Origin of the sequence: Sphingopyxis sp. MG (assembly GCF_002953155.1) — a bacterium.
Taxonomy (GTDB): Bacteria; Pseudomonadota; Alphaproteobacteria; order Sphingomonadales; family Sphingomonadaceae; genus Sphingopyxis; species Sphingopyxis granuli.
Genome location: NZ_CP026381.1, coordinates 3,957,884 through 4,013,619, shown reverse-complemented (window position 1 = coordinate 4,013,619; position 55,736 = coordinate 3,957,884). Strand labels below are relative to the sequence as shown.

At 69.1% G+C, this 55,736-nt stretch carries 52 protein-coding genes (2 of these 52 running past the window's edge); 34 read left to right on the top strand and 18 right to left on the bottom strand.

All coding sequences use genetic code 11. From position 1 onward, the window contains the following. The 6 genes from C3E99_RS18520 to C3E99_RS18495 all read left to right on the top strand — a co-directional run. Positions 1–98: the end of a nitroreductase gene (locus tag C3E99_RS18520; RefSeq protein ID WP_076073454.1), read on the top strand. Its footprint begins 604 nt before the window's first position; the window shows 98 of its 702 coding nt (coding positions 605–702); its start codon lies beyond the left edge, outside the window; it ends in the stop codon at positions 96–98. Continuing rightward, on the top strand, positions 95–601 hold the full coding sequence (locus C3E99_RS18515) for a hypothetical protein (protein ID WP_104960222.1): 507 nt from the start codon (positions 95–97) through the stop codon (positions 599–601). The genes C3E99_RS18520 and C3E99_RS18515 overlap by 4 nt, the downstream gene beginning before the upstream one ends. 210 nt (positions 602–811) lie before the next feature. After that, positions 812–1,156 (top strand): IS66-like element accessory protein TnpA, encoded by a 345-nt coding sequence (gene tnpA / locus C3E99_RS18510; protein ID WP_104960184.1) that lies wholly within the window; start codon positions 812–814, stop codon positions 1,154–1,156. Further along, a complete protein-coding gene (tnpB, locus tag C3E99_RS18505) occupies positions 1,153–1,494 on the top strand; it encodes an IS66 family insertion sequence element accessory protein TnpB (RefSeq protein WP_104959400.1) in 342 nt (113 codons plus the stop codon). The genes tnpA and tnpB overlap by 4 nt, the downstream gene beginning before the upstream one ends. 60 nt (positions 1,495–1,554) lie before the next feature. Continuing rightward, positions 1,555–3,198, top strand: a complete 1,644-nt coding sequence (gene tnpC / locus C3E99_RS18500) for an IS66 family transposase (protein WP_104960421.1) — start codon at positions 1,555–1,557, stop codon at positions 3,196–3,198. Beyond that, the gene (locus C3E99_RS18495) at positions 3,198–3,410 is read left to right on the top strand and encodes a hypothetical protein (RefSeq protein WP_104960183.1); all 213 of its coding nucleotides are present in this window, start codon (positions 3,198–3,200) and stop codon (positions 3,408–3,410) included. The genes tnpC and C3E99_RS18495 overlap by 1 nt, the downstream gene beginning before the upstream one ends. 235 nt (positions 3,411–3,645) lie before the next feature. Here the strand turns inward: C3E99_RS18495 and C3E99_RS18490 are convergent, their stop codons facing one another. Beyond that, positions 3,646–4,095 carry a hypothetical protein gene (locus C3E99_RS18490; protein WP_158682363.1) on the bottom strand — a complete coding sequence of 150 codons (450 nt, stop codon included), beginning with the start codon at positions 4,093–4,095 and terminating at the stop codon, positions 3,646–3,648. Between the two features lie 106 nt (positions 4,096–4,201). Between C3E99_RS18490 and gyrB the strand changes: the two genes are divergently transcribed. From gyrB to C3E99_RS18435, 11 genes are all read left to right on the top strand, one after another. Next, positions 4,202–6,745: a DNA topoisomerase (ATP-hydrolyzing) subunit B gene (gene gyrB, locus C3E99_RS18485; RefSeq protein ID WP_076077427.1), complete on the top strand. Its 2,544-nt coding sequence runs from the start codon at positions 4,202–4,204 to the stop codon at positions 6,743–6,745. Between the two features lie 117 nt (positions 6,746–6,862). Continuing rightward, on the top strand, positions 6,863–7,261 hold the full coding sequence (locus tag C3E99_RS18480) for a septal ring lytic transglycosylase RlpA family protein (protein ID WP_324787691.1): 399 nt from the start codon (positions 6,863–6,865) through the stop codon (positions 7,259–7,261). Positions 7,262–7,439: 178 nt separating this feature from the next. Further along, positions 7,440–7,913, top strand: a complete 474-nt coding sequence (locus tag C3E99_RS18475; RefSeq protein WP_067111019.1) for a VOC family protein — start codon at positions 7,440–7,442, stop codon at positions 7,911–7,913. Then, positions 7,910–8,239, top strand: coding sequence for an ArsR/SmtB family transcription factor (locus tag C3E99_RS18470; protein ID WP_076073451.1), 330 nt, complete (start codon positions 7,910–7,912; stop codon positions 8,237–8,239). Before C3E99_RS18475 ends, C3E99_RS18470 begins: the two co-directional genes overlap by 4 nt. Further along, positions 8,236–8,706, top strand: coding sequence for an SRPBCC domain-containing protein (locus C3E99_RS18465; RefSeq protein WP_234002539.1), 471 nt, complete (start codon positions 8,236–8,238; stop codon positions 8,704–8,706). Before C3E99_RS18470 ends, C3E99_RS18465 begins: the two co-directional genes overlap by 4 nt. Before the next feature lie 171 nt (positions 8,707–8,877). Further along, positions 8,878–11,283, top strand: a complete 2,406-nt coding sequence (locus tag C3E99_RS18460; protein ID WP_067111014.1) for a ligase-associated DNA damage response DEXH box helicase — start codon at positions 8,878–8,880, stop codon at positions 11,281–11,283. An 82-nt stretch (positions 11,284–11,365) separates the two neighbouring features. After that, positions 11,366–12,412, top strand: a complete 1,047-nt coding sequence (locus C3E99_RS18455; RefSeq protein WP_076073450.1) for a retroviral-like aspartic protease family protein — start codon at positions 11,366–11,368, stop codon at positions 12,410–12,412. A 59-nt stretch (positions 12,413–12,471) separates the two neighbouring features. Next, the gene (gene pdeM, locus C3E99_RS18450; RefSeq protein ID WP_104960221.1) at positions 12,472–13,206 is read left to right on the top strand and encodes a ligase-associated DNA damage response endonuclease PdeM; all 735 of its coding nucleotides are present in this window, start codon (positions 12,472–12,474) and stop codon (positions 13,204–13,206) included. 168 nt (positions 13,207–13,374) lie between these two features. Next, positions 13,375–16,197 (top strand): TonB-dependent receptor, encoded by a 2,823-nt coding sequence (locus tag C3E99_RS18445; RefSeq protein ID WP_104960220.1) that lies wholly within the window; start codon positions 13,375–13,377, stop codon positions 16,195–16,197. Positions 16,198–16,424: 227 nt separating this feature from the next. Further along, positions 16,425–19,157, top strand: a complete 2,733-nt coding sequence (locus tag C3E99_RS18440) for a TonB-dependent receptor (protein ID WP_104960219.1) — start codon at positions 16,425–16,427, stop codon at positions 19,155–19,157. Between the two features lie 92 nt (positions 19,158–19,249). Next, a complete protein-coding gene (locus tag C3E99_RS18435; protein ID WP_199775033.1) occupies positions 19,250–21,067 on the top strand; it encodes a cation:proton antiporter in 1,818 nt (605 codons plus the stop codon). 13 nt (positions 21,068–21,080) lie between these two features. On the opposite strand, the gene holA is transcribed toward C3E99_RS18435, so the two are convergent. From holA to C3E99_RS18415, 4 genes are all read right to left on the bottom strand, one after another. Further along, entirely contained in the window at positions 21,081–22,112 is a 1,032-nt protein-coding gene (holA, locus tag C3E99_RS18430) for a DNA polymerase III subunit delta (protein WP_067111000.1), read from the bottom strand. Positions 22,113–22,118: 6 nt separating this feature from the next. Further along, a complete protein-coding gene (lptE, locus tag C3E99_RS18425) occupies positions 22,119–22,664 on the bottom strand; it encodes an LPS assembly lipoprotein LptE (RefSeq protein WP_067110997.1) in 546 nt (181 codons plus the stop codon). A 196-nt stretch (positions 22,665–22,860) separates the two neighbouring features. Next, positions 22,861–25,425 carry a leucine--tRNA ligase gene (gene leuS / locus C3E99_RS18420; protein ID WP_076073447.1) on the bottom strand — a complete coding sequence of 855 codons (2,565 nt, stop codon included), beginning with the start codon at positions 25,423–25,425 and terminating at the stop codon, positions 22,861–22,863. 50 nt (positions 25,426–25,475) lie between these two features. Then, complete coding sequence (locus C3E99_RS18415) at positions 25,476–25,940, bottom strand: DUF3576 domain-containing protein (RefSeq protein ID WP_067186816.1); 465 nt, start codon at positions 25,938–25,940, stop codon at positions 25,476–25,478. A gap of 252 nt (positions 25,941–26,192) precedes the next feature. Here C3E99_RS18415 and C3E99_RS18410 point away from each other — a divergent pair, with 252 nt between their 5' ends. Next, on the top strand, positions 26,193–26,909 hold the full coding sequence (locus C3E99_RS18410; RefSeq protein ID WP_067110992.1) for a hypothetical protein: 717 nt from the start codon (positions 26,193–26,195) through the stop codon (positions 26,907–26,909). On the opposite strand, the gene C3E99_RS18405 is transcribed toward C3E99_RS18410, so the two are convergent. Continuing rightward, positions 26,882–27,538 (bottom strand): thiamine phosphate synthase, encoded by a 657-nt coding sequence (locus tag C3E99_RS18405; RefSeq protein WP_104960218.1) that lies wholly within the window; start codon positions 27,536–27,538, stop codon positions 26,882–26,884. The genes C3E99_RS18410 and C3E99_RS18405 overlap by 28 nt on opposite strands. A gap of 62 nt (positions 27,539–27,600) precedes the next feature. Between C3E99_RS18405 and C3E99_RS18400 the strand changes: the two genes are divergently transcribed. Then, complete coding sequence (locus C3E99_RS18400; RefSeq protein WP_076073445.1) at positions 27,601–28,263, top strand: YggS family pyridoxal phosphate-dependent enzyme; 663 nt, start codon at positions 27,601–27,603, stop codon at positions 28,261–28,263. Between the two features lie 31 nt (positions 28,264–28,294). Beyond that, positions 28,295–29,638 carry an MFS transporter gene (locus C3E99_RS18395; RefSeq protein WP_076073444.1) on the top strand — a complete coding sequence of 448 codons (1,344 nt, stop codon included), beginning with the start codon at positions 28,295–28,297 and terminating at the stop codon, positions 29,636–29,638. Positions 29,639–29,660: 22 nt separating this feature from the next. Here the strand turns inward: C3E99_RS18395 and C3E99_RS18390 are convergent, their stop codons facing one another. Continuing rightward, positions 29,661–31,379 (bottom strand): NADPH-dependent assimilatory sulfite reductase hemoprotein subunit, encoded by a 1,719-nt coding sequence (locus tag C3E99_RS18390; protein ID WP_076073443.1) that lies wholly within the window; start codon positions 31,377–31,379, stop codon positions 29,661–29,663. Between the two features lie 11 nt (positions 31,380–31,390). Next, complete coding sequence (locus C3E99_RS18385) at positions 31,391–33,220, bottom strand: assimilatory sulfite reductase (NADPH) flavoprotein subunit (RefSeq protein ID WP_234002538.1); 1,830 nt, start codon at positions 33,218–33,220, stop codon at positions 31,391–31,393. Between the two features lie 353 nt (positions 33,221–33,573). Here C3E99_RS18385 and C3E99_RS18380 point away from each other — a divergent pair, with 353 nt between their 5' ends. Continuing rightward, on the top strand, positions 33,574–34,212 hold the full coding sequence (locus C3E99_RS18380; protein ID WP_067111702.1) for a peroxiredoxin: 639 nt from the start codon (positions 33,574–33,576) through the stop codon (positions 34,210–34,212). A gap of 209 nt (positions 34,213–34,421) precedes the next feature. On the opposite strand, the gene C3E99_RS18375 is transcribed toward C3E99_RS18380, so the two are convergent. Continuing rightward, a complete protein-coding gene (locus C3E99_RS18375) occupies positions 34,422–34,940 on the bottom strand; it encodes a DUF4402 domain-containing protein (RefSeq protein WP_076073442.1) in 519 nt (172 codons plus the stop codon). A gap of 163 nt (positions 34,941–35,103) precedes the next feature. Here C3E99_RS18375 and msrB point away from each other — a divergent pair, with 163 nt between their 5' ends. Together msrB and C3E99_RS18365 are read left to right on the top strand one after the other, a co-directional pair. Then, complete coding sequence (gene msrB / locus C3E99_RS18370; protein WP_076073441.1) at positions 35,104–35,505, top strand: peptide-methionine (R)-S-oxide reductase MsrB; 402 nt, start codon at positions 35,104–35,106, stop codon at positions 35,503–35,505. Positions 35,506–35,582: 77 nt separating this feature from the next. After that, positions 35,583–37,796, top strand: a complete 2,214-nt coding sequence (locus tag C3E99_RS18365; RefSeq protein WP_104960217.1) for a transglycosylase domain-containing protein — start codon at positions 35,583–35,585, stop codon at positions 37,794–37,796. Between the two features lie 182 nt (positions 37,797–37,978). Here C3E99_RS18365 and C3E99_RS18360 read toward each other — a convergent pair whose 3' ends face one another. From C3E99_RS18360 to C3E99_RS18350, 3 genes are read right to left on the bottom strand one after another with little or no spacing between them, the layout of a single operon-like run. Continuing rightward, entirely contained in the window at positions 37,979–38,707 is a 729-nt protein-coding gene (locus C3E99_RS18360; protein WP_234002537.1) for a M48 family metallopeptidase, read from the bottom strand. Next, positions 38,688–39,134 (bottom strand): YcgN family cysteine cluster protein, encoded by a 447-nt coding sequence (locus C3E99_RS18355; RefSeq protein WP_076073439.1) that lies wholly within the window; start codon positions 39,132–39,134, stop codon positions 38,688–38,690. The genes C3E99_RS18360 and C3E99_RS18355 overlap by 20 nt, the downstream gene beginning before the upstream one ends. Next, complete coding sequence (locus tag C3E99_RS18350) at positions 39,122–39,766, bottom strand: SCO family protein (protein ID WP_199775032.1); 645 nt, start codon at positions 39,764–39,766, stop codon at positions 39,122–39,124. Before C3E99_RS18350 ends, C3E99_RS18355 begins: the two co-directional genes overlap by 13 nt. An 86-nt stretch (positions 39,767–39,852) precedes the next feature. On the opposite strand from C3E99_RS18350, the gene C3E99_RS18345 reads away from it, so the two are divergent. The 4 genes from C3E99_RS18345 (at position 39,853) to C3E99_RS18330 (ending at position 43,024) form a co-directional block, all read left to right on the top strand. Next, the gene (locus C3E99_RS18345) at positions 39,853–40,473 is read left to right on the top strand and encodes an ankyrin repeat domain-containing protein (protein ID WP_076073438.1); all 621 of its coding nucleotides are present in this window, start codon (positions 39,853–39,855) and stop codon (positions 40,471–40,473) included. Between the two features lie 256 nt (positions 40,474–40,729). Next, complete coding sequence (gene ribB, locus C3E99_RS18340; RefSeq protein ID WP_076073437.1) at positions 40,730–42,007, top strand: 3,4-dihydroxy-2-butanone-4-phosphate synthase; 1,278 nt, start codon at positions 40,730–40,732, stop codon at positions 42,005–42,007. Next, positions 42,007–42,432 carry a 6,7-dimethyl-8-ribityllumazine synthase gene (ribH, locus tag C3E99_RS18335; RefSeq protein ID WP_076073436.1) on the top strand — a complete coding sequence of 142 codons (426 nt, stop codon included), beginning with the start codon at positions 42,007–42,009 and terminating at the stop codon, positions 42,430–42,432. The genes ribB and ribH overlap by 1 nt, the downstream gene beginning before the upstream one ends. Further along, a complete protein-coding gene (locus C3E99_RS18330) occupies positions 42,425–43,024 on the top strand; it encodes a hypothetical protein (protein ID WP_104960215.1) in 600 nt (199 codons plus the stop codon). The genes ribH and C3E99_RS18330 overlap by 8 nt, the downstream gene beginning before the upstream one ends. Positions 43,025–43,070: 46 nt before the next feature. On the opposite strand, the gene C3E99_RS18325 is transcribed toward C3E99_RS18330, so the two are convergent. Next, complete coding sequence (locus C3E99_RS18325; protein ID WP_076073434.1) at positions 43,071–44,156, bottom strand: alkene reductase; 1,086 nt, start codon at positions 44,154–44,156, stop codon at positions 43,071–43,073. A gap of 113 nt (positions 44,157–44,269) precedes the next feature. On the opposite strand from C3E99_RS18325, the gene C3E99_RS18320 reads away from it, so the two are divergent. The 6 genes from C3E99_RS18320 to C3E99_RS18295 are packed head-to-tail and all read left to right on the top strand — an operon-like array spanning position 44,270 to position 49,135. Next, entirely contained in the window at positions 44,270–45,184 is a 915-nt protein-coding gene (locus C3E99_RS18320) for a DMT family transporter (RefSeq protein ID WP_083674930.1), read from the top strand. After that, a complete protein-coding gene (locus C3E99_RS18315) occupies positions 45,184–45,867 on the top strand; it encodes a COQ9 family protein (protein ID WP_076073432.1) in 684 nt (227 codons plus the stop codon). Before C3E99_RS18320 ends, C3E99_RS18315 begins: the two co-directional genes overlap by 1 nt. Before the next feature lie 53 nt (positions 45,868–45,920). Beyond that, on the top strand, positions 45,921–46,172 hold the full coding sequence (locus C3E99_RS18310) for a FeoA family protein (RefSeq protein WP_067111673.1): 252 nt from the start codon (positions 45,921–45,923) through the stop codon (positions 46,170–46,172). Beyond that, the gene (gene feoB, locus C3E99_RS18305) at positions 46,169–48,043 is read left to right on the top strand and encodes a ferrous iron transporter B (protein WP_076073431.1); all 1,875 of its coding nucleotides are present in this window, start codon (positions 46,169–46,171) and stop codon (positions 48,041–48,043) included. Before C3E99_RS18310 ends, feoB begins: the two co-directional genes overlap by 4 nt. A 32-nt stretch (positions 48,044–48,075) precedes the next feature. Beyond that, positions 48,076–48,624 (top strand): single-stranded DNA-binding protein, encoded by a 549-nt coding sequence (gene ssb, locus C3E99_RS18300; RefSeq protein ID WP_104960214.1) that lies wholly within the window; start codon positions 48,076–48,078, stop codon positions 48,622–48,624. A 28-nt stretch (positions 48,625–48,652) separates the two neighbouring features. Next, positions 48,653–49,135, top strand: a complete 483-nt coding sequence (locus C3E99_RS18295; protein ID WP_076073429.1) for an MmcB family DNA repair protein — start codon at positions 48,653–48,655, stop codon at positions 49,133–49,135. Between the two features lie 288 nt (positions 49,136–49,423). Here C3E99_RS18295 and C3E99_RS18290 read toward each other — a convergent pair whose 3' ends face one another. The 5 genes from C3E99_RS18290 to C3E99_RS18270 all read right to left on the bottom strand — a co-directional run bounded on the left by C3E99_RS18290 (position 49,424) and on the right by C3E99_RS18270 (position 54,126). Continuing rightward, a complete protein-coding gene (locus tag C3E99_RS18290) occupies positions 49,424–50,050 on the bottom strand; it encodes a riboflavin synthase (protein WP_076073428.1) in 627 nt (208 codons plus the stop codon). A 7-nt stretch (positions 50,051–50,057) separates the two neighbouring features. Further along, the gene (gene ribD, locus C3E99_RS18285; protein WP_104960427.1) at positions 50,058–51,002 is read right to left on the bottom strand and encodes a bifunctional diaminohydroxyphosphoribosylaminopyrimidine deaminase/5-amino-6-(5-phosphoribosylamino)uracil reductase RibD; all 945 of its coding nucleotides are present in this window, start codon (positions 51,000–51,002) and stop codon (positions 50,058–50,060) included. Positions 51,003–51,039: 37 nt separating this feature from the next. After that, entirely contained in the window at positions 51,040–51,498 is a 459-nt protein-coding gene (locus C3E99_RS18280; protein WP_104960213.1) for a hypothetical protein, read from the bottom strand. Between the two features lie 332 nt (positions 51,499–51,830). Beyond that, positions 51,831–52,292 (bottom strand): acyl-CoA thioesterase, encoded by a 462-nt coding sequence (locus C3E99_RS18275; protein WP_067112894.1) that lies wholly within the window; start codon positions 52,290–52,292, stop codon positions 51,831–51,833. A 7-nt stretch (positions 52,293–52,299) separates the two neighbouring features. Further along, positions 52,300–54,126, bottom strand: a complete 1,827-nt coding sequence (locus tag C3E99_RS18270) for an aminopeptidase P family protein (RefSeq protein WP_076073425.1) — start codon at positions 54,124–54,126, stop codon at positions 52,300–52,302. Positions 54,127–54,281: 155 nt separating this feature from the next. On the opposite strand from C3E99_RS18270, the gene C3E99_RS18265 reads away from it, so the two are divergent. After that, positions 54,282–55,736 carry the 5' portion of a S9 family peptidase gene (locus C3E99_RS18265; RefSeq protein WP_076077418.1) on the top strand. Its footprint extends 624 nt past the window's final position, so 1,455 of the gene's 2,079 nt are visible here — the first part of the coding sequence; the start codon lies at positions 54,282–54,284; its stop codon lies beyond the right edge, outside the window.

Sequence of the window (55,736 nt, the reverse complement as noted above, 5' to 3'; positions counted from 1 at the left end):
CGATCGGCCACGCCGACGAGGAGGCGCCGGTGAACCGCTGGCCGGTGCCGCGCGTTGGGCTGGACGAAGTCATCGACTGGCAGGGATTCGACGCATGAACCGCCCATCCATCCGCTTTCGTTCCGCCGCCGCCGCGGCGCTGCTGCTCGCGGCCGCCGGCTGCACCGCGATCCCGGCGCCAGAGGCGCCGCCGCCCGCGCCACCGCCGCCGCCCGCCGCGGTGCCGCCGTCCCCCGCGCCGCCGCCGCCCGCCGCGGCGTGGGACGCACGCGCGCTCGACAGCGGCGCGTGGCGCTACGACGCCGGCAGCCGCACCGCCCGCTTCGTGCCCACGGGCGGCGCCAGCCCGCTGCTGACAATGGCGTGCAGCGGCGGCGCCATCCGCCTCACCGCCGGGCTCGACGGCCCGGTCGCGCTGCGCACCAGCGCGGGCACCGACCAGATCCGCTTCGATGGCGGCAGCGCGACGGTGCCGAACCGCGACATCCGCCTCGACCGCATCGCCTTCAGCCGCGGCCGCTTCGCGCTCGAAGGCGCCGGTCGCGCGCTGACCCTGCCGGTGCAGTCCGAGATCGGCCGCGTGATCGAGGATTGCCGATGAAGCGCGCTCGGAAATGATGCGCCATCCCCGCTTCCGTTCGTGCTGAAACGGTGCAGATTAACGGCTCACCGCTTTAGTATGGTGGAATCGAAGTTCTTGTCATCATCGTCACCCTGAACTTGTTTCGTATCCGCCCGGTGAGAGCCGCCTTGTTCGTCGCGGTTTCGCGCGCTCATAAGCGTGCTCGTGTGAGCGAGCTTAAGGACGGATATGAGCCAGGTAACGCTGTTTAGCGGCCCCGAGCGTCGTCGGCGGTGGAGTGAGGATGAGCGGCTTCAGATCCTGAACGAGGCGTTTGCGCCGGGTTCCTGCGTTGCCGAGGTTAGCCGCCGGTATGACGTTTCGACCAGCCTGATCTATATATGGCGGCGCAAGTTTCGCGCAGCCTTGCCGGGCCCCGTTTTCGCCGAGGCGATGGTGGCCGACGATCTGCAGCCGCCTTCGTCCGCGCCGGGCGTCGCGATCCTGATCGAGCTGCCCGGCGGCGGCCGGGTCAGTATTGCGGCATCGGCATCGCCGGTGCTGACCGCCGCGGCCTTGAAGGCGCTGCGATGATCCCGCCCGGCGCGCGGGTATGGATAGCGATGGGGCATACGGATATGCGCAAGGGCATGCAGGGGCTTGCGCTGCTCGTTCAGCAGAGCCTGGGGCGTGATCCTTTCGGCGGCGATCTGTTCGTCTTTCGGGGGCGTGCCGGATCGCTGACCAAGATCATCTGGCACGATGGTATCGGCATGTCGCTTTACGCCAAGCGCCTCGAGAAGGGACGCTTTATCTGGCCGTCGGCGAAGGACGGGATCGTGTCGCTGACCAGTGCGCAGCTGGCCTGTCTGCTTGACGGGATCGACTGGCGTAACCCGCAGTATAGCTGGCGGCCGCAGAGCGCGGGATAACGCCCGGCATGATGCATTTTTGGCTTGATAGGCGGCGCCGATGGTGATTCATTCATGGGCATGGAAGCCGCCGTTTCGCCCACTCTGGACGACGTCGCAGCGCTCAAGGCGCTGCTGAACGCGGCGACCCGCAGAGCCGACGAGGCCGAAGCGCGGCTCGCCAACGCAAAGGCCCGCGAGAGCGCCACCGAGGCGATGATCGCCCATCTCAAGCTGCAGATCGCCAAGCTGAAGCGCGAGGCCTACGGCGCCAGCGCAGAACGCAGCAAGCGTCTCCTCGCGCAGATGGAGCTACAGCTCGAAGATCTCGAGGCCGATGCCAGCGAGGATGAGCTCGTCACCGAGGCCGCCGCCGCAAAGGCCCTGTCCGTCACCGCGTTCGAGCGCAAGCGCCCGAGCCGCAAGCCGTTCCCCGATCACCTGCCGCGCGAGCGCATCGTCGTGCCCGCCCCCTGTTCCTGCCCGGCATGCGGCAGCAGCCGCCTTGCCAAGCTCGGCGAAGACATCACCGAGACGCTCGAGGTGATCCCGCGTTCGTGGAAGGTCACCCAGACGGTGCGCGAGAAGTTTTCTTGCCGCGATTGCGAGAAGATCACCCAGCCACCGGCGCCCTTTCATGTGCTCCCTCGCGGCTGGGCCGGGCCGAGCTTCCTCGCGATGCTGCTGTTCGAGAAGTACGGGCAACACCAACCGCTCAACCGCCAGGCCGAGCGGTTCGCCCGTGAGGGTGTGCCGCTCAGCACATCGACGCTCGGCGATCAGGTCGGCGGCGGTGCCCATGCGCTGCTACCGATCTATCGCCTGATCGAGGCCCATGTCCTCGCCGCCGAGCGATTGCACGGCGACGATACAACCGTGCCGGTCCTCGCGAAGGGCAAGACCGATACCGCGAGGCTGTGGGTCTATGTGCGCGACGACAAGCCGTTCGCAGGTGCCGATCCGCCTGCGGCGCTGTTCCACTACTCGCGCGACCGGCGCGGCGAACATCCGCAAGCCCATCTCGCATCCTGGTCGGGGATATTGCAGGCCGACGCCTATGGTGGCTACGGCGAGCTCTACCGTGAAGGGCGTATGCCCGGACCCATCTTCGAGGCGGGCTGTTTCGCTCACGCACGGCGCAAGTTCTTCGAGCTCGCCGACGTCGAGGGCGCGGCACGCAAGAAGAGCCGCGGCGAGCGCTCGGGTGTCATCTATCCGATCGCACTCGAGGCCGTGCAGCGGATCGATGCCTTGTTCGATATCGAGCGCGCCGTGAACGGCAGCAGCGCCGCCGAGCGCCTCGCCCTCCGTCAGGAGCAGAGCGCGTCGTTGCTAGCCGAGCTCCACGCCTGGCTCACCGAACAGCTCGGGAAGCTGTCGCGCAACCACGACCTTGCCAAGGCGATCAACTACATGCTCCGGCGCTGGGCCGCGTTCAGCCGCTTCCTCGATGACGGGCGCGTCTGCCTGACCAACAACGCGGCAGAACGGGCGCTGCGCTGCGTGCCGCTCGGTCGCAAGGCCTGGCTGTTCTGCGGATCCGATCGCGGCGGTCAGCGCGCCGCCATCCTCTACACGCTGATCCAGACCGCGCGGCTGAACGATATCGATTCGCAGGCCTGGCTCGCCGATGTGCTCGACCGCATTGCCAGCCATCCCGTCAGCCGGCTCGATGAGCTCCTCCCCTGGAACTGGCAAAGCAAGCACGCCGCGATCGCCGCCTGATGGACGTGAACAAAGTCGATAGCGTCAAAACCCTGGCGCTCGTCGCGCGGGAGCTCGGCAGAGACGAAGAGTGGCTCTTCGACATCGCCGCGGAAATGGAACCCGAAGACGGGCTGATCTGGGTGTTCGGGCCCGATGATGACGGCGGCGCCATGGCCTTCACGCCTGACGGCATCGAATGCCTCATCAACCTCATTGCCGAACAATCATAGCTGATCCGCGGCCTTCACCGGATGGGTACCTTGTTTCAGGGTCCATGATCTGACCTCGACGGAAAGGCAGCGCAAAAGGGAAGGTTCGGCCATGGATGCTGAAACAAGTTCAGCATGACGAAGAATGTGGGAACTCGCCAAAACTCGAATCCCCGCAGGCCGTCGAGCAGCGCACCGTCTCCCTAAAGCCACAAAGGATAAAAATCGGACCCCCCGATACGAGTCCTTTGTCGCTTTAAGCCCCCAGCCGCATCGTGCCGCCGCGAATCCAGCCCCAACGGCACGGGCCCTGATATTCGCGCGCCGCGGGCACCGGCTTGCCGACGCCGCACATGTCCTTGTCGGTGCCCGGCGCGATGAAGACGACGCCGAACCAGGCGTCGTCGTCGGTCGCCTCGCACAGCGACACCGGCGCGCCGCCCGCCAGCTTCGCCTTGACCGCGCGCGTCTCACCCGGCGCCCAATAGACGTCGGTGCCGCCGTCCTTGACGCGGCTGACGCTCGAACAGGCGGGCAGGCTCGGCCCTTCGGTGCCGACCATCACCGGCCGGCTGGCGATCGGGTCGCCGGCCACCGCCGGGGCATTGTCGGCGGGCGGCGGCGCCGGCTTGGAACAGCCGGCGAGCGGCAACGCGATCAGCGCCAGCGCGTACAGCATCGAACGGGGAGCATATGTCTGTCTCATGCCGCGAAATTAGCCGTCCTGCGGCGTCGGCGCAACGCCCCCCGGCGCCGCGGCAAGAGGCGCATTTTCGCTTGGGTTTTGCCCCCCCGGACCCTATATGATCGACATGACGGACACTGCAGAGACGAACGCGCCGGACCACGGCGGCAAGCATCCCAACACCAATGCCTATGGCGCCGATTCGATCAAGGTCCTCAAGGGCCTCGACGCGGTGCGCAAGCGGCCGGGCATGTATATCGGCGACACCGACGACGGGTCGGGCCTGCACCACATGGTGTTCGAGGTCAGCGACAATGCGATCGACGAGGCGCTCGCCGGGCATTGCGACCTCGTTCTCATCACGCTCAACAGCGACGGGTCGGTCAGCGTCGAGGACAATGGCCGCGGCATCCCGACCGGCATCCATCCGGAAGAAGGCGTGTCGGCGGCCGAAGTCATCATGACCCAGCTCCACGCCGGCGGGAAGTTCGAGAATACCAGCGATGACAACGCCTACAAGGTGTCGGGCGGCCTGCACGGCGTCGGCGTCAGCGTCGTCAACGCGCTGTCCGAATGGCTCGAACTCACCATCTGGCGGGGCGGCGAGGAGCATTGGATGCGCTTCGAGCATGGCGACGCGGTCGCGCCGCTGGTCGTCCGCGGCCCCGCGCCGGCGGGCAAGAAGGGAACGCGCGTCACCTTCCAGGCCTCGACCGAGACGTTCAAGAACGTCACCGAGTTCGATTTCGAGAAGCTCGAACATCGCTACCGCGAGCTCGCTTTCCTCAACTCGGGGGTCCGCATCAAGCTGGTCGATGCGCGCAGCACCGAGCATGTCGTCCACGACCTCTTCTACGAAGGCGGCATCGCGGCGTTCGTCAAATGGCTCGACCGCAACAAGACCGCGCTGCTTCCCGATCCGATCGCGATCACCTCCGAACGCGACGGCATCGGCATCGAGGTCGCGCTCGAATGGAACGACAGCTATTATGAAAATGTCCTCTGCTTCACCAACAACATCCCGCAGCGCGACGGCGGCACCCATCTCGCCGCCTTCCGCGCCGCGCTGACGCGCACGCTCAACAATTATGGCGAGAAGTCGGGACTGCTCAAGAAGGAGAAGGTCAGCCTGACCGGCGACGACATGCGCGAGGGACTGACCGCGATCGTCTCGGTCAAGCTGCCCGACCCCAAATTCTCGTCGCAGACCAAGGACAAGCTGGTCAGCAGCGAGGTGCGCCAGCCGCTCGAAAGCCTGATGGCCGACCGCATGACCGAATGGCTCGAGGAAAATCCGGGCCATGCCAAGGCGGTGATCCAGAAGGTCGTCGACGCCGCCGCCGCGCGCGAAGCGGCAAAGAAGGCGCGCGAGTTGACGCGGCGCAAGGGCGCGATGGACATCGCCAGCCTGCCCGGCAAGCTCGCCGACTGCCAGGAGCGCGATCCGGCGAAATGCGAGCTGTTCCTTGTCGAGGGCGACTCGGCGGGCGGGTCGGCCAAGCAGGGCCGCGACCGCCACGTCCAGGCGATCCTGCCGCTGAAGGGCAAGATTCTGAACGTCGAGCGCGCGCGCTTCGACCGCATCATCTCGTCGAAGGAGGTCGGGACGCTGATCCAGGCGCTCGGCACCGGCATCCGCGACGAATTCAACGTCGAGAAGCTGCGCTATCACAAGATCGTGATCATGACCGACGCCGACGTCGATGGCGCGCATATCCGCACGCTGCTGCTCACCTTCTTCTATCGCCAGATGCCGGAGATCATCGAGAACGGCCATCTCTACATCGCCCAGCCGCCGCTCTACAAGGTAGCGAAGGGGCGCAGCGAGGTCTATCTGAAGGACGACACCGCGCTCGAAAATTATCTGATCGACGCCGGCATCGACGCGCTGCTGCTCGAAACCGCGGGCGGCGCGCGCTCGGGCAAAGACCTGCGCGAGCTGATCGAGCACGGGCGGCGACTGCGCGCGCTGATGCGCTACGTGCCGCGCACCCTCGACGCCGGGCTGATCGAGGCGCTCGCCTTCGCGGGCGCGCTCGATCCAGAGCTCGACGCCGCGGGCCGCCACAGCGCCGCCGAAACCGCCAGCCGCTGGCTGAACGCCGCCGAGCGCGCGCTGACCGGCGGCAACGAAGCGGTGTGGACGATCGCCGCGGTCGAGGGTGGCGGCTATACGCTCGAACGCCGCTGGCGCGGAGTCAGCGATCATCATGCGATCGACCCCGCCTTCCTCGCGAGCCAGGAGGCGCGCCGCCTTCATAAGCTCGCCGCCGAGCAGGTCGAAACCTATGCGCGCCCCGCCCGGCTGGTGAAGGCGGGCAGCGCCGCGGCCGAGGTCGAGGCGGGTCCCGACGACGAGGAGGCGGAGGCCGCCCGGACGCCCGCCGCGCGCGCGACGCCGGTCACGCGCCCGTCCGAACTGCTCGACGCGATCTTCGCGCACAGCCGCCGCGGGCTGGCGATCAGCCGCTACAAGGGGCTGGGCGAGATGAATGCCGAGCAATTGTGGGAAACCACGCTCGATCCCGCCAACCGCTCGCTGCTGCGCGTCGAGGCCGAACAGGCCGACATCGCGCACGACATCTTCGAGCGGCTGATGGGAGACGAGGTCGAACCGCGGCGCGATTTCATCCAGACCAACGCGCTGTCGGTCGCCAATCTCGACGTCTGACCGGTCCACCGCTGGCCGCGAATTCGAACCGATACGACGCCGGCCGCTTGCACCCCGCGGACGCCGCTGCTTGATGCCGCCCACGTCAAAGGGGAAGGTCTGCATATGCGGCGTTCGATGGGATTGGCCCTGGCCCTGCTGTTGGCCCCGTCCTTGTGGTCGGCCGCGCCGGCGATCGCGCAGGATCAGGGTCCGGGCGAAGCCGACGCCGGCGACGGCACCGAGATGGGCAGCGGCGTCGCCAGCTATTACAGCGACGAACTCGCCGGAAACCGCACCGCGAGCGGCGAGCCCTTCGATCCCGACGAACTGACCGCCGCGCACCGCACCCTGCCCTTCGGCAGCAAGGTGCGCGTGACCAACATCGCCAACGGCCAGAGCGTCGTCGTCCGCATCAATGATCGCGGTCCCTTCGGCCGCGGCCGCGTGATCGACGTCAGCCACGCCGCTGCTAAGGAGATCGGCATGCACCGCTCCGGCACCGCACGCGTCAACATGACCTTGCTCGACGACTGAGCGGTCGACCGGTCAGACCGAAAGGCCGATAATCTCCTCTTCTTACAGAGAGGGGTCGGTTTCAAAAAAGACAGGTGCCGCCGACAGGGCTCGAACATCGCTTTTCATCTATATATTTTCAATTTCCTGCAAATATTGTAGATATGGAAAATCATATGATTCGCAGGAGAGACGGAAAATGACCGAACAGCACCGTCCCAAGGGACTTTCGAGCGCGGTCAGCTATCGGGACAGCAAGGCCGCCTTCCGCTGGCTCGAGGCGGCGTTCGGTTTCGAGCCGCTGTTCGTGCTGCTCGACGCCGACGGCAATCTCGCGCACAGCGAGATGGGCTATGGCGATTCGGTGGTGATGGTCGGCAGCGAATGGTCGGACCATCACCGCAGTCCGAAATCGATCGGCGGCAAGAATACGCAGTCGGTGCATGTCCAGCTCGGCGCCGGCGAGGACATCGACGCGCATTGCGGCCGCGCGCGCGCCGCGGGCGCCGACATCATCGCCGCGCCCGAGACGCAATTCTACGGCGACCGTACCTATCGCGCCAAAGACCCGGAGGGGCATATCTGGACCTTCGGCGTCACTGTCGAAGCCAAAACCGCGGCGGAATGGGACGCCGAGGGCGGTTTCACCACCAAGACGCGGCTCGACGATTGAGCGCCGCGCTCGACCGCACCCTCGCCGCGCTCGCCGATCCGCAGCGCCGCCGCGCGGTCGAGCTGCTGCGCGAGCGACCGCGCAGCGCCGGCGATCTCGCTGGCGCGCTCGGCCTCGCCCCGCCCGCGATGAGCCGCCATCTGCGCGCGCTCAAGGCCGGCGGGCTGGTCGAGGATGCGCATCCCGATTTCGACGCGCGCGTGCGCATCTATCGCCTGAAGGATGGCGCGACCGACGAACTCAAGGCCTGGCTCGCCGAGACCGAGGCGCGCTGGGCGCACCAGCTCGCGGCGTTCAAGACGCATGTCGAAGGGCGGGGCACGTGAGCGGTGCGGCGGTGATCGTCGCGCTGCGCGTCGCCACGTCGCCGATGGCGGCCTTCACCGCCTTCACCCGCGACATCGGCCGCTGGTGGACGAGCCACCCGCTCTTCCCGCTGACACCGGAAGGCGACGGCGAACTGCGCTTCGATCCTCCCGGCCCCGGCGGCCGCCTCGTCACTCGCTTCGCCGACGGCACCGAGTGGGAGATCGGGGCGGTACGGCACTGGTCGCCCGGCGAACGCCTCGCCTTCGGCTGGCGGCTGCCCAGCTTCGCGCCCGACCAGACCACCGAGGTCGAGGTGCGCTTCGAGGCGGTCGGCGCCGACACGCGGGTAACGGTCGAGCATCGCGGATGGGACGGCATTCCGCAGCATCACGCCGCGCGGCACGGGTTCGAGCTGATGCTGTTCCAGCACCGGCTGGGCGAACATTGGCGAAGATTGCTCAAGGGGTTGAGCGAACTTCTCTGAACCGGTGTCGGCTTTGGGGTGGGAAGCGGTCGTTTGAGACATGCCCTGGTTTCCCCTCCCGCAGGCGGGAGGGGAGAAGAAACGTCCGCTTCCAGTCGAAAGCGAACATCCGTAGCGCTGCCGTCGGTCCGGGGGCTTGCCCCCCGCCGTCCGCGGCGCCACATCCGCTGCATGGCCCTGCCACCCCTCTTCGCCGACTGGTTTGCCGCGCGCGGATGGCGGCTGCGCGGACATCAGGCCGCCATGCTCGCGGCGGCGGAGCGCGGCGAGCATGCGCTGCTCGTCGCGGCGACCGGCGCGGGCAAAACGCTCGCGGGCTTCCTGCCCAGCCTGACCGACCTTGCGGGTCGTCCCAGCGACCGGCTGCACACGCTGTACGTCTCGCCGCTCAAGGCGCTCGCCGCCGATGTCGAGCGCAACCTGCTCGGCCCGATCGCCGCCATGGGCCTCGACATCAGCGTCGAGAGCCGCAGCGGCGACACCAGTTCGGACAGGAAGGCGCGGCAGCGCGCAAAGCCGCCGAACATATTGCTGACGACGCCCGAATCGCTGTCGCTATTGCTCTCCTGGCCCGACAGCTTCGCGATGTTCGCCGATCTGAAGACGGTGGTGATCGACGAGATACATGCCTTTGCGCCCGGCAAGCGCGGCGACCTCCTGTCGCTCGCGATGGCGCGGCTTCAGCGGATCGCGCCCGGTCTGCGCCGCGTCGGCCTGTCGGCCACCATCGCCGACCCCGACGCCTATCGCGCCTGGCTGGCGCCCGACGCCGATGCCGGGGGGGTAACGCTGGTCGAGGGCGAGCCCGGGGCCGATCCCGACATCCGCATCCTGCTGCCCGAAGGCGCGGTGCCGTGGGCCGGCCATTCGGGGCGCTATGCGGTGCATCAGGTGATGGCGGAGATCGCGAAGAACCGCACGACGATCATCTTCTGCAACACGCGCGGGCTCGCCGAGCTGATCTTTCAGGAGCTGTGGAAGGTCAACGACCTGTCGCTGCCGATCGCGATCCACCACGGCAGCCTCGACCGCGAGGCGCGGCAGCGCGCCGAGACGGCGATGGCCGAGGGGCGGCTGCGCGCGCTCGTCGCGACCGCCAGCCTCGACCTCGGGCTCGACTGGGGCGACGTCGACTGCGTGATCCAGATGGGCGCGCCCAAGGGCTCGTCGCGGCTGCTCCAGCGCATCGGCCGCGCCAACCACCGGCTGGATGAGCCGAGCCGCGCGCTGATCGTGCCCGGCAACCGCTTCGAATATCTGGAGGCACGCGCCGCGCTCGATGCGGTCGCGGCGGGCGAGCGCGATGCCGACCGCTTCCGTCCCGGCGCGCTTGACGTGCTCGCGCAGCATGTGATGGCGCTCGCCTGCGCGGCGCCGTTCGACGAGGCCGAACTGCTTGCCGAGATTCGCACCGCGACGCCCTATCGCTGGGTCGATGCCGGGCTTTTCGCGCGCCTGCTCGGCTTCGTGCGCGACGGCGGCTATGCGCTCAAGAGCTATGACCGGTTCCGCCGCCTCGCACCCGACGGACCGGGGCGCTGGCGGGTCGCGCACCCCCGGCTCGCGGCGCAGCATCGGCTCAACGCCGGGATCATCGTCGAGGCGCCGATGGCGGCGGTGCGGTTCCGGAACGGGCGGCGGCTGGGGCAGGTCGAGGAATATTTCGCCAGCACGCTGACACCGGGCGACACCTTCGCCTTCGCCGGGCTCAGCCTCGAGGTCGAGGCGATCCGCGACACCGACCTGATCGTCCGCGCGACGACGCGTCCCGCGCGCATCCCCAGCTATATGGGCGCGCGGCTCGCCATCTCGACCCGCCTCGCCGACCGGGTGCGGGCTTTCCTCGCCGATCCGGCAAGCTGGCGACGCTTTCCCGAGGATGTCCGCTTCTGGTTGGAGATGCAGGCGCTGCGGTCGGTGCTGCCGCGTCCCGGCGAACTGCTCGTCGAGAGTTTTCCGCACGAAGGCGCGCATTATCTCGTCTGCTATCCGTTCGAGGGGTGGAACGCGCACCAGTCGCTGGGGATGCTGCTGTCGAAGCGGATGGAGCGCGCGGGGCTGCAGCCGCTCGGCTTCGTCGCCTCCGACTATGCGATCGCGCTCTGGTCGCTACGGCCGGTCACCGATCCCGAGGCATTGTTCGACGCGACGATCCTCGAAGGCGAATTCGTCGAGTGGGTCGAGACATCGCACCTGCTGAAACGCGCCTTCCGCGAGGTCGCGGTGATCGGCGGCCTCATCGAGCGCCAGCATCCGGGCAAGCGCAAGACGGGCAAGCAGGTGACCTTTTCGACCGACCTGATCTTCGACGTGCTCCGCAAGTACGAGCCCGACCATCTGCTGCTCGAGGCCGCCTGGGCCGATGCGCGCGAGCGGCTGACCGACGTCGCGCGGCTCGGCGACCTGCTCGACCGCGCGGCCGGAACGATGGTGCACCAGCGGCTCGACCGCATCAGCCCGCTCGCAATCCCCGTCCTCGTCCTGATCGGCCGCGAGAATGTCGCCGCCGCCGATCTCGACGATGCGCTGCTCGGCGAACTCGCCGACACGCTCGCCGAAGCGGCGATGGGGCCCTAGGGCCACCAGAAGGGCGACTCCTCGTCCCGCTTGCCGCGGCGCCGCCGCAGGCGTAGACTGGCATCAAAAGAAGGATGCCGCCATGAGACACGCCGCCGCCCGCGCGCCGCTTTGGATCCTCCTGCTCGCCGCCCCCGTGCTGCTGGGATCGACCCCGCCGGGCGCGACGATCCCGACGGCGCCGATCGTGCCCGCCCCCCCGACCGACGGCATCGCCGACCCGGCGACGACGACGAGCGAGGTCACGCCCTTCATCCAGCCGTTCGACCTCGACGCGACGCGGCGCATGGCGGTCAACGTCATGGTCGGCGGGCAGGGGCCCTTTTCCTTCCTCGTCGATACCGGCGCCGAACGCACCGTGATCGCCAAGGAGCTCGCCGAGCGGCTCGGCCTGCTTCCCGGCGCGACGCTGCGCCTCGCGACGATCGGCGGTTCGGCGACCGCGCAGAGCTATCGCGTCGCGGCGCTGCAGATGACCGACCTGCACATGAGCGGGTTCGAAGCCCCGGCCTTCGCCGGCCGCCATATCGGCGCCGCGGGGCTGATCGGCGTCGACATGCTCGAAGACCGCCGCGTCCTCATCGATTTCCGCAAGGAAAGCATGGCGATCCTCGAGACCCGGCGCCGGGCGCGGCCGATCATCCGCGACGACGACGCGATAGTCGTCACCGCGCGCAATCAGGCGGGGCGGCTGATCCTCGCCGACGCGCGGCTCGACGGCCACCGCGTCGACGTGATCGTCGATACGGGGGCGCAGACGAGCGTCGGCAACCTCGCCTTCCAGCGGCTCGTCGCCAACCGGAAGCAGAACCGCCTGCCCTTCTTGCCGGTGACACTCAACGCGGTGACCGGCGAGCCGGTCGCGGCGATGCGCACGATCGTCCGCCGCATCTCGATCAACGGGATGGAGGTCAACGACCTGCCGGTCAGCTTCGCCGATTCGCAGGCGTTTCGCGCGCTCGATCTCGCGGAGCGTCCGGCGCTGCTGCTCGGCATGGACAGCCTGTCGCTGTTCGACCGGGTCGAGATCGATTTCCCGAACAAGCGCGTCGTCTTCGACCTGCCCGAACGCGCGAGCCGCGACCCGGCACTGCGCTATGCCGCCGCCGGGATCGCTGCCGGGAGCTGATCGGCGCAACCCGTCGCCCGGCGCTTGCCGCCGCCCCGCCGCCTTGCCATAGCCGCGCGATGGCGCCTGCCCCGCTCGTCCCCCCGCTCGTCCCGCCGCCGTCCGCTCGACCGGCGCTGGACTTCGCCGGCCACCGCTTTGCCGTGGCGGGCGACCGCGCGCTGTTCTGGGCGCGGCACGGCGCGCTGATCGTTGCCGACATGCACCTCGAAAAGGCGCGCTGGTATGCCGCGCGCGGCCAGCCGCTGCCGCCCTATGACAGTATCGATACGCTCGACCGGCTCGCGCGGCTCGCCGCCGACACCGGCGCGCGGCAGATCTGGTGCCTCGGCGACAGCTTCCACGATCCGCAGGCGGCGCGCGCCGTCGCGCCGGCGATCGCCCGGCGGCTCGCCCATCACGCGGCACGGGCGCGGCTCGTCTGGGTGGCCGGGAACCACGACGGGCTGAGCGGCGATGCATGGGGCGGCACCGTCGTCGACGAGCTGGTCGTCGACGGCATCGTGCTGCGCCACCAATGCTTGCCCGGCGAAACGCGGCCCGAGATTTCGGGGCATTTCCACCCCAAGCTGCGCCTCGCGCTGCGCGGCCGCAACGTGTCGCGCCCCTGCTTCGCCGCCGACGACCGGCGCCTGATGCTGCCGGCCTTCGGTAGCCTCACAGGCGGCCTCGACGTCCGAGACGCGGCGATCGCAGAGCAATTTTCCGGCCCGTATCGCGCGATGCTCGTCGCGCAGGGACGGCTGCTCGCTTTCCCGTGCCGTGACGCCGCCGGATGTGACGCTACGGCATAGGGGATTTCCCCTAATTTGCGCCCGGCACGCCCCGGTGTGGCTGTGGCGAAAAAGCATCACTCGTTGCAAAGAAACGCGCAAAAGCGCGAGCTTGACTGGAACGCGGAAGCGATCGGGCTATGATCGCGCGGCAACGAGAACAGAAATTCTCTGAGAGGAGTGCCCCAAATGAAATCATCTTCCCTTCTGTCTGCCCACCTGCTGCGCACGAGCGCGCTCGGCGTATCGCTGGCGGTCGCCGCGGCCGCCGTTCCCGCCTTCGCGCAGGACGCCGCGCCGCAGGATCAGGCGACGGCGGACGATAGCGGCGACGCGCCGATCATCGTCACCGCGCAGGGCCGCGCGCAGCTGCTGTCCGACGTGCCGGTCGCCATCTCGGCGGTCAGCGCCGAGACGCTGCAGAACAGCGGCGCCAACGACATCCGCCAGCTCAACCAGGTCGCCCCGTCGCTGCTCGTTTCGTCGACCGGTTCGGAGGCCAACGGCTCGGCGCGCATCCGCGGCATCGGCACCGTCGGCGACAACCCCGGGCTCGAAAGCTCGGTTCCGGTGTTCATCGACGGCGTCTATCGCTCGCGCTCCGGCATCGGCCTCAACGAACTGGGCGAGATCGACCGGGTCGAGGTGCAGCGCGGGCCGCAGGGCACGCTGGGCGGCCGCAACTCGTCGGCGGGCCTGATCAGCATCTATTCGAAGAAACCCTCCTTCACCTTCGGCGCCAATGGCGAGGTCACCTACGGCAACCACGACTATTGGCGCCTCGGCGGCAGCGTCACCGGGCCGATCAGCGACACGCTCGCGGCGCGCATCGACGGCGTGTGGGTGAAGCGCGACGGCTTCTACAACGACGTCAACAACAACACGCAGATCAACAACCGCGACCGCTATTTCCTGCGCGGGCAGCTGCTGTTCGAACCGACCGACGCGCTGTCGCTGCGCCTGATCGCGGACTATACCAACCGCGACGAGCGCTGCTGCGCTGCCATCTATGTCGACAACAGCGTCAATCCCTACATCGGCAACCTCAACAACCCGAGCCCGACGGGGGCCGCGACCGCGACGACCAACAACATCACGCGGGTGCTGATCGACCTGGGACAGCCCGCCGCGGCGCTGACCCCCGGCTACAACCGCGACATCTATGTCACCCCGGGCCGCAGCTATGCCGGCAAGACCAAGGATTACGGCTTCTCGGGCCAGATCGACTATGACTTCGGCGGCGCGACGCTGACGTCGATCACCGCTTATCGCGAATATCGCTCCGGACAGGCGGGCGACCTCGACTATGGCGCGGTCGACATCCTCTATCGCGCCGACGACAAGGACGCCTATCGCCAGTTCCACACCTTCACCCAGGAACTGCGGCTGCAGGGCGAAGCCTTCGACGGCAAGCTCGACTGGCTGATCGGCGGATTCTACGCGAACGAAAAGCTGACGGTGCGCGACAATCTGCGCTTCGGCGACGATTACGGCCGCTTCGCCAACTGCCGCCTCGTTAGCGGCAGCGCGCTTGCGGGCCTCTATTCGCCGGGTCAGGCAGGCTGCGTCGCGGGGGGCATCGACAATCCGCTCGGGGTGGGCCGCAATACGATCCTCGGCGCCTCGGGCACTTCGGGGGCGGATATCGTCGCCGCCTTCTCCGCGCTCGACGGCCTTAACGACCTCGGCTCGATCAACGACCGCTATCGGCAGAACGGAACGAACTGGGCGCTGTTCACGCACAATATCTTCCACATCACCGACACGCTCGATCTGACGCTCGGCCTGCGCTACACGCACGACAAGAAGAAATTCTCGGCCAGCTTCACCAACGACAACACGGTCTGCACGACGATACAAGGTCTCGTGCTCGACGACCTGACGAGCACTACCAGCAATGCGACCGCCAAGGCGCTGGCGGGCGCGCTGATCGGCCTCGGCTGTCAGGGCAATGCTACCGCCGAGCTCAATGGCGTGTCGATCAGCGACCAGCGCAGCGAGGACAAGTTCACCGGCACCGCGATCCTGTCGTGGAAACCCACCGACGATCTGATGACCTATGCCAGCTATTCACGCGGCTACAAGGCGGGTGGTTTCAACCTCGACCGCTCGGCGCTGAAATCGCCGATCGTTCCGTTCGGCGGCCAAGCGGGCGCGCAAGCTCTGGTCAGCGGCCTCCAGTTCGACCCCGAACTCGTCACCAGCTACGAACTCGGCGCCAAATATTCGGGCGGTCCGTTCAGCGCCGGGCTGACCCTGTTCCGCACCGACTTCAAGAACTTCCAGCTCAACACCTTCAACGGCTCGACCTATATCGTGCAGACGATCAACGGCTGCTCGGCCGATCTCGGCGGGGCCGACCGCGACCAGAGCAAATTTACGAGTGCGCCCAACTACAACGCGGCAGCCGCAACGACCGGCGCCTGCGCCGCGGACGACGTGACCTGGGGCGTGCGCTCGCAGGGCTTCGAGCTCGAAGCCTCGCTGATCCCGGCACGCAGCTTCCGCATGACCGCGGGGCTGACCTATGCCCGGACCAAGTATAATAAGAATCTGGTCGGCAACTCGTCGGGCACGCCGCTCGACCAGGCGCTTCGCAAGCTTCCCGGCGACAATATGTCGAACGCGCCCGAACTGGTCGCGACCGGCAGCATCGCCTGGACGCCCGACATCGGCAGCAGCGGGCTGACCGGGCTCGTCTATGTCGACGGCCGCATGACCAGCGACTACAACACCGGCTCCGACCTCTTCCCGCAGAAGGAACAGGACGGCTACGCCATCTTCAACGCGCGCCTCGGCGTGCGCGGCCCCGACGAGAAATGGGGCATCGAGCTGTGGGCGCAGAATATCTTCAACAAGCAATATTCGCAGGTCGCCTTCAACTCGCCGTTCCAGGAAGGTGCGACGACGGCCGATTTCGCCGATCCGCAATATCCGGGCGGTCGCCAGATCTTCTCGATGTTCCTCGCCGAGCCGAGGACCTATGGCGTGACGCTGCGCGGCAAGTTCTGAGCCGCAAGGGGGTCGGGGCGGCCGCGGCCGCCCCGATTGGAAAAGGCGGGGCCGGCGCGCCCCGCCTTTTTCTTTTTGTCAAACTGGCATTCGTGGCAGCTGTGGCAGAAAAGACGCGCCCGCGGCGTAAAACCGCTACGGAAACGGGCGGCCTCTGGTCGCTCCACGCCATTTTGATATGCTCCTTCCTCGCAGAATGAAAAGATATTGCGAGAGGAGGACCACAGATGAAAGCCAAGCGTTTTTCCGCGTCCCACCTGCTTCACACCAGCGCGCTAGGGGTATCGCTGGCGGTCGCCTTTGCCGCGGCCCCGGCGCTCGCGCAGGCGCGCGGTGGCGAGGGATATGAGGATCCCGATTCGATCATCGTCACCGCGACGAGGCGCAGCGAGATGCTGTCGGACGTGCCGATCGCCGTATCGGCCGTGACCGGCGAGACGCTGGAAAAGACCGGCGCGACCGACGTGCGCGCGCTGGGGCAGGTCGCACCGTCGCTGCTCGTGTCGGGCGCGACGAGCGAAGTCAATTTCACCGCGCGCATCCGCGGCATCGGTACGGTCGGCGAGAATCCCGGGCTCGAAAGCTCGGTCGGCCTGTTCATCGACGGCGTCTATCGTAGCCGCACTGGCGTCGGCCTGTCCGAACTGGGCGACATCGAACGCGTCGAGGTGCTGCGCGGGCCGCAGGGTACGCTGTTCGGCCGCAACTCGACCGCCGGGCTGATCAACATCGTCACCAAGGGGCCCGAACTCGGCCATTTCGGCGGCAAGGGGTCGGTCAGCTACGGCAATTATGATTACTGGCGCATCGACGGGTCGCTGAACGCGCCGCTCGGCGACAAGGCGGCGCTGCGTCTCGACGGCGTATGGCAGAAGCGCGATGGCTTCATCAGGAATGCGACGCCCGGCGAACCCGACATCAACGACCGCGACCGCTGGCTGGTGCGCGGGCAGATGCTGTTCGAACCGAGCGACAGCATCAGGCTGCGCCTGATCGCCGATTACAGCGAGCGCGACGAGAATTGCTGCGGCGGCGTGCTGCTCGGCCCGGTGCGCGGCCTGACGCGCGGCGCCGACGGCTTTCCGGTCGCCGGGCCCAACACGCTGCTGCCGCTGCTCCAGCTTCTCGGCGCCAACCATCAGGTGCCGCCCCCGGGGGAGAGCTTCATCCGCACCCAGGCGACCACCCCCGGCATCACCTATCGCTCCGACACCAAGGACTGGGGCGTTTCGGGCGAGCTGACGTGGGAGCTCGGCCCGGCGACGCTGACCTCGATCACCGCCTATCGCGATTACAAGAATGCGCAGGGGCAGGACGCCGACTTCAACGCGCTCGACATCCTGCACCGCACCGACCTCGACCGCCGCTTCCGCCTGTTCACGCAGGAACTGCGGTTGCAGGGCGATGCGCTCGACGGGCGGCTCGACTGGCTGATCGGCGGCTATTTCGCCAACGAGAAGCTCGATATCGACGACGACATCGTCTATGGGGCCGATTACGAGCGCTTCGCCAACTGCCTCGCGGCGGTGACGCTCGCGCCGACGCTGGTCAATCCCGCCTCGGCCACCTGCTCGAACCTGCCCGCGATCTCCTTCCCCGGCTTCCAGGGGATCGCCGCGCTGCTCAACGCGCCGCGCCTCAACGGCACGGGCGCCGCCGATCCGAGCTTTCACCAGCGCAGCACCAACTATGCGCTGTTCACCCACAACAGCTTCGACCTCGTCGAGGACCGGCTGACGCTGACGATCGGCGCGCGCTACACGCACGAAAAGAAGACGCTGGCCGGCGACGCCAATTTCACCAACACGCTGTGCCCGGCGATCGTCAATTCATCGCTGCAGGCGCTCGCGAGCCTCGCCTGCGTCATCAACGGCACAGCGCCCGACCTCGTCAAGGGCGCGCCGGGCACGCGCTTCAGCGACAGCCAGTGGACGGGCACCGCGGTGCTGAGCTGGAAACCGACGCCCGACCTGCTCGTCTATGGCTCGGCGTCGAAGGGGTACAAGGCCGGGGGCTTCAACCTCGACTTCTCGGCGCTCGACCGGCCGTGCAGCACCACCGCGGGGTCGGCGGCGCAGAACGCCGCCTGCACCGCGCTGCTCGCGCTTCCCGCCAACACCCCGGCCAACGGGCGGCCCGAGGCGAGCGACCTGCAGTTCGCGAGCGAAAAGGTCGACGCCTACGAACTCGGCATCAAGTGGGACGGGCCGGGGATCGACGTCAACATCGCCGCCTTCTGGCAGGAATACAGCAATTACCAGCTCAACACCTACAATGGCGTCAATTTCGAGGTGACGAACATCCAGGCGTGCAAGGACGACCTCGGCACCGGCCCGATCGACAACAGCGCCCTTACCGGCGGCTGCGCGGCCGACCGGCTGAAACCCGGCGTCGTCGCCAAGGGGCTGGAAATCGAGACCTTCCTGCGCCCCGCGCGCTATCTGTCGGTCAACATGGGGCTGACCTATGTCGACACCCTCTATCGCCGCAATCTCGTCGGCACCGGAGGCCGGCCGCTGTCGCCGGTGCTGTTCCAGCTTCCCGGTCGCGGCGTGTCGAACGCCGCCAAATATGTCGCAACCGCCGGGATCAGCTGGACGCCGCCGATCGGCGGGTCGGGGATGAGCGCGCTCTTCTATCTCGACACGCGCCTGCAAAGCGACACCAACACCGGCTCCGACCTCGACGTCGAGAAGATCCAGGACGGCTTCGCGGTCGTCAACGGTCGCGTCGGCCTCTACGGTCCCGACCGGCGCTGGGGAATCGAGCTGTGGGGGCAGAATCTGCTCAACAAGCGCTACTACCAGATCGGGGCCGACATGCCGTTGCAGGGCAGCGGCACCTTCCGATCGGTCGCGGCGCCCGCATCGCTGGGCTTCCCGGCGACGGCGAGCCAGCTTTTCGTCGGCTTCCCCGGCGAACCGCGCACCTATGGCGTGACGCTGCGCGGCCAGTTCTGATCCGGCGCAATCGCGCTTCGACCGCCCGCGCGCCATCCCGCGCGCGGGCGGTTTTCTTTTGCTTTTCGCCTGTCCTTGCATAGGCTTGCGCGATGTTCGCGATCGACTCCCTGCTCGTCAAAATCGCCCTGATCGGCGTCATCGGCATCGGCGCGCAATGGGTCGCCTGGCGGACGGGACGGCCCGCGATCGCGCTGATGCTGCTCGCCGGCATCGTCGCCGGTCCGGTGCTGGGCCTGATCGACCCGGCAAAGGATTTCGGGGCGCTGCGCGAACCGATCATCAAGCTCGCGGTCGCCGTCATCCTGTTCGAGGGCGGGCTCAGCCTGAAATTCCGCGAACTGCGCCATGCCGGCGTCGCGGTGTTCATGCTCGTCTTCGTCGGCGTGCCGGTCGGCTGGGCGCTCGGCACCGCGGCCGCCTATTACGGCGCGGGGCTGCCGTTCGAGCTGTCGGCGCTGTTCGGCGGCATCATGGTCGTCACCGGCCCGACGGTGATCGTGCCGCTGCTGCGCACGCTCAACATCACGCCGCGCGTCAAGCACATGCTGAAATGGGAAGCGATCGTGAACGACCCGATCGGCGCGCTGCTCGCGGTCGGCATCTATTCCTACATCATCCACGGCGGCAGCGACGCGAACGGCGTCGGCATCGTCACCGATGTCGTCGCCGCCAGCCTGCTCGCGATGCTGATCGGCGGCGCCGCCGCCTTCGCGCTGACCGCGGCCTTCGTGCGCGGCTGGGTGCCCGAATATCTGAAGGCGCCGGTGCTGCTGACGACGGTGATCGCGGTCTTCGTCCTCTCAGACCTCATCATGCACGAAACGGGACTGATCACCGTCACGGTGATGGGGGTGGTGATGGCGAACCGCGAGACCGATTCGAGCCATATGCTGATGCGCTTCAAGGAGGATTTGACCGTCCTCCTCGTCTCGGGCGTGTTCATCATCCTGTCCGCCACGCTCGACTGGACCGTCGTCCAGAATTTCCAGCTCCGCTTCCTGCTCTTCCTCGTCCTGCTGCTTTTCGTGGTGCGGCCGCTGACGATCATGGCGGCGCTGCTCTTTACCCGCATCCCCTTGCGCGAGCGCCTGTTCGTCGCCTGGATCGCGCCGCGCGGCATTGTTGCCGCCGCCGTGACCGGCCTGTTCGCGCTGCGCCTGTCGGATTACGGGGTGCCGGGCGCGGAGGCGCTGGTGCCACTGTCCTTTGCGGTGGTCATCGCGACGATCTTCGCGCACGGCTTCACCGCCGCGCCCTTCGCGCGCTGGCTGGGGCTCGACCGCGGCAAGGGCGACGGGGTGCTGCTCGTCGGCGCCAACGGCTGGACGATCGCCTTCGCCGAGTTCGTCAAGGCACAGGGCCGCGCGGTGCTGGTCGCCGACACCAGCCTGCTCGCGCTGCGCCGCGCCCGCGCCGCCGACCTGCCCGTCTATCACGGCGATATCTTGGACGAGACGCACGACGACCATCTCGACATGGGCCGCTATCAGCAACTGATCGCCGCGACCGACAACGACGCCTATAACGCGCTGGTGTGCAGCGAGCTGGCGCCCGAGGTCGGCCACGACCGGGTCAGCCGGGTGATCGCCGAGACGCCGCGGGGCAGCCGGCGGCGCGGGCGCGTCCTGACGCTCGGGGGCACGCCGATCGAGACGCAGCTCGACCGGCTGCAGGCGGGGTGGACCTTCGGCCGCACCCGGATCACCGAGAAATTCCCCTATGCCGATTTCGTCGCGCGGATGAAGGCGTCGGGCGGCGACAGCCTGATGGTCGCGCGGCCGTCGGGCGACCTCGCCGTCTTTTCCGCCCAGCACCGGCCGCCGGTCGAGCCGGGCGACACCGTCTGGACCTTCGTCCCGCCCGACGACCCGCGCACGCGGATCGAGGCGCGCGACGCGGCTCCCTGAACCGATCCCTGAATTAGCGCGCTCGCGCCGCCTGGTGCGCGATGTCGGTCATCAGCTTGCGGAACAGCACCGCCCCCGCGGTGCCCGACGATTTGAGCGCGCGCTCGCAATCGAGCAGCCGCGTCATCAGCCGCGCGACGCGCAGCGAATCCCAGATGTGGAGCTGCGCCGTCACCGCATCGCGCTCCTTCCAGAAAACGCCGCTGCTCCGCGCCGATACCACCGTCGCCGGATGTGCGCCCGCATCGACCTCGGCGCGCAGCCGGGCGAGCTGCATCGCGCGGATGCCGAGCGCGCGGATGATGCGGATTTCGGCAACGCCGATCGCCGCCGCCTTCGCCAGCATGTCGGGCAGGTCGCGCACCTTGCCGCCGAGCGCGACGTTGATGCATGCGCTGACGTCCTCCTCGTGCGTCGCGGCGCCCAGCGCGGCGATGTCCGCCGCCGTCACCTGCCGCTGCCGGTCGGGCGCGGCGTCGAGGTAGAGCGCGATCTTCTCGATCTCGCGCCGCATCAGCGCCTGGTCGCCCGACACGAGATCGACGAGCAGCTGTGCATCGGCGTTGGACAGGCGCAACCCCTGATCCTGCGCCGCGTCCATCGCGATGCCGACCAGCGCGCGCCGGTCGGGCTGGTAGCAGATGGCGGCAACCGCCCCCGCCGCGCCCTCGACCAGCTTGACGAGCTTCGAACGCGCGCTCACCGACGCGCCGGTCGCGATCACCGGGTTGATCGCGGTGTCGGCGGCGAGCAGCGCCTCAACCGCCGACAGGCAATCGTCGCCGCTGCCCGCGATCTCCAGCCGGATCACCCGCGCCGGCGAAAAGAGCGACATCGACGCCGCCTCAGCGGCTAGCAGCGCCGCATCCTGCGACAGCTGCGGCGAGGCGAGGTCGAGCCGCTCAGCCTCCGGGCCCGCAAGCCCGACGAGATGCGCGGCGACCGCGCCCATCGTCGCCTCGTCGGGACCGGTGAGCAGGACGAAGCGGACCGCGGGGTCGAGGCGCGTCTGGCGTTCGAGGTCGGCGGGCTTGAGCGGCTTCATCGCCGCTCAGCGCGCCGGCGGGGGTGCCGGGGCAGCCGCGGCCTGCCCGCCGCCGCGGCTCGCGAACACCGCGACGCGCGCGACGATCTGGTCAGCGATGCCCTGCGCGAGCCGTTCGAGGGTCGAGGATTCGGCGGCGATCGTCGCATATTCGCTGCCGACGACGTCGATCCCCGCGTCGGCCGCGGCGGTCGCGTCGAGCAGCACCTCGCCCGACCCCGCATCGACGAGCTGGTAGCGCGCGCGCAGCGTCCGCCGCTCGCGCGTGACCGCATCGTCCGAGCGGACGCCGAAGCCGGTAATCGAATCCTCGAGCCGCACATCGAGCCGCAGCCGCGCGCCCGCGCCCTGCCCCGCCTGCGTCGGCTGGAGCCGGTCGCGCAGCGCGTTGCGGACGAGCCAGCCCGAATGCCCCTCGATCGGCGCGACATCGACATCGGCGAGCGTCCGCGCCACCGCGCCCTGGCTGCCGTTCGCATAGAGCGGGCGCAGTCCGCAGCCGCCGAGCAACAGCGAGGCGGCGACGAGCGAGGAGGTCAGGAGGCTACGCATCGGGGGAATAATGACCGCAATCCCTGTTCGTGTCGAGCCCGTCGACCGCCCGCAGGGGACCTCTGGCCGAAGTCGATGCAAGGTAGCGGCCCTTTCGCATTCCATGCGGCCATCCTTCTCCCCTCCCGCAGGCGGGAGGGGGTTGGGGATATCCCGATTTCGCTCGACGAAGCCGGAGAGTCGGCAGCACCCATCTTCAGGGAACGATGTTCACCAGCCGGTCGGGGACGACGATCACCTTCCTCGGCGCCGCGCCGCCGAGCAGGTCGGCGATGCGCGGCCGCGCCAGCGCCGCGGCCTCCGCCGCTGCCTTGTCCGCGCCCTTGGCCAGCGTCATCGTATCGCGCAGCTTGCCGGCGATCTGGATCGCGATCGTCACCTCGTCGTCGACGAGCAGCGCCGGATCGGCGGCCGGCCATGCCGCGTCGGCGACCATCGCGGCGCCGCGCCGGCTGTCGGGAAGCGCCGTCCACGCCTCTTCGGCGAGGTGCGGCATCATCGGCGCGACGAGCAGGATCAGCGTCCGGCACGCCTCGCCGCGGGTCGCCGAGGGCTTCGCCTTCTCGATCTCGTTGGCGAGCGCGTGGATCTTCGCCACCGCCTTGTTGAAGCCGAGCGCCTCGATGTCGGCGGCGACCCCGGCGATCGCCTGGTGCAGCTTGCGCGCGAGCGCCTTGTCCTCGCCGCCGTCGCCGACGACTTCGGTCTCGCCGAAGATCCGCCACAAACGCTGCACGAAGCGCCACGCGCCCTCGATCCCCGCCTCGCTCCACGGCAGGTCGCGCTCGGGCGGGCTGTCGGAGAGCATGAACCAGCGCGCCGCGTCGGCGCCATATTGGTCGAGGATGGCGTCGGGATCGACGACATTCTTCTTCGACTTCGACATCTTGATGACGCGGCCGACCGCGACCGGCGCGCCGTCGGCGTCGAGCGTCGCGCCGTCGGCGGTGCGCGTCACCTCGTCGGGGGTGAAATAGAGCGGCGGCATCCCCTCGCCCTGCGCCCGGCTATAGGTTTCATGCGTGACCATACCCTGCGTGAACAGGCTCGCGAACGGCTCCTTGATCTCGACCATCCCCAGCCGTTCGAGCGCGCGCGTCCAGAAGCGCGCATAGAGCAGGTGGAGGATCGCATGCTCGATGCCGCCGATATACTGGTCGACCGGCAGCCAGCGGCGGATGACCTCCGGGTCGAACGGCCGGTCCGCCGGCGCGCTCGCGAAGCGCAGGAAATACCAGGAGGAATCGACGAAGGTGTCGAGCGTGTCGGTTTCGCGCTCGGCGGCGCCGCCGCACGACGGGCAGGCGACATGCTTCCACGTCGGGTGGCGCAGCAGCGGATTGCCGGGGACCGAGAAATCGACGTCCTCGGGCAGCACGACGGGAAGCTGGTCCCTGGGCACCGGCACCGTGCCGCACGCCGGACAGTGGATGAAGGGGATCGGCGTTCCCCAATAGCGCTGGCGCGACACGCCCCAGTCGCGCAGGCGCCACACGGTCGTGCCCTTGCCCCAGCCTTCATGCTCGGCGCGCGCGATGATCGCGGCTTTCGCCTCGTCAACGGTCATGCCGTCGAGGAAATGGCTGTTCACCAGCCTGCCGGGGCCGGTGTAGGCCTCGTCGCCGGCGAAGACCTGTTCGGTCTCGTCGCCGTCGGCGATCACGCGGTGGACCGGCAGGCCATATTTGCGCGCGAAATCGAGGTCGCGCTGGTCGTGCGCCGGGCAGCCGAAGATCGCACCGGTGCCATAATCCATCAACACATAGTTCACCACCCATACCGGCAGATGCCAGTCGGGGTCGAGCGGATGCTGGACCGATACGCCGGTGTCGAAGCCCATCTTGTCCGCGGTTTCGAGCTGTTCGGCCGAGGTGCCCTGGCGCCGGCATTCGGCGATGAAGGCCGCGAGTTCGGGCGAATCCTTGGCGAGGCGCTCGGCGAGCGGATGGTCGGGCGCGATCGCCGCGAAGCTCGCACCGTACAGCGTGTCGGGGCGCGTCGTGAAGACATCGAACCCCGGTGCGCCGCCCGCGAGGCGGAACGAGAATTCCAGCCCCTGCGACTTGCCGATCCAGTTCTCCTGCATCAGCCGCACCTTGTCGGGCCAATGGTCGAGGCTCTTGAGCCCGTCGAGCAGATCGTCGGCGAAGGCGGTGATCTTCAGGAACCACTGCGACAGCTTCTTCTTCTCGACCGGCGCGCCCGACCGCCAGCCGCGCCCGTCGATCACCTGCTCGTTGGCGAGCACGGTCATGTCGACCGGGTCCCAGTTGACGTAGCTTTCCTTGCGCGTGACCAGCCCCGCGGCGAACAGGTCGAGGAACAGCGCCTGTTCCTGCCCGTAATAGTCGGGCTCGCAGGTCGCGAGCTCGCGGCTCCAGTCGATTGCGAGGCCGAGGCGCTTCAGCTGCGCGCGCATCGCGGCGATATTGTCGCGCGTCCAGCCGCCGGGGTGGACCCCCTTTTCCATCGCCGCATTCTCGGCCGGCATGCCGAAGGCGTCCCAGCCCATCGGATGGAGCACCGCGTGCCCGGTCATCCGCTTGAAGCGCGCGAGCACGTCGCCCATCGCATAGTTGCGGACGTGCCCCATATGGATGCGCCCCGACGGATAGGGGAACATCTCGAGGATATAGGCTTTCGGCTTGTCGCCCCCGACCATATCTTTGCTGTCGTCGGTGGCAAAGCTGTTCGCGGCCTCCCACGCCGCCTGCCAGCGGGCGTCGGCAGCCAGGGCGCCAAAGCGCGATTCGCGGGTCATGTCCTGTTTACCCCGTTGTCTGTCGGTTGGCGCGGGTCCGCGCCGGAGAATTAGCCTTCGAACGCGCTGCGGCGCAGGTCGCGGGCGCGGGTGAGGATGATCTCCTCCAGCTTCTGCACCGTCGCCGCCTGCACCGGCGCGTCGACCCAGCCGCCGCCCTGCGCGACCTGGCGCGACGCGGCGACGCGCAGCGCGTCGGCGCGCAGATCCTGGTCGAGGATCGACACCGTCACCTTCATGCGTTCGTTCGGGTTGCTCGGATTGGCGTACCAGTCGGTGATGATCACCCCGCCCGACGAATCGGCCTGGAGCAGCGGCATGAACGACAGCGAATCGAGCGACGCGCGCCACAGATAGCTGTTCACGCCGATCGTCGTCACCTGCGACGCGGCGAGGTCGGCCTTGGGCCGTTCCTTCCCGCCGCCGCACCCCGCGAGGCCGAGCGCCGCGACGCCGAGCAGGGCGAGCGCCGCCGGGCGGCGGCCGAGCCGGGCAAGGAAGGAAAGCTGGGGCATGCCGAATACCTTATCATGGGGCGCCGCCGGGCCGGGCGGCCGGCTGCGCTGCGGGAATTGCAAGCGTCTCTATCGCCGTTGCCGCCGTCCGGCAAGCGCGGCAATACGCCATCCGCCGCGGTCCCGACTGTGGTCATCGTGCAACAATCCGGGTAAAAGCAGGCATGGGACGATCGGGCGAAGCGGAAACGCTGGCAATCCGGCGGCAGCCGTCCTATCTGAAGATTCGATTGGGGTTGGAGTCGCAGGATAATGGCGCGGAAACCGCGACATTTTTGGAGGGGTAGCGTCGTCGTTCTGGCGACCCTTTCGCTCGCCCTGCCCCCTGCCCTCGCCGCGATGAGCCGCGCCGACCGCATCCGCGACACGACGCTGTCGCAGACGCTGCTCGGCCAGTTCACTCCCGCGTCGGGCGATCCGCGCCTGATCGCGCGCTACGTCCGCATGTCGGAAGAATCGCGCCGCGCGTTCAGCTTCACCCCCGCGATCACCGACGACAGCCGCAAGAATCGCGCGATCACCGTCGTGATCCGCGCCCGCGACGAGGCGTCGAGCGCCGCGCGCACCGCCGCGCTGGCCGCCGGGCGCAGCAAGACGCCGATCGGCATCGCCCCCGTCGCCTATGATCTGGGCGCATCGGTCGGCTTCCAGAAGTTCGTGACCCCGGCGCTGCCGAGCGGCACCGACCTGCGCAACCTGCCCGTCGCCAAGGCGCCCGAGCAGGAAGAGGCCAAGTCGCGCTTCGCCACCCGCGTCATCAACCGTGCCAGCGATCCGGCGGGCGCGACCGACCGCATCACCGCGCCGGGCGACAACCAGAGCGTCGATGTCGTCAGCAGCTATCGCCTGACGAAGAATCTCGATGTCACCGCGGGCGTGCGCTATCGTACCGACGACCGCTTCCAGCCGCTGACCGATTCGCGCCGCGACAGCCAGGCGGTCTATGTCGGGACGGCGTTCCGCTTCTGACGCTGCCGGCGCTTCGCCGCTTTCGTCTTTCCCCGATCATCCCACGCGTCGATCGCCGCCCAGCCGGGCACGGCGATGCCGCCGCCCGCCGCGCGGAGCCGCAGCGCGCGCGCGCGCGCCGGCGTCATGCCGCCGAGCGCGACCGCCCGCCCGCCAGCCAGCCGCGCGAGCCGCAACCGCTCGGCGGTCGATAGCGTCGGCGCGCCGGGGTGCGAACGCGTCGGGTGGAGCGGCGAGACGAACACTGCTTGCGCACCGGCGCGGCGCGCGGCGCGCGCCTCGGCGCGGTCGTGGACAGCCATCGTGCGGACCAGATCCAGCCGCCGCGCCTGCGCCGCCGCGCCGCGCCCCTGCCGGCGCAGATGCACGCCGTCGGCGCCCCAGCGCCGCGCCAGCGCCGGCGGCCCCGCGAGCAGCAGCGACAGGTGCCGCGCTCGCGCGATGCGCGCGAGGCGCCGGAACAGGCGCCAGCGCGCACCGGGCGCCAGCCCGTCGTGCCGCACGACGATACCGCTGCCCGGCGGCAGCAGCGCCGCCAGCCGCGCGAGCGGCGTCGCGGCGCGTTCGTCGGTGAACAACCAGACACCGGAAAGGCGGGCACCGCGCGGCGGGGGGTGGCGTCGAGGCATCGCTCTTCCTATAGGCGCGTCGGGGCGGCGCGCAACGCGCACGCCACCCGGAGGCGAACGGAATGGACCAAGCGGCAGAGCGGCTGGCGGAGGTGCGGGCCAACATCGCGGCGGCGGCGAAGCGCGCCGGCCGCGAGGCCGACGCCGTCTGCCTGATCGCGGTGTCGAAGACGCACGACGCCGACGCCATCCGCCCGCTGATTGCCGCCGGCCAGCGTCATTTCGGCGAGAATCGCGTGCAGGAGGCCGCGGCCAAATGGCCCGCGCTGCGCGCCGAAGCATCTGGCATCACGTTGCACCTGATCGGCCGGCTCCAGTCGAACAAGGCCGAGGATGCGGTGATGCTGTTCGACGCAATCCACTCGGTCGACCGCCCGTCGCTGGTACACGCGCTGGCGAAGGCGTGCGACCGGCTGGACCGGCGCCCGCGCCTCTTCGTCCAGGTCAATGTCGGCGACGAGGCGCAGAAGGGCGGCTGTGCGGTCGCCGACCTGCCCGCATTGCTCGCCGAGGCGGCGGAGGCCGGATTGCGCATCGAGGGGCTGATGGCGATCCCCCCGGCGGATCGCGAACCCGCGCCCTATTTCGCGCTGCTCGACGAACTCGCCGAACGGCACGCGCTGCCGCTGCGCTCGATGGGGATGAGCGGCGATTATCCGACCGCGGTGATGCTGGGCGCGACGCACGTGCGCGTCGGCACCGCCCTGTTCGGGGCGCGGGACTAAGGAAGACAGCAGCGTCGGGGAGGAAAGCGAGATGGACCATGAACAGACAGCCGACCTTCCCTATCTGAAGAAGGTGGTCGGCGCGTCGATGGCCGGCACCGTCGTCGAATGGTATGAATTCTTCCTCTACGGCACCGCCGCGACGCTGGTGTTCGGCAAGCTCTTCTTCCCCGACACCGGCAACGAGCTCGACGGCATCATCGCGGCCTTCGCCACCTATGCCGTCGGCTTCCTCGCCCGGCCGCTGGGCGGGGTGGTGTTCGGCCATGTCGGCGACCGCATCGGCCGCAAGGCGCTGCTGCAGCTCAGCCTCGTGCTGATCGGCGTGTCGACCTTCCTGATGGGCTGCCTGCCGGGCTTCGACAGCATCGGCTATTGGGCGCCGGCGCTGCTGGTGCTGCTGCGCTTCGTGCAGGGCTTCGCGCTCGGCGGCGAGTGGGGCGGGGCGGTGCTGCTCGTCACCGAGCACAGCCCGAACCGCAGCCGCGCCTTCTGGGGCAGCTTCCCGCAGGCGGGGGTGCCGCTCGGCAACCTGCTCGCGACCGCGGTGCTGCTGATCCTCGCGGCGACGCTGTCCGACGCGGATTTCCTCGCCTGGGGCTGGCGCGTCGGCTTCTGGCTGTCGGCGGTGATCGTTGTCATCGGCTATTATATCCGCACCCAGGTCAGCGACTCGCCGATCTTCGAGGAGGCGCGGGCGCACGCCGAGGCCTCGGCCGGAGGGGGCTATGGTCTTACCGAGGTGTTTCGCCACTATCCGCGCGGCGTGTTCACCGCGATGGGTCTGCGCTTCGGCGAGAATATCGTCTATTATATGGTGGTTACCTTCTCGATCACCTATCTTCACCATCGCGAGATCGACACGACGCGCATCCTCGCGCTGCTGTTTGCCGCGCATATTGTCCACGTCGTCGCCATTCCGCTGGTCGGCGCGCTCGCCGACCGGATCGGGCGCCGGCCCGTCTATATCGCCGGGGCCGCGCTCACCATGGTCTGGCCGTTCCTCGCCTTCCCGATGTTCGACACCGGCGCCACCGCGACGATCCTTGCCGCGATCATGCTCGGCCTCGCGATCCACGCACTGATGTATGCGCCGCAGCCCGCGATCATGGCGGAGATGTTCCCGACGCGCATGCGCTATTCGGGCGTGTCGCTCGGCTATCAGGTGACGGCGATCGTCGCGGGGTCGTGGGCGCCGCTGATCGGCACCGCGCTGCTGCGCGAATATGACAGCTGGACCCCGATCGCCGCCTATATCGCCATCGCCGCCGCGGTCAGCCTGCTGTCGGCGCTGGCGATGCGCGAGACCAGGGGCACGTCGCTGCTCGCGCTCGACGCAGCCGACCGCAACCGCCCAGCGGCGGCGGCGGGCTGATCGGCCTTTACCCGAAAACGCCCTAATCGTTCGAGAAGCGGCCCTCGGTCACTTCGCGGACGATGCCCGCGCGGATGGTGAAATCGCCGAAATGCTCGCCCGGCTGCCGCTCGGCGGCATAGCGGCCCAGCGTTTCGTCGAGCGTCTCGAGGATCGCCGCCTCGCCGATATTCTCGCGATAGAGGCGCCCGAGGCGCTGGCCATGGAAACCGCCGCCCAGATAGAGATTATATTTGCCCGGCGCGCGGCCGGTCAGCCCGATCTCGGCGATATAGGGGCGGGCGCAGCCGTTGGGGCATCCCGTCATGCGCAGCGTGATCGGTTCCTTCTCCAGCCCGTGGCGCGACAGGATCGCCTCGATGCGGGTGATCAGGCTGGGCAGATAGCGTTCGCTGTCCGCCATCGCGAGGCCGCAGGTCGGCAGCGCGACGCATGCCATCGCATTGAGCCGCAACGTGCTGCGCGCGTTGAGCGCGGCGAGCCCGGTCTCGGCGAGCAGCGCCTCGATTGCCGGCCGGTCGGCGGCGGCGATCCCGGCGATCATCAGATTCTGGTTGGGGGTCAGGCGGAAATGCCCCTTGTGGACGCGCGCGATCGGTTCGATCCGGTCGAGCAGATCGCGGTCGAGCCGGCCGTTCTCGACGAACAGCGTATAATGGTGGACGCCATCGTCCGATTCGGTCCAGCCATAGCGGTCGGCGTTCGAGGTGAAGGCATAGGGGCGCGCGGGATCGAGCGGCCCGGCGCGATCCTCGATCGCCGCCTTGATCCAGTCGAGCCCCTTGTCGTCGATCGTATATTTGAAGCGCGCCCGCGCGCGGTCGGCGCGATTGCCATAGTCGCGCTGGACGCCCATCACCGCCTCGGTCACCGGATAGAGCCGGTCGGGGGTGATGAAGCCGATCACCGACGCGGTGCGCGGATAGGTGTGCGGCGCCTTGTCGGTGCGCCCCATGCCGCCGCCGATCGCGACGTTGAAGCCGGCGATCCGCCCGTCATCGCCGACGATGGCGATATAGCCGAGGTCCTGGGCATAGATGTCGATGTCGTTGTTCGGCGGGATGACGAAGCCGATCTTGAACTTGCGGGGCATGTAGGTGCGCCCGTAGAAAGGCTCCTCAGGCCCGGAGGTCGCAACCCGTTCCTCGCCGTACCAGATTTCGTGATAGGCGCCCGTTTTCGGGATCACATGGTCGCTGACCGCCTTCGCCAGATCGGCGAGTTCGGCCTGCAGCGCGGGGAATTCGGGATAGACGGTCGCCATCACGCCGCGCGAATCGTCGCCGCACGCCGCCACCGTGTCGAGCAGCACCTCGTGCAGCCCGCGGATCAGCGGGACGAGGTCCTGCTTGAGCACCCAGTGGAACTGAAAGGTCTGGCGCGTCGTCATGCGCAGCGTCTCGCCGCCGTGCGCGCAGGCCAGTTCGGCGATCTTCAGCCAGCGTTCGGTCGTGCAGATGCCCCCGGGCAAGCGGACGCGGATCATGAACTGAAAGGCGGGCTCCAGCTTCTGCCGGCGGCGCTCGTCGCGGACGTCGCGGTCGTCCTGCTGATAGATGCCGTGGAACTTCATCAGCTTGATGTCGTTGCCGGGCACCGCGGAGGTGATGCGGTCGAGCAGCCCGAGCGCAATTGTCCCGCGCAGCTGGTCGCTTTCGGCCTTCAACGTCTCGTCGGGGCTCAGCCGGTCGAGCGGCTGCGACACGTCCTGGCTGCGGTCGGTGGGGGGAAGCAGGTCCATCGGGCGGTTCCTCAATAGATGTCGCGCTGGTAGCGGCCGTCGCGCTGCAGATCGCGCAGATATTCCTCGGCATCCTCGGTCTGGACGCTCGCCTGTTCGGCGATCAGCGCGACCAGCGCGGCGTGGACGTCGGGCGCGAGCCGCGCCGCGTCGCCGCAGACATAGAGGTGCGCGCCCTCCTCCAGCCAGGCATGGACGTCGCGCGCCTGTTCGCGGAGGCGGTGCTGGACGTAGAGCTTCTGGGTGCCGTCGCGCGAGAAGGCGACGTCCATCCGTGTCAGCGTGCCGTCGGCCAGCCATTGCTGCCATTCGGTCTGGTAGAGGAAGTCGCTGCGGAAATGGCGCTCGCCGAAGAACAGCCACGCCCGGCCGCCGCCGCGCGCTTCGCGCTCCTGCAGGAAGGCGCGATAGGGGGCAACGCCGGTGCCGGCGCCGATCATGATGATCGGCCGCCCCTCGGGCGGCAGGCGGAAATGCGGATTGGCCTGGATATAGACGGGAACCACCGAGTCGATTTCCACGCGGTCGGCGATCTGGCCGGAGGCGACCCCCGACCGCGGCTGGTCGTGCAGCGCATAGCGCACCGGCGCGACGGTGATATGCGCCTCGTCGGGGCAGGCGGCGAGACTGGACGCGATCGAATAGAGCCGCGGCTGGAGCGGCCGCAGCCCATCGGCGAAGCGCTGCGGATCAACGCCCTTCAGCGGAAAGGCGCGGACGATGTCGACGATGTGGTTGGCGTGCAGGAACGCCGCGCGCTCGCCGCTGTCCATCGCCGCGAACACGTCGCCGGTTCCGGTCAGCGCGCCCCAATGGTCGAGAAAACGCAGCGTCGCGGTCGTCACCTCGAGCGACGTCGCCAGCGCCTCTTCCAGCGTCGTCGCCTTCCCCTTGAGAGTCAGCGGCGCGCTGCCCGGCAGGTCGAGCGCGGCCAGCAGCGCCTCGACCGCCGCCGGGTCGTTGCGCGCGACGAACCCCAGCGCGTCGCCGGGCTGATAGCTGAGCCCCGATCCCGCGAGCGACAGCTCGACATGCTGGGTCTCCTTGCTCGACCCGCGCCCCGACAGGCGAATCTTCTCGATCACCGTCGCCGGAAAGGGATTGCGCTTGTCGTGGCCGGCATCCGGGGCGGACGCGGGCGCCGCACCGGCCGGCGCGGCCGGCGTTGCGGGCGCCGCTTCGGCCTGTTCGGCGGCGAGCAGCGCCAATATGTCGACGCTCCATTCGGCCGCGGGCTCGTCGAAATCGACGTCGCAGTCGACGCGCGGGCGCAGCCGCTGCGCCCCCAGCGCCTCCAGCCGCGCGTCGATCCGCTTGCCGGCACCGCAGAACTGCTCATAGCTCATGTCGCCGAGCGCGAGGACGGCATAGCGCAGGTCGGGCAGCGGCGGCGCCTTGCGGCTCTCGACGAAATCGAAGAAATCGGCCGCGGGCTGCGGCGGGTCGCCCTCGCCATGGGTGGCGACGACGATCAGCAGGTCCTGCTCGTCCTTCAGCCGGCGCGGCTTGTAGTCGGCCATGTCCGACAGTAGCGGGGCGAGACCCTGCGCGGTCGCCGCGGCGGCGAGGCTCTTCGCCAGTTCGGCGCCGTTGCCGGTCTCGCTGCCATAAAGGATGGCGAGCGTGCGCGCCGCCGGGCGCGGCGCGGCGGGGGCAGGCGACGCGAGCGCTCCCGCACCGCCGCCGCGCGCCAGTCCGAGCGCCAGCCCCGCGAAATAACCGCTCGCCCAGCGCGCCTGCTCGGCGGTCAGCGTCGCGCCCAGCGCCTCGACCAGCCCGGCCTGCTCGCCCGTCAGCAGGGCAGGGGCATGCTGCGGTGCCGTCATGATTTCAGCCGTCATCTCTCTCGACCCTTCGACGATAGGGAGGCGCTTCGCCTCCGGCTGCCCACTCGTATGCGGCGCGGCAGCGAGGCGAGCGCAATGGCGGCGCAGATCGCACGGCGGGCGGAAAACTGGCAAAGGAAATGTTGGGAATCCGCGGCGATAATAAGTTGGGATCGGCCAAAGGATTCTTTACTGCTTCAATAAGAAGCAAAAATTTTTATGATGATGTTCAATATATTTTCTGTTTAATGCTCCGATCCCGCAGTCATAACGGGATTCAATATTTGATTTGCGCTACCCAACAATATCTAGGTTCGGTCGCCCGCTGCCTTCTGCGATGGTCGCCGCCATTGCCAAGGAGAGCTGACATGTCGATTTTGCTGGGACAGACCGCACCCGATTTTGAACAGGAAAGCACCGCGGGGACCATTCGCTTTCACGAATGGCTCGGCGACTCGTGGGGGCTGCTGTTCAGCCACCCCAAGGATTATACGCCGATCTGCACCACCGAACTGGGTGAGGTCGCGCGGCTGCGCGGCGAGTGGGACAAGCGCGGGGTCAAGACGATCGGCCTGTCGGTCGATCCGCTCGACTCGCACTTCGGCTGGGCGAAGGACATCGAGGAAACGCAGGGGCAGAAGCTCGACTATCCGCTGCTCGCCGATTTCGACGGCAAGGTCTCGGCGCTCTACGAGATGATCCATCCCGATTCGGACCCGACCTATACGGTGCGCTCGGTGTTCGTCGTCGACCCGAACAAGAAAATCCGGCTGATCCTGACCTATCCGCCCAGCTCGGGCCGCAATTTCGCGGAGATATTGCGGGCGATCGACAGCCTCCAGCTCACCGACGCGCAGCCGGTGGCGACCCCGGTCAACTGGAACCCCGGCGATGCGGTCATCATCTCGCCGAAGCTGTCCGACGCGGACGCGAAGCAGCGCTTCCCGCAGGGGTTCAAGACATTGAAACCCTATCTCCGCTCGGTCGAACTCGAAGCCTCGGCCTGAGGCGCGGCACGGCGGGTCCGCATCGGCCTAGGACGGATCGACATTCAGCTCTGGCGGCCTGCAAATGGCGGCTTTTCGCGCTTCCGGTGCTCACGTGCCATCAGCACGCTGCGCTCCGGGTCCCGAAAATCCACCATTTTGACCTGTGGTCGTCTTCGACTCCGGCTCGCCATCTTCTGAATGTCGATCCGTCCTGGGGTGCGGACCCGCTATTGATATTCGACCGTCACCGGGATGCGGCCGCGATAGTCGCCGTCGTCGAGCCCCGCGACCTGCAGGCGGCCGCCGAAGCGGAAGCGCAGCCGGCCGTCGGGGCCGAGCCGCGGCGCCGGCGGCAGGTCGGTGACGAGCCCGGTGACGCGCGCCGCGCGCCCGCTGCCGCTTTCGAGGTCGACCGCCGTCGGCAGCACGACGCGCACCGCCGCGCCCGGCTCGCCGCGCACCGATACCACCCCCGACAGCGCGAAACCCCCGAGATCGAAGAGCGCGCCGCGCAGCCGCCGCACGCCCGATACGGGGTCGACCTCGACCTCGCCGCCCGCGGCGCCGACCGCGACGCGGCCCATGTCGAGCTGCGTCTCGATCTCGACGCGCAGCGGCGTTTCCGCGGTGCGCCCGATTCGCGGCGCGGCCCCGGCTTCGGCGCCGGGCGCGCACAGCAGGCATTGCGCCGCCGCCGGCGCCGCCGCGGAAGCCAGGATCGGAACGAGGGCGACGGGCCATCTCACGCCCTCACCCTGCCACGATCATGGTTAAGTGCGCGTAAAGCCGCCGCGTCGCAAAGGGGACGGCAGCCCCCGCCCGCCCCCTTGCGACGCGGCCGCGGCGGGCCGATATATGCGAGCGGAAGGCCGCGCCGCCCCGCCGCGCGCACCCGCAAGGAGAGCCCCGATGACCGACAACCGAACCGCCCTCGACCCGATGGCGCATCATGTGCTGCGCGAAAGCGGCACCGAGCGCGCCTTCACCGGCAAATACAATGATTTCAAGGGCGACGGCATCTATCGCTGCGCCGGCTGCGGCGCGCCGCTGTTCGACAGCCGCACCAAATATGACAGCGGCTCGGGCTGGCCGAGCTACACCGCCCCCGCGAGCGAGGGCGCGGTCAGCGAGCATCGCGATACGCGCCACGGCATGACGCGGATCGAGGTGCGCTGCGCCGCGTGCGAAGGCCATCTCGGCCATGTCTTTCCCGACGGCCCCGGCCCGGCGGGCCTGCGCTATTGCATCAACAGCGCGGCGCTTGACTTCGCCGAGCGCGGACGGGATGAGGCGGAGACCGGCGCGGGCTGACTACATCCCTCGCGCCCAAGGGGCCGACGTCAACGGGCTGTGACTGACAGGGCGCAGCGAGGGAAGGAACACGGACTTTGCGCCGCGAACGACAGCCGGCTTCGTCGGGAAAATCCTCGTCTTCGGGCAAGACGCCCCGCTCGGGCGCGGCGGCGCTGCCGCGCTGGCGGCTGTGGCTGCGCCGCGCCGTCCGCTGGGGGCTGGCGCTCGCCTTCGTCGGCGCGGTCGCGCTGGCGGTCGCGGTCGGGCTCGCGGTGCAGCGGATGCCCAGCTTCGAGGCGCTCAAGAAATCGCCCGCCGGCCAGACGGTGCGCATCCACGCCGCCGACGGCACCGTCTTCTTCTCGCTCGGGCCGAACTACGGGCGCTGGCTGACGCTGCGCGAGGTGCCGCAGGTGATGCAGGACGCGATGGTCGCGGTCGAGGACCGCCGCTTTCGCTATCACCCCGGCCTCGACCCGGTCGGGATGACCCGCGCCGCGGTGTTCGCGGTGCGCACCCACGGCACCGGGCGGCGCATGCAGGGCGCCTCGACGATCACCCAGCAACTCGCGCGCAACATCTTCCTGTCGAACAGCTACACCTGGACGCGCAAGGGGCGCGAGATGGTGCTCGCGCTCGCGCTCGAATGGAAATTCTCGAAGGACGAGCTGCTCGAACTCTATCTGAACAAGGTCTATTTCGGCGGCGGCAGCTATGGCGTCGACGCCGCGTCGCGCCGCTTCTTCGGGCATAGCGCGACCCAGATGTCGCTGTCGGAGGCGGCGGTGATCGCGGGGCTGGTCAAGGCGCCGTCGCGCTATTCGCCGACCGCCGACGCGCAGGCGGCGCTGGGCCGCGCCGGCGTCGTGCTCGAAACGATGGTCGACGCGGGCTTCATCACCCGCTCGCAGGCCGCCGGCGCCGAGCCCGCCAACGTCCAGCTCGCGCAGGAGACGGGACAGAACAGCGCGCGCTATTTCACCGACTGGGCGCTGCCGCAGCTCGACATGCTGATCGACGAGGGCAACGAGCCGCTCGACGTCTACACGACGATCGACCTCGGCATGCAGCGCGCGGCGACCGCGGCGATCCAGGCCAACGCCCCCGGCGGCGTGCAGGGCGCGCTCGTCGCGCTCGACCGCGACGGCGCGGTGCGCGCGATGGTCGGCGGCACCGATTACGTCACCTCCAACTACAACCGCGCGACGCAGGCAGTGCGCCAGCCGGGATCGGCGTGGAAGCTGTTCGTCTACATGGCCGCGCTCGAGGCGGGCTACAAGGTCGACGACCAGGTGGTCGACGAGCCGGTGACGATCAACGGCTGGAGCCCGCGCAACTCGTCGGGGCGCTTCGCCGGACCGATGAGCCTGCGCACCGCCTTCGCCTATTCGGTGAACACCGTCGCGGCGAAGCTGGGCGACGAGATCGGCTTTTCGTCGGTCGCCAACATGGCGCGCCGGCTGGGCATCACCACCCCGATCAACACCCATCCGTCGATGGTGCTGGGCAGCGCGGAGGTGCGCGTGATCGACATGACCGCCGCCTTCGCCGCGGTCGCGCGCGGCGGCGTGTCGGTGCAGCCCTACGGCATCACGCGGGTGACCACCGCCGACGGCCGCCTGCTCTATCAGCGCCCCGCCGAGCGCGGGCAGGTGCTGGTCGATCACTGGGTCGCCGCCGGCATCACCGACCTGCTCCAGACCGCGGTCAACACCGGCACCGGCAAGGCGGCGCAGATCGGGCGCCCGGTCGCGGGCAAGACCGGCACGACGTCGAGCAACAAGGACGGCTGGTTCCTCGGCTTTTCGAGCGGCATCACCACCGGCGTGTGGATGGGCCGCGACGATGCGAAGCCGGTCGGCGGGCTGCAGGGCGGCCGCGCCCCGGCGCGCGCCTTCGCCGACTTCATGCGCGTCGCGGTCGCCAAGCGCCCGATCGAGCCCTTCGATACCGAGGTCAAGCTGCCCGAATGGCAGCTCGAAGAGGATGGCGAGGCCTATTTCGGCGCCCCCGAGGAGGATGGCGCGCTGGTCGACGAGAACGGCATGCCGATCGAATTGCCCGCGCTCGGCCCGCCGCCCGAAGAAGGCACCGCCGCACCGCCGCCGCCCCCGCCCGCCGACGGCCCGGTGCTGAACCAGCAGTGGATCGAGGAGCAGACCGGCCGCCGCCCGCCCGCCGACCCCGGCGCGGCGCCCAGGGCCGTGCCGCAGCTCAAGGCCCCGCCGGCCGCCGCCCCGAAGATCATCGTCCCCCTGCCCAAGACCCCGGCGCGCCCGCCGAACGGCGAGGGCGACCGGGCGGGCTGACGTCCGTTGAGGGCGGCTCGCGCCGGCGTTTCTTTTCGATTTCCGGAGACGCCCTGAATGTTCCCCGGCGAAAGCCGGGGTCCACGCGGGGCAGCGCCACGCCACCTGGACCCCGGCTTTCGCCGGGGAACGAGCCCTTGCGTGTCCAAAGCCCTATACCGAACCAGCCGCAGCCCGGCCGGTCAGCCGAAGCGATAGCGGTGCAGTCCGCGCCCTTCGCGGCGCAGCCAGGCGCGCGCGGCGGCGACGTCACCGTCGTGCAACGCCGCGACGAGCGCGTGGAACGCCGGGCCGTGGTCCATATGCGCGAGGTGCGCGACCTCGTGCGCGACGGTGGCGCGGCGGACATGGTCGGGCGCCAGGATCAGCCGCCAGCTATAGCGCAGGTCGCCCGCGGCGGTGCAGCTTCCCCAGCGGCTGCGCGGGTCGCCGACCCCGACGCGGCCGACGCGCAGCCCCGCCGCCGCCGCGATCGCGCGGCTTTCGCGTTCCATCAGCGCCAGCGCCTCGGCCCTCAGCCAGCGCTCGATCCGCCGCCCCACCCCGGCCGCCGGGCCGCCGACATGCAGGGCATCGTCCGCCAGCCGCACCGCGCGCGGCGCGGAGGCCGACCAGAGGATGCGCCGCTCGACCCCGAACAGGGGCAGCAGCGTGTCGGGTCCGACCGTCACCGGCGCCGCCGCCTTGCCGACCTGCTCGGCGAGCCAGTCCTGCTGCTCGCTCGCCCAGCGCAGCGCCTTGGCGCTGTTCCCCCGGCGCGGCAGCGTCAGCCGCAGTTCGGCGCGCGCGGCGTCGAGGACCAGGCGATAGCGCCGCGCGCGGGCATGGTGGACCAGCCGCACCGGCCAGACCTCGTCGCCGATCCGGATCTGCGGCGCCTCCGCCGCGCGATCAGACGACGCGTTCCACAAGATGGTTCTCCAGCGGCCCGGCGACATCCTCACCGACCGTCCAGCCGACGATCGATTCGCCCGCGCGGTGCACCGCGTCGCGGTCGCCGCACACCAGATAGTGCCAGTCTGGCAGCGGCCGCCCCTCGGCACGCAGCCGATAGGCGCAGCTTTGCGGCAGCCATTCGATATCGGCGACCCTGGCCTTGGTCAGCGTCAGGCAATCGGGGACGTGGCGGCGGCGGTGCCGATAGTCGCCGCACCGCGCGGTCTTCAGGTCGAGCAGGCGGCACGCGACATTGGTCGGATAGATGCGGCCCGTGTCCTCGTCCTCCAGCTTGTGGAGGCAGCATTTGCCGCAGCCGTCGCACAGCGCCTCCCACTCGCCGGCGTCGAGGCTGGCGAGCGGCGCCTCCCAGAAGCGGCGCGCGGGCGCTACTTCACCCATTTCGCCAGCTCGGCGGCGACCTCGGCCGGCGCGCCCTCGTCGCCATCGGTCGACGGGTCGTCGAGCGGCAGCATCGCGAGCGGCTTGTCGTCGGGGTTCATCAGAAAGGCGATCTGGCTGTGCGCCATCAGGTAGCGGTCGGGCGCCGATCCCGCGACCTTGTTGTAAACGACGGCATAATCCTTCGCGACCGCCGCAATCTGTTCGGGGGTGCCGGTGAGGCCGAGCAGGCGCGGGTGATAGCGCGCGACGAAGGGCTTCAGCGCCGCGGGCGTGTCGCGCGCCGGGTCGACGGTGACGAACAGCGGCTGCACCTTCGCGCCCCGCGCGGGGTCGGCCTTCTCGAACTGCGCCAGCCCGCGCATCAGCTTCTGCAAATCGACCGGGCAGATGTCGGGGCAATAGCTGTAGCCGAAATAGACGATGCGATATTTCCCCGCGAAATCGCCGTCGCGCACCGTGCGGCCGTCCTGGTCGGTCAGCGTGAAGGGGCCGCCGATCCGCGCGCCGGCGAGCGGCGGCTGCGCCTCGGGCGCCTTGGCCGGGCCGCCGCACGCGGCGAGCGCGGTGCAAAAGACGAGCATCAGGCTTGCGCAGAGCAGGCTTCGGGCGATATTCAGGCCGTTCATCATCGGGCCAGCCTTGCGGGGCTAGACGCCGAAAATCAACCTTTGTCGTCGCTGGGGGGACGGCGATCCTGTTCGGGGGTTCTTCGATCATGTCCAGGCGCGCGTCCTTTCGCTTCGCTTCCACCCTGCTGATCGCGGCGACGCTGGGGACGCTCGCCGTTCCGGGCGCGCAGGCGCAGTTCCGCGGCGGCTATGCCTTTCTGCAGGCGGTCGAGAATCGCGACGGCAACAAGGCGACCGACGCGTTGAAGGACGATTCGACGCTGATCAACGCGCGCAACCCCGACACGGGGGAGACCGCGCTGGCGATCGTCGTCAAGCGCCGCGACGCGACCTGGCTGCGCTTCCTGCTCGGCAAGGGCGCCGACCCGGCGATCGCCGACCGGCAGGGGGTGACGCCGCTGATGCACAGCGCGCTGCTCGACTTCACCGACGGCGCGGACGAACTGCTGAACCGGAACGCGCCGGTCGACCAGACCAACCGCCGCGGCGAAACCGCGCTGATCCTGGCGGTGCAGGCAAAGAACAGCGCGATGGTCCGCCTGCTCGTCCGGCGCGGCGCCAACCCCGACAAGGCCGACCATATCGCGGGCATGTCGGCGCGCGACTATGCGAAGCGCGACGACCGCAGCGGCCAACTCCTCGCGCTGCTCGACGCCAAGCCCGACGCGCCGCTGCGCGACATCGGGCCGGTCTTCGGGCCCAAGTGATCCGGCCGGCTGCGGGACTTTCCCTGCCTCGTACTTCTTCCAGCACGGTGTCGTTCCCCGGCAAATGCCGGGGTCCACGCAGGGCAGCGCTACGCCATCTGGACCCCGGCTTTCGCCGGGGAGCTGGCCTGAGGGGCATGGCCCCGACTTGATCCAGGGTGAGGAGAAGCATTCGCACGCCCTCCAAAACCCGACGATGCCGTATCAATGTGATATCCGCATTGACATTCACACCACAGTGTGAAAACTGCCCTCCATGTCCACGCAACTCATCGAGCGCATCCGCGCCATCGTCGATGACGGCAGCATGTCCCGTTCGGGGCTTGCGCGCGCCGCCGGTCTCCATGCCAACAGCCTGCGCGACCTCGAATCGCCCGGCTGGAACCCTACCGCCGAAACGCTGCGCAAGCTCGAAAGCTGGCTGACGCACGGCAGCGACCTGTCGCCGATGGCGACGCCCGAAGAGATCATCGCGGAGGCGCGCAACGGCCGCATGTTCATCCTCGTCGACGACGAGGACCGCGAGAATGAGGGCGACCTCGTCATCCCGGCGCAGATGGCGACCCCCGACGCGATCAACTTCATGGCCACCCACGGGCGCGGGCTCGTCTGCCTGACGCTGACCCGCGAGCGCGTCGAACAGCTCGGCCTCGAACTGATGAGCCGCAACAACGGCACCCGCCACGAAACCGCCTTCACCACCTCGATCGAGGCGCGCGAGGGCGTCACCACCGGCATTTCGGCGGGCGACCGCGCGCGCACCGTCTCGGTCGCGATCGACGCCGGCAAGGGCCGCGACGACATCGTCACCCCGGGCCATGTCTTTCCGCTGATCGCGCGCGACGGCGGCGTGCTGGTGCGCGCCGGCCATACCGAGGCCGCGGTCGACATCAGCCGCCTCGCCGGGCTCAACCCCTCGGGCGTGATCTGCGAGATCATGAACGACGACGGGACGATGGCGCGGCTCGACGACCTGATCCCCTTCGCGCGGCGCCACGGGCTCAAGATCGGGACGATCGCCGACCTGATCGCCTATCGCCACCGCAACGACCGGCTGGTCGAATGCGTGTCCGACGAGCCCTTCGAATCGGATTACGGCGGCGACTGGCGGCTCAAATCCTATCGCAACAAGATCGACGGATCGGTGAACCTCGTGCTGCAGAAGGGCGTCGTCGATCCCGAGGCGGTCACGCTGGTGCGGATGCATCCGGTGTCGATCTTCGACGACATCATGGGCCGGCCGGGGCCGCGCAAGCGCCGCCTGCAGCGCCCGATGGAGGCGATCGGCGCGGCCGGCGCCGGCGTCATCGTGATGCTGATGCGCCCGTTGCCCGGCTCGGCCGCCGCCGATGCCAGCCCGCCGCCCGCCGGCGGCATGGACCTGCGCACCTATGGCATCGGCGCGCAGATCCTCGCCGACCTCGGCGTCCATGCGATGGAGCTGCTCACCCCGTCGCACACCAATATCGTCGGGCTGGAAGGCTATGGCCTGTCGATCGTCGGCGAGCGCGCGATCCCGGGGGAGGCGGCCTGATGGCGCATGTCCTGATCGTCGAAGCGCGCTTCTATTCACATCTCAACGACATGCTGCTCGACGGCGCGCGCCGCGCGGTCGAGGCGGCGGGGCACAGCCACGAGACGGTGACGGTCCCCGGCGCGCTCGAAGTGCCCGCCGCCATCGCGCTGGGCGCGGAGACCGGGCGCTTCGACGCCTATGTCGCGCTCGGCGTCATCATCCGCGGCGAGACCTATCATTTCGAGGTGGTGTCGAACGAAAGCGCGCGCGGGCTGATGGCGCTGACCCTCGACGGGCTGGCGATCGGCAACGGCATCCTGACCGTCGAGGACGAGGAGCAGGCGCTGGCGCGCGCCGACCGGACGCGGAGTGACAAGGGCGGCGGGGCGGCGAAGGCCGCGCTGGCGATGCTCGACCTGAAGGAAAAATTCGGCATTGGCTGACCGGCCGCCTCCCAGCCGTTACGCGATCGTCGAGCGCGGCGGGCGGCTGGTGGTGCTCGACCGCGACACCGGCCGGACGCCGCCGACCGCCGCCGAGCGGATGGCCGAGCACGACCGGCGGATGGGCAACGAGCCGATCCGCCCCGTCGCGCGCGCCGTCCCCGAAATCCCGGCGCCTGCCAAAATCCCCGAAGCGCCCCCGCCGCCCGCACGACCCGCGGCCGATCGCGCGGTCGCAGCCAAGGCGAGTCGCAAGCAGCCGTGGACGAATCGCGACGCAAGGCCGGCCGCTCCCGCCCGCGCATCGCGGCCCACTGCCGCTGCCGCGAGCGGCCGCAAGACGATCGTCACCGGCAAATGGTGGGACGCAAAGGGTCCGCGCACGATCGCGCTCGGCCCCAGGGGCCGGCAGACGCTGTCCAGCGGCTTCACGACGCTGGCCCTCGTCCTGCTGGTCGTCGCCATCGCCGCGCTGTTCATCGCGCCGCTGGTCGCCTTCGCCGGCGCCTTCCTGCTCTTCCGCTTCGGCGGGCAGATACTGGGTCCGATCGGTGCCGGGATCGTCGACAGGGCGGTCGCCGCGCGCGATTGACCCCCACGTCGCCCCTGCTTTCGCAGGAGCGACGCGCCTTTCCGGGTCAGGCCGCGACCAGCGCCGGATAGTCGATATAGCCCTCCGGTCCCGGCGAATACCAGGTCTGCATATTGTCGGGCGCCCATGCGGCGCCGGTGCGGATGCGCTCGACGAGGTCGGGGTTGGCGATGAAGGGGCGGCCGAAGCTGATCGCGTCGGCGACGCCGCTTTCCAGCGCCGCCTTCGCCTCTTCGACGTCATAGTCGCTGTTGAGGATCAGCGGCCCGGCAAAGAGCTTGCGGATCGCGGGCGACTGCCTGGGCACGTCGGTGCGGCCGAAGGTGCCGTCGGGCCCCGGCTCACGCAGTTCGAGGAAGGCGATGCCGAGCGCGTCGAGCGCCGCCGCCGCCGCGGGGAACAGCCGCTCGGGCGCGCTGTCGTCGACGCCCTGCGAATCGCCGTTGGGCGACAGGCGCACGCCGACGCGATCGGCGCCCCACACCCCGATCAGCGCCGCGGTGACCTCGCCGAGCAGGCGGATGCGGTTCTCGACCGGGCCGCCATAGGCGTCGTCGCGCAAATTGGTGCCGTCGCGCAGGAACTGGTCGATCAGATAGCCGTTGGCGGCGTGGAGCTGGACCCCGTCGAACCCGGCTTTCTTCGCATTCTCCGCCGCCTTCGCATAATCGTCGATCAGCCGCGGAATCTCGTCGAGGCGCAGCGGCCGCGCCTCCTCATAGTCGCGTCGTCCGACCGGTGTGTGCGCCTTGCCCGGCGCGGTGGTGGCAGAGGCCGACACCGGCGGGCGGCCATCGTTGAACACCGAATGGACGACGCGGCCCATGTGCCAGAGCTGCGCGACGATGCGCCCGCCCGCGGCATGCACCGCCTCGGTCACCGGCTTCCAGCCCTCGACCTGCGCGTCGGTCCACAGCCCCGGCGCCGACGGCCAGCCGAGCCCTTCCTGCGAGATTCCCGTCGCTTCGGAGATGATCAGCCCCGCCGAGGCACGCTGGCGATAATATTCGACGGCCAGTTCGTTCGGCACGAAGCCGGGGCCGGCGCGGCCGCGCGTCAGCGGCGCCATGACGATGCGGTTCGGCGCCGCGATGGCGCCCAGCTTGATCGGATCGAACAGCGTTGCGGGCATGATTCCTCCACTATCCACTTTCTGCGCGACGGCCCCGATGGCCGCCGCTATGGGCAGCGAAGCTATGGACGCTCCGGTGCCGGCACAATGCTAGGTAGCAAAAGAAAATCTAAATGACAGCGAAGATGGACAGCGGCGACGGCAGCGGGCAGGCGAAGGCGCGGGCGAACCGCTGGGCCTTCGCCGCGCTGCTCGGCGGCAATATCGCGCTGTCGCTCGGCGCGATGCTGGTGCGGCTCGCCGACGACGTCGGCCCGACCGCCTCGGCCTTCTGGCGGATGACGCTCGCGCTGCCGCTGCTGCTGCTTTTCGCGTGGCGCGAGTCGGGCGGGCGCATCCCGCCCCGCCGTGCGGTCGCGGTGGCCGCCGCGGCGGGTATCTTCTTCGCGCTCGACCTCGCCGCCTGGCATGTCGGCATCCTCAATACCAAGATCGCCAACGCGACGCTGTTCGGCAATTGCGCGAGCCTGCTGCTCGTCCTGTGGGGCATTTTCCTGACCCGCGAGCTGCCGCGCGGCTGGCAGGCGCTGGCGATCCTGCTCGCCTTCGCCGGCTCGGCGCTGCTGATGGGACAGAGCTACGAGCTGTCGCCCGCCTATCTCGCCGGCGACCTGCTCAGCCTGCTCGCCGGGATGCTCTACACCGGCTACGTCATCCTGATGAAGCAGGTGCGCGGCACGCTGGAGCCGTGGACCGCGCTCACCATCGCGTCGGCGGTGTGCGTGCCGTTGCTCCTCGCGGTCGCGCTCGCGCTCGGCGAACCGGTGATGCCGGGCGACTGGACGCCGCTGATCCTGCTCGCGCTGACCAGCCAGATCGTCGGACAGGGCCTGATGATCTGGTCGCTGCCGCGCTTCACGCCGCTGGTGATCGGGCTGACCCTGCTCGTCCAGCCCGCGGTGGCGGCGCTCGCCGGCTGGCTGATGTTCGGCGAGCGGCTGGGGCCGATCGACCTGTTCGGCGGCATGCTCGTCGGCGCCGCGCTGGTGCTGATTCGGTTGCCGAGCCGCCGTATGGCGCCTATCTGATGGTCATGGTCCAGTCCCCGTCCGCCGCCCTGCCCGCCGACCCGACGCTTGACGAGATTCGCGCCGCGCTCGCCCCGCTGATCGCACGCAATGCCGCGTTCGACGGCTTCGGCGACGCCGCGCTCGCCGATGCCGCGACGCGCGCGGGCGTCGATCCGGACGTGGCGCGGCTCGCCTTTCCCGGCGGCGGCCGCGACATGGTCGACGCCTGGTTCGCCACGATCGACGCCGCGATGGCCGAACGCTGCCCGCCCGAGGCGCTGGCGACGCTCAAGATCCGTCAACGGATCACGACGCTCGTCGAAACGCGCCTCGCGCTGATCGCGCCGGATCGCGAATCGCTGCGCCGCGCGCTGGCGCTGCTCGCGCTGCCGACCAACGCACGCTTCGCGGCCCGGCTCGGCTGGCGCGCCGCCGACCTGATGTGGCGGCTCGCGGGCGACACCGCGACCGATTTCAACCATTACAGCAAGCGCACGATCCTCGCGGGCGTCTATGCCGCGACGATGGCGGTGGCGCTGAACGACGAGAGCGAGGATTTCGCCGACACGCGCGCCTTCCTTGCGCGCCGTATCGATCAGGTGATGCGCTTCGAGGGCTGGAAGCACCGCCGCGCCGCACGCGGCACCGAACGCCCGAGCCTCGCCCGCTTCGTCGGCCGCCTGCGCTACCCGGGGCGCTGACCGCACCCAACAAAGGGCTGGCCTTCCCCCGGGGTTATTGATAATCGCTCGCAATGCTTGCGAAGCTCGATTCCTCTCCGCTCGGCACCGCGGTGCGCATCGCGCGCATCGACTGGACGTCGATGACGCACGACGAAGGACGCCGGCTGCGCGAATTCGGGCTGATGGAGGGCTGCGAGGTGGTGCCGATGCACCGCGGCAGCCTGTTCTCGCGCGAACCGCTCGCGCTGACCATCGGGCGGATGAAGGTCATCATCCGCGGCAAGCAGGCCGCGGCGATCGAGGTCGAACCGACGACACCATGACCGGCCCGCTCCCCACCGTCGCGCTGGTCGGCAATCCCAACGCCGGCAAGTCGAGCCTGTTCAACGCGCTGACCGGCGCGCGGCAGAAGATCGCCAACTATCCCGGCGTCACCGTCGAGCGCAAGGCGGGCCACGCCAGCTTCGCCGACGGCCGACCGCTGGCGCTGGTCGACCTGCCGGGCAGCTACAGCCTGACCCCGTCCAGCCCCGACGAGGCGGTGACGCGCGACGTCGTGCTCGGCCGCCAGGCGGGCGAGACGCGCCCCGACGCGCTGATCGTCGTCGTCGACGCCGCCAACCTCGACAACCATCTCTGCTTCGCGCTCGAACTGATCGCGCTCGGCCTGCCGACCGTGATCGCGCTCAACATGGTCGACCTTGCCGAGCGCGACGGGCTGACGCTCGATCCCGACCGGCTGGCGCGCGAGCTGGGCGTGCCGGTGGTGCCGACCGTCGCGGTGCGGCGGCGCGGAATCGCCGAGCTGCTCGCCGCGGTCGATGCCGCGGTGCAGGCGGGCCGCGCGCAGGGCGAGCCGCAGCCGCCGGCCGCGGCGCCGTCCGACGCCGCGCTCCACCAGCGCGCCCGCGCGCTCGCGCGCGCCGCGATCCTCGCCGAAACGCCGGTGCGCCGCTGGACGCAGCGCATCGATGCGATCATCCTCCATCCGGTCGCGGGCTTCCTGATCCTGCTCGCGCTGATGTTCGTGATGTTCCAGGCGGTCTATGCCTGGTCCGAAGCGCCGATCGGCTGGATCGAGGACGGCATCGCCGCCTTGCAGGGCGCGGCGACCGCCGCGCTTCCCGACGGCTTCGTGCGCGGACTGATCGTCGAGGGGCTGCTCGCCGGCGTCGGCGCGGTCGTCGTCTTCCTGCCGCAGATTCTGATCCTCTTCCTCTTCATCCTGCTGCTCGAGGCGTCGGGCTACATGACCCGCGCCGCCTTCCTGATGGACGGGCTGATGGCGAAGGTCGGCCTGTCGGGGCGCGGTTTCATCCCGCTGCTGTCGAGCTTCGCCTGCGCGGTGCCCGGAATCATGGCGACGCGGTCGATCTCGGACGAGAAGGACCGGCTGACGACGATCCTCATCGCGCCGCTGATGACCTGTTCGGCGCGCCTGCCCGTCTACACGCTGATCATCGGCGTCTTCATCCCGAACCGGGGCGTCGCGGGGACGCCGATCGGGATGCAGGGGCTGGTGCTGTTCGGCCTCTATGTCGCGGGGATCGTCGGCGCGCTCGTCGTCGCCTTCGTGCTGCGCCGCACCGTCGTGCGCGGCAGCGCGGCGGGCTTCATGATGGAGATGCCGCGCTATCAATGGCCGCGGCTGCGCGACGTCGCGATCGGGCTGTGGCAGCGCGCGTGGATCTTCCTGCGCCGTGCCGGCACGATCATCGCGATGACCACCGTCGTGCTGTGGCTGCTGCTCACCTTTCCGCAGGCGCCGGCGGACAGCGACGTGCGCCAGGTCGACTACAGCATCGCGGGCCGCATCGCCAGCGGGCTGGAGGTCGCGGTGCGGCCGATCGGCTTCAACCACGACATCGCGCTCGCGCTGATCCCGGCGATGGCGGCGCGCGAGGTCGCGGTGTCGGCGATGGCGACCGCCAATGCGATCGACGCCGACGACGACGAGGAAGCCGTCGCCCAGTCGCTCGGCGAGCGCCTCCAGGGGCGCTGGAGCCTCGCCACCGCGCTCGCCTTCCTCGCCTGGTTCGTCTTCGCGCCGCAGTGCATCTCGACCATCGCGATCACGCGGCGAGAGACCAACGGATGGAAATGGCCGCTGTTCATGGTTGGCTATTTGTTCGCGCTCGCCTATGCCGCTGCTGGTATCACCTATTGGACGGCCGTCGCCTTCGGACTCGGCTGATCCCCCAACTTGGAAAGCGGAGCGGAGCGGCGATGGCAGGCAGCGTCAACAAGGTTATCCTGATCGGCAATCTGGGCGCCGATCCCGAAATCAAGTCGTTCCAGAACGGCGGCCGGATCGCCAATATCCGCATCGCCACCTCCGAAAGCTGGAAGGACCGGATGACCGGCGAGCGCAAGGAGCGCACCGAATGGCACAATGTCGTCATCAACGGCGACGGGCTGGTCGGCGTCGTCGAGCGCTATCTGAAGAAGGGCAGCAAGGTCTATGTCGAGGGGTCGCTGCGCACCCGCAAGTGGCAGGACCGCGACGGCAACGACCGCTATACGACCGAGGTGGTGATCGCCGGCATGGGCGGCGCGCTGACGATGCTCGACGGCGCCCCCGGCGGCGGCGGATCGCGCGGCGGCGGTGACTGGGGCGGCGGCGGATCGGGTTCGGGCGACAGCTGGGGACAGGGCGGCGGCGGCGGTTCTTCCGGCGGCGGCGGCTGGAACCAGGGCGGCGGCGCCTCGGGCGGCGGCGGCGGTGGCGGACGCCCGCCCTTCGACGACGACCTCGACGACGATGTTCCGTTCTGATCGACTATAGAGGAAAGCAGGCTTCGCCATGGCGGGCCTCGATTTCGCACCGCCCCTGACCGCTCCCGACGTCGCACGCGGCGTCTGCCGGCTGTTCGCTCAGGCGGGGCTGGTCGCGATTCCGGAGGTACCGCTGCCCAACGGCCGCCGCACCGACCTCACCGCGATCGACGCGCGCGGGCATATCACCATCGTCGAGATCAAGGTCAGCCGCGCCGACCTGCACGGCGACGGCAAGTGGCCCGACTATTGCGACTGGTGCGACCATTTCTACTGGGCGCTCGCCGCGGGGCTCGACCCCGCGATCCTCGACACCGCGGCCTATCGCCCCGAAACCTCCGGGCTGATCGTCGCCGACCGCTACGGCGCGGCGGTGGTGCGCGAAGCGGCGCGCTGCACGCTCGCCCCGGCGCGCCGCAAGGCCGAACTGCTGCGCATCGGCCGCCTCGCAATGCGCCGCTCGATGATCATGGCGGACCCCGAACTGGCGGCGGGGTGGGTCGAGAGGTGAGGGCGGAGCCCGGATAATCTCACGCAAAGGCGCGAAGGCGCAAAGAAAGAAGAATCTCACACAAAGACACAAAGAGGGCGTGCGCGGCTGCGTTGCACGTTCCTGGGCAAGAGGCAGCTCATTGGAGATTGGCCGGACAAAGTCCGGCCGTTCAATGATCAAGGGCGACGCCACGGCTATGCCCGCCCTCTTTGTGTCTTTGTGTGAGATTATCCGAAAGCGAAGCCGTCGGCGCAGCTCTTCTTTGCGCCTTCGCGCCTTTGCGTGAGATTTATCGGAAGCCCGCGTTCATCCCCGCGCCTGCATCCGCGCAAGGTAGCGCGCGAGGATGTCGATCTCGAGGTTCACCGGCCGCCCCGCCGCCGCCTCGTTCAGCGTCGTCATCTCCTGCGTGTGCGGGATGATGTTGAGCGTGAAATGCGCGGTCCCGTCCGCCTGATCGGTCACCTCATTGACCGTAAGCGATACGCCGTCGAGGGTGATCGAGCCCTTGGGCGCGATATGCGGCGCCAGCGACGCGGGCGCCTCCACCGTCACCTTGACGCTGTCGCCGACCGGCTCGACCGATACGATCCGCCCGACCGCATCGACATGGCCGGTGACGATATGCCCGCCCAGCTCGTCGCCGACCTTGAGCGCGCGTTCGAGGTTCAGGCGGCGGCCCGCGTCCCACATGCCCGGCGCGGTGCAGGCCAGCGTTTCGGCGCTGGCGTCGACCGCGAACCAGCCGCCGGGGCCGTTGCCGCCGTCATCCACGCCCTTGTCCACCACGGTCAGGCACGCGCCCGAACAGGCGATCGACGCGCCAAGATCGATCCCGCTCACATCATAGGCGGTGCCGATGACCAGCCGCGCGTCGCCGCGGTCCTCGCGGCTGCGGATGGTGCCGATATCGGTGATGATTCCCGTGAACATGGCGCGGTCATTCCTTCCTGATGCGCTCGTAGACGTCGAGCCGGTCGCTGCCAAGCAGGCGGCTGTCCACAAGGCTCCAGCGCCCGTGCGCCGCCGCGAGGTCGGACAGGCCGATGTCGCCGAGCGCCGCCTTGCCGCCGCCGATCAGGATCGGCGCGCGATAGAGCAGCAGCCGGTCGACGCGGTCGGCGGCGAGGAAGGCGGAGGCCGCGCGCGCGCCGCCCTCGACGAGCAGCGAATCGACGCCCGCAACCGATTCGGGCGAAGCGACCGCCGTCCAGCCTTCGGGCACCGCCCCACGCGTCAGCAGCAGCCTCTTCGGGCTCCGCGCTTCCAGACCCGGCAGACGCACGTCGAGGCGCGGCGCGTCGGCCAGCAGCGTCCCGCGCCCGACCAGAATCGCCTCGTGCCGCGCGCGCTCCAGATGACCGTGCGCGCGCGCACGCTCCCCGGTGATCCAGCGGCTCGACCCGTCGGCGAGCGCGATGCAGCCGTCGAGCGAGGTCGCGAGCTTCAGCGTCACGAACGGCGCCCCGCGCGTCTGCCGCGTCCACCACGGCGCCATCGCGGCGCGCGCCGCGTCGGCGAGCACGCCGGTCTCGACCGCGATCCCCGCAGCACGCAGCCGCGCGATGCCCTGCCCGTCGGTACGCGGGTCGGGGTCGATTGCCGCGACGACGACGCGCGCGACCCCGGCGGCGATCAGCGCGTCGGTGCAGCAGGGACCGCGCGGGCTGGCGTGCGCGCAGGGTTCGAGGCTGACGTAAGCGGTCGCGCCGCGCGCCGCGTCGCCCGCCGCCGCCAGCGCCATCGCCTCGGCGTGCGGACGCCCGCCGGGCTGCGTCCAGCCGCGCGCGACGACCCGCCGGTCCCTGACGATCAGACACCCGACATTGGGATTGGGCGCCGCCGCCGGTCGGCCGCGCTGCGACAGCGCGACGGCGGCCGCCATCCAGTCGGCATCGGTCGGGGCGGGCGGCATCGGCGGTTTAGGGCCGGGGCGCCGTCGCGGGTTTAGGCCCGCGCGCCGCACGTTCGGCGAGCGTCGAGCGCGTCGGCGCGGGCTTCTTCGCCAACTCGTCGGCTTCCTGGCCGAGCGTCTCGCGCGTCAGCTTGTCGGCCTCGCTCGAATCATAATCGACCCCCAGCAGGTCGGCGAGCTTCTGATATTCGGCGCGGCGCCGGGCGTTCTCGCGCGTCGTTTCCTTGGCGCGCGCGACCCAGTCGGCGCGAATCTCGGCCTCGCTGCGGTCGGCCTGCCAGTTCTCGAAATAGATGATCTGCCGCTCGGGCTTCTCATAGGGGATCAGATATTGCGAGACGCCGTGAAAGATCACCCAGGTCAGCGCGATCGCGACCCCCCACATCGTCCAGCGATGCGGGCGCGGTTCGCGGATATAGGCCCAGAAATCGCCAAGCCCGCCGCCGACATCCCAATTGTTGAACATTCCCATCGTCCCAATCTAGGCGATATCGCCTCGATTTGCGAGGGGGCAGGACGAATGCGCGCCGCAAAAGCCCCGGCACGAACGATTGCAAAAAATGCAACGACAGATGCTCATTTCGCAGTTGCACAAATCATTGTGCAGTGCAATATCACACTTGCCTTTTAGGCATCCTCTCCCAAAAACTTTCAAGGGTCGCCCTCGGGCGGCCCTTTTTTTCGTTCGCGCCGAATCGCCTGCGACGGCGGGGCCGGACGACGCGGCCGCGCTGCCGCCGCGCCCGGAAAGCGCCGGGAGAAATCCGGCGGCCTGCACCCTAAAGATTTGAAAACAGGCTAATCTTGCAGCGGGGTCCGCGCCTCGAACCGGCGGACCTCGGCGATGAAGCTGCCCGGCAGCGGCGTCGCCTGCCCGCTGTCGAGGTCGAGATGCGCATAGCTGATCTCGATGTCGGCAAGCCGCTCTTCGTCGCGCGCGATCGCGCAGTGCAGCGTGAAGCTGGTGCGCTCGAAACGGCTGATCCGCGCCGCGATGGTGATCAGATCGTCGAGCCGCGCCGGGGCATGATAATCGATCTCGCTATGCGTTTCGCGGATATCTGTACCATATTGGTGAAAATAGGGACCGGGCTGGCCTTCGCCCAGCGCGCGGAAATATTCGGTCACCCCGATGTCGGCATAGACCAGATAGATGGCGCTGAAGACGCTGTTCTGCCCGTCGATCTCGTTATAGCGCACCCGCACCCGTTCGCGGACGCGGAAATCGGCGAGCGGGACGGCCCAGTTGTCGCGGTCCATCGCGGCCTCAGGCGGCGAGCGCCGCGGCGCCGCGGTCGATCGGCGCACAGGCGGCGGCCAGCCACGCGCGGTCGGCCTCGTCCATGCCGGGCGCCAGCTTTTCGAGCACCTGCGCATGATAGGCGTCGAGCCAGTCGGCCTCGGCGGGCGAAAGCAGTGCGCCCTCGACCAGATCGCGCGCGATCGGGGCGAAGGTGATCGTCTCGAACCCCAGCATCTCCTCTTCGGCGCCGGCGATCGTCTGCGGCACGACGATCACCAGATTCTCGATGCGGATGCCGAAATGCCCCGCCTTGTAATAGCCGGGCTCGTTCGACAGGATCATCCCGGCGTGCAGCGGTTCCTCGGTTCCCGCCTGCCCGCCCGACGGCTTGGCGATGCGCTGCGGTCCCTCGTGCACCGCCAGATAGGCGCCGACGCCGTGCCCGGTGCCGTGCGCATAATCGACCCCGTCGGCCCACAGATATTGCCGCGCGAGGATGTCGAGCTGGCTGCCGCGCGTGCCCTTGGGAAAGCGCGCGGTGGCGAGCGCGATATGCCCCTTCAGCACCTGGGTGAAGCGGCGGCGCATCTCGGCGGTCGGCCGGCCGATCGCGATCGTGCGCGTGATGTCGGTGGTGCCGTCGGCATATTGCCCGCCCGAATCGACGAGGTAGAGCGTGCCGGTCTCGACCGCGCGATTGGTCGTCTCGTCGACCTTGTAATGCGGCAGCGCGCCATTCGGCCCCGCGGCCGAGATGGTGTCGAACGACAGGTCCCTCAGCGCGCCGCTCTCCTCGCGAAAGGCGCGCAGCTTCGCCGCGGCGGACAGTTCGTCGAGCCCGCCCTGCGGCGCGTGCGCCTCCATCCATTTCAGGAAGCGCGCGACCGCGACGCCGTCGCGGACATGCGCGGCGCGGGTGCCGCCCAGCTCGGTGTCGTTCTTGATCGCCTTGGGCAGCACCGCCGGGTCGCGGTGGCGCTCGATCCGCGCGCCCGCGCCTTCGAGCGCGGTGAAGATCGCTGCGACCGCGCGGTCGGGATCGACCGCCACCTTCTTGCCTGCCAGCTCGGCGAGCGCCGCCTCGAAAGCGTCGCGGTCGTGGATGCGCACGCTGTTGCCCAGATGCGCGCGCACCGCCTCGGTGATCTTCTCGGGCGCGATGAACAGGTCGGCAGTCGCGTCGGCATGGAGCAGCGCGAAGGCCAGCCCGACCGGCGTATGGGTGACGTCGGTGCCGCGGATGTTGAAGGTCCAGGCGATCGAATCGAGCGCGGTCATCACCGTCGTGTCGAGTCCCTTCGCCTTCAGCCAGTCGGCGATGATCGCGCGCTTGTCGGCCGCCGACTGCCCCGCGAGCGCGGTGTCGTGGACCGTCACCGGCGCGGCGCTCGGCGCCGGCCGCTCGTCCCACACCGCATCGACCGGATTGCTGTCGACCGCGACCAGTTCGGCACCCTTGGCCGCGAGAGCATGCGCGAGCCCGCGCGCCCAGTCGATGCCGTGCAGCCACGGGTCATAGCCGATCCGCTGCCCGGCGCCGACGTTGGCGCCCAGCCATTCGGCGACGCTCGACTGCGGCACCCCGACATAGTCGTAGAGCGTCCCGTCGACCTGGTCGCGCACCTGCACCGTATAGCGACCGTCGACGAAGATCGCCGCCTTTTCGGGCAGCACCGCCGCGGTGCCCGCCGAGCCGCCGAAGCCGGTGAGCCACGCGAGCCGCTGCGCATAGGCGCCGACATATTCGCTCATATGCTCGTCGCTGATCGGCACCACGAAGCCGTCGAGGCCGCGCGCCTTCAACTCGGCGCGCAGGCGGGCGAGGCGGTCGGCATGAACGGCGCTGGACATATGGCTTTCCTTGTTCCTACATCGCGGCCGATCCCCGCTGTCGGGGCGATGCCGCGGGAGTTTTTGCGATGCGCGCTATTTGGGCGTTTCTGGCGGCAATTGCCACCCTGCTTGTCGGGACCGTTCCCGTTTTCGCCGAAGAGGAAGAAAAAGCGTTGACCCAGCCTGCCGTCCCCCTGCCCTCCGCGCCCGTCGCCGAGCAGCGCCCGCATACGCTGACCCTGCACGGCACGACGCTGTCCGACCCGTGGCACTGGTTGCGCGACGAAAGCTACCCGGTGGTCGACGACCCCGACGTGCTCGCCTATGTGAAGGCCGAAAACGCCTGGTTCGACGCGGCGATGAAGCCGCATGAGGGGCTGGTCGAAACGCTGTTCCAGGAAATGAAGGGCCGCATCAAGGAGGCCGACGCCAGCGTGCCGCAGAAGGACGGCGACTGGCTCTACTGGATCGAATTCGAGGAAGGGGCGGAGTATAAGAAATGGTACCGCCGCGCCGTCACGGGCGGCGATGCGCAGTTGATCCTCGACGAGGTCGCGCTCGCCGCGGGCAAGGAGTATTTCCGCCTCTCCGACATGGCGGTCAGCCCGAACGGCCGCCTGATGGCCTATGCCGTCGACGACAATGGCTCCGAACGCTTCGAGGTGCGCTTCCGCGACCTCGAAACCGGCGCCATGCTGCCCGACGTCATCCCCGGCACTTTGTCGGCGCTGGTGTGGACCGCGGGCGGCGACGCGCTGCTCTATGGCCTCGCCAACGAGAACTGGCGCACCGACAATGTCCATCTGCACCGGCTGGGCACCCCGGTGGCCGAGGACAAATTGCTCTACAAGGAGGCCGACATCGGCTTCGGCGTCGGCATCGGCAAGACCGCCGCCGACAATTATATCGTCATCGCGACCGGCGACAACGAAACGAGCGAGGTCTATCTGCTCCCCGCCGCCGATCCGGAGGCGAAACCGCTGCTCGTGTCGCCGCGCCGGAAGGGCCGCGAGTACAGCGTCGACGAGCGCGAGGGCACGCTCTACATCCTGACCAACGACGACCATCCCAATTTCCGCGTCGCGACCGCCAGCCTCGCGGCGCCCGGCGAATGGACGACGCTGATCGCGGGGTCGGACCACAGCTACATTACCGGCCTGTCGGTCTTCCGCGACTATTTCGTGCTCGAAAGCCGCGAGGACGGGCTCGATCAGGTCGACGTGCGCCGCTACGACGCGCCGCTGACGCCGGGGCGCATCGCCTTTCCGGAGGCGACCTATGTCGCGGGGCTCGGCGACAATCCCGAATATCATCAGGACAGGATCCGCATCGATTATGAATCGATGGTCACCCCCGACACCGTCTACGACTATGACGTCACCGCCGGCACGCTCGAAACGTTGAAAGTGCAGGAAATCCCTTCGGGTTATGATGCCAGCCAGTATGTAACCGAATGGGTTAACCTGCCCTCGCGCGACGGGCAGACGATGATTCCCGCCTCGCTCGTCTACAGGAAGGGCACGCCGCGCGACGGCAGCGCGCCGATGCACCTCTATGTCTACGGCAGCTACGGCTATCGCGTCGCGCCGGGCTTCTCGACGACGCGGCTCAGCCTCGTCGATCGCGGG

What these genes read in the sequence shown, in the direction of transcription:
- C3E99_RS18515 (WP_104960222.1), top strand. Translation starts at nt 95, where the DNA reads ATGAACCGCCCATCCATCCGCTTTCGTTCCGCCGCCGCCGCGGCGCTG.
- tnpA (WP_104960184.1), top strand. Translation starts at nt 812, where the DNA reads ATGAGCCAGGTAACGCTGTTTAGCGGCCCCGAGCGTCGTCGGCGGTGG.
- tnpB (WP_104959400.1), top strand. Translation starts at nt 1,153, where the DNA reads ATGATCCCGCCCGGCGCGCGGGTATGGATAGCGATGGGGCATACGGAT.
- tnpC (WP_104960421.1), top strand. Translation starts at nt 1,555, where the DNA reads ATGGAAGCCGCCGTTTCGCCCACTCTGGACGACGTCGCAGCGCTCAAG.
- C3E99_RS18495 (WP_104960183.1), top strand. Translation starts at nt 3,198, where the DNA reads ATGGACGTGAACAAAGTCGATAGCGTCAAAACCCTGGCGCTCGTCGCG.
- C3E99_RS18490 (WP_158682363.1), bottom strand. Translation starts at nt 4,095, where the DNA reads ATGAGACAGACATATGCTCCCCGTTCGATGCTGTACGCGCTGGCGCTG.
- gyrB (WP_076077427.1), top strand. Translation starts at nt 4,202, where the DNA reads ATGACGGACACTGCAGAGACGAACGCGCCGGACCACGGCGGCAAGCAT.
- C3E99_RS18480 (WP_324787691.1), top strand. Translation starts at nt 6,863, where the DNA reads ATGGGATTGGCCCTGGCCCTGCTGTTGGCCCCGTCCTTGTGGTCGGCC.
- C3E99_RS18475 (WP_067111019.1), top strand. Translation starts at nt 7,440, where the DNA reads ATGACCGAACAGCACCGTCCCAAGGGACTTTCGAGCGCGGTCAGCTAT.
- C3E99_RS18460 (WP_067111014.1), top strand. Translation starts at nt 8,878, where the DNA reads ATGGCCCTGCCACCCCTCTTCGCCGACTGGTTTGCCGCGCGCGGATGG.
- C3E99_RS18455 (WP_076073450.1), top strand. Translation starts at nt 11,366, where the DNA reads ATGAGACACGCCGCCGCCCGCGCGCCGCTTTGGATCCTCCTGCTCGCC.
- pdeM (WP_104960221.1), top strand. Translation starts at nt 12,472, where the DNA reads ATGGCGCCTGCCCCGCTCGTCCCCCCGCTCGTCCCGCCGCCGTCCGCT.
- C3E99_RS18445 (WP_104960220.1), top strand. Translation starts at nt 13,375, where the DNA reads ATGAAATCATCTTCCCTTCTGTCTGCCCACCTGCTGCGCACGAGCGCG.
- C3E99_RS18440 (WP_104960219.1), top strand. Translation starts at nt 16,425, where the DNA reads ATGAAAGCCAAGCGTTTTTCCGCGTCCCACCTGCTTCACACCAGCGCG.
- C3E99_RS18435 (WP_199775033.1), top strand. Translation starts at nt 19,250, where the DNA reads ATGTTCGCGATCGACTCCCTGCTCGTCAAAATCGCCCTGATCGGCGTC.
- holA (WP_067111000.1), bottom strand. Translation starts at nt 22,112, where the DNA reads ATGAAGCCGCTCAAGCCCGCCGACCTCGAACGCCAGACGCGCCTCGAC.
- lptE (WP_067110997.1), bottom strand. Translation starts at nt 22,664, where the DNA reads ATGCGTAGCCTCCTGACCTCCTCGCTCGTCGCCGCCTCGCTGTTGCTC.
- leuS (WP_076073447.1), bottom strand. Translation starts at nt 25,425, where the DNA reads ATGACCCGCGAATCGCGCTTTGGCGCCCTGGCTGCCGACGCCCGCTGG.
- C3E99_RS18415 (WP_067186816.1), bottom strand. Translation starts at nt 25,940, where the DNA reads ATGCCCCAGCTTTCCTTCCTTGCCCGGCTCGGCCGCCGCCCGGCGGCG.
- C3E99_RS18410 (WP_067110992.1), top strand. Translation starts at nt 26,193, where the DNA reads ATGGCGCGGAAACCGCGACATTTTTGGAGGGGTAGCGTCGTCGTTCTG.
- C3E99_RS18405 (WP_104960218.1), bottom strand. Translation starts at nt 27,538, where the DNA reads ATGCCTCGACGCCACCCCCCGCCGCGCGGTGCCCGCCTTTCCGGTGTC.
- C3E99_RS18400 (WP_076073445.1), top strand. Translation starts at nt 27,601, where the DNA reads ATGGACCAAGCGGCAGAGCGGCTGGCGGAGGTGCGGGCCAACATCGCG.
- C3E99_RS18395 (WP_076073444.1), top strand. Translation starts at nt 28,295, where the DNA reads ATGGACCATGAACAGACAGCCGACCTTCCCTATCTGAAGAAGGTGGTC.
- C3E99_RS18390 (WP_076073443.1), bottom strand. Translation starts at nt 31,379, where the DNA reads ATGGACCTGCTTCCCCCCACCGACCGCAGCCAGGACGTGTCGCAGCCG.
- C3E99_RS18385 (WP_234002538.1), bottom strand. Translation starts at nt 33,220, where the DNA reads ATGACGGCTGAAATCATGACGGCACCGCAGCATGCCCCTGCCCTGCTG.
- C3E99_RS18380 (WP_067111702.1), top strand. Translation starts at nt 33,574, where the DNA reads ATGTCGATTTTGCTGGGACAGACCGCACCCGATTTTGAACAGGAAAGC.
- msrB (WP_076073441.1), top strand. Translation starts at nt 35,104, where the DNA reads ATGACCGACAACCGAACCGCCCTCGACCCGATGGCGCATCATGTGCTG.
- C3E99_RS18355 (WP_076073439.1), bottom strand. Translation starts at nt 39,134, where the DNA reads ATGGGTGAAGTAGCGCCCGCGCGCCGCTTCTGGGAGGCGCCGCTCGCC.
- C3E99_RS18350 (WP_199775032.1), bottom strand. Translation starts at nt 39,766, where the DNA reads ATGATGAACGGCCTGAATATCGCCCGAAGCCTGCTCTGCGCAAGCCTG.
- C3E99_RS18345 (WP_076073438.1), top strand. Translation starts at nt 39,853, where the DNA reads ATGTCCAGGCGCGCGTCCTTTCGCTTCGCTTCCACCCTGCTGATCGCG.
- ribB (WP_076073437.1), top strand. Translation starts at nt 40,730, where the DNA reads ATGTCCACGCAACTCATCGAGCGCATCCGCGCCATCGTCGATGACGGC.
- ribH (WP_076073436.1), top strand. Translation starts at nt 42,007, where the DNA reads ATGGCGCATGTCCTGATCGTCGAAGCGCGCTTCTATTCACATCTCAAC.
- C3E99_RS18325 (WP_076073434.1), bottom strand. Translation starts at nt 44,156, where the DNA reads ATGCCCGCAACGCTGTTCGATCCGATCAAGCTGGGCGCCATCGCGGCG.
- C3E99_RS18320 (WP_083674930.1), top strand. Translation starts at nt 44,270, where the DNA reads ATGACAGCGAAGATGGACAGCGGCGACGGCAGCGGGCAGGCGAAGGCG.
- C3E99_RS18315 (WP_076073432.1), top strand. Translation starts at nt 45,184, where the DNA reads ATGGTCATGGTCCAGTCCCCGTCCGCCGCCCTGCCCGCCGACCCGACG.
- C3E99_RS18310 (WP_067111673.1), top strand. Translation starts at nt 45,921, where the DNA reads ATGCTTGCGAAGCTCGATTCCTCTCCGCTCGGCACCGCGGTGCGCATC.
- feoB (WP_076073431.1), top strand. Translation starts at nt 46,169, where the DNA reads ATGACCGGCCCGCTCCCCACCGTCGCGCTGGTCGGCAATCCCAACGCC.
- ssb (WP_104960214.1), top strand. Translation starts at nt 48,076, where the DNA reads ATGGCAGGCAGCGTCAACAAGGTTATCCTGATCGGCAATCTGGGCGCC.
- C3E99_RS18295 (WP_076073429.1), top strand. Translation starts at nt 48,653, where the DNA reads ATGGCGGGCCTCGATTTCGCACCGCCCCTGACCGCTCCCGACGTCGCA.
- C3E99_RS18290 (WP_076073428.1), bottom strand. Translation starts at nt 50,050, where the DNA reads ATGTTCACGGGAATCATCACCGATATCGGCACCATCCGCAGCCGCGAG.
- ribD (WP_104960427.1), bottom strand. Translation starts at nt 51,002, where the DNA reads ATGGCGGCCGCCGTCGCGCTGTCGCAGCGCGGCCGACCGGCGGCGGCG.
- C3E99_RS18280 (WP_104960213.1), bottom strand. Translation starts at nt 51,498, where the DNA reads ATGTTCAACAATTGGGATGTCGGCGGCGGGCTTGGCGATTTCTGGGCC.
- C3E99_RS18275 (WP_067112894.1), bottom strand. Translation starts at nt 52,292, where the DNA reads ATGGACCGCGACAACTGGGCCGTCCCGCTCGCCGATTTCCGCGTCCGC.
- C3E99_RS18270 (WP_076073425.1), bottom strand. Translation starts at nt 54,126, where the DNA reads ATGTCCAGCGCCGTTCATGCCGACCGCCTCGCCCGCCTGCGCGCCGAG.